47 protein-coding genes and 1 tRNA gene (2 of these 48 cut by a window edge) are annotated in these 57,671 nt (G+C 63.3%); 36 read left to right on the top strand and 12 right to left on the bottom strand.

Going from position 1 to position 57,671, the window contains the following annotated elements:
* From HMI60_RS14010 to HMI60_RS13985, 6 genes are all read left to right on the top strand, one after another.
* Positions 1-1,479, top strand: partial view of an NAD(P)H-hydrate dehydratase gene (locus HMI60_RS14010; protein ID WP_179128294.1) — the 3' portion only. The gene continues 99 nt to the left of window position 1, outside the view; 1,479 of the gene's 1,578 nt are visible here — the last part of the coding sequence; its start codon lies off the left edge, out of view; it ends in the stop codon at positions 1,477-1,479.
* A gap of 68 nt (positions 1,480-1,547) precedes the next feature.
* Entirely contained in the window at positions 1,548-3,860 is a 2,313-nt protein-coding gene (gene glgX / locus HMI60_RS14005; protein ID WP_079580718.1) for a glycogen debranching protein GlgX, read from the top strand.
* Positions 3,857-6,169: a malto-oligosyltrehalose synthase gene (treY, locus tag HMI60_RS14000; protein WP_193589832.1), complete on the top strand. Its 2,313-nt coding sequence runs from the start codon at positions 3,857-3,859 to the stop codon at positions 6,167-6,169. Before glgX ends, treY begins: the two co-directional genes overlap by 4 nt.
* A 52-nt stretch (positions 6,170-6,221) precedes the next feature.
* Complete coding sequence (treZ, locus tag HMI60_RS13995) at positions 6,222-7,994, top strand: malto-oligosyltrehalose trehalohydrolase (RefSeq protein WP_193589831.1); 1,773 nt, start codon at positions 6,222-6,224, stop codon at positions 7,992-7,994.
* Positions 7,995-8,076: 82 nt separating this feature from the next.
* Positions 8,077-9,114 carry an L-glyceraldehyde 3-phosphate reductase gene (mgrA, locus tag HMI60_RS13990; RefSeq protein ID WP_018776642.1) on the top strand — a complete coding sequence of 346 codons (1,038 nt, stop codon included), beginning with the start codon at positions 8,077-8,079 and terminating at the stop codon, positions 9,112-9,114.
* Positions 9,115-9,283: 169 nt separating this feature from the next.
* The gene (locus HMI60_RS13985) at positions 9,284-10,369 is read left to right on the top strand and encodes an inositol-3-phosphate synthase (protein WP_018776641.1); all 1,086 of its coding nucleotides are present in this window, start codon (positions 9,284-9,286) and stop codon (positions 10,367-10,369) included.
* 423 nt (positions 10,370-10,792) lie between these two features.
* Here the strand turns inward: HMI60_RS13985 and HMI60_RS13980 are convergent, their stop codons facing one another.
* On the bottom strand, positions 10,793-12,481 hold the full coding sequence (locus HMI60_RS13980; RefSeq protein WP_039242340.1) for a formate--tetrahydrofolate ligase: 1,689 nt from the start codon (positions 12,479-12,481) through the stop codon (positions 10,793-10,795).
* A gap of 103 nt (positions 12,482-12,584) precedes the next feature.
* On the bottom strand, positions 12,585-13,829 hold the full coding sequence (mshA, locus tag HMI60_RS13975; RefSeq protein ID WP_018776639.1) for a D-inositol-3-phosphate glycosyltransferase: 1,245 nt from the start codon (positions 13,827-13,829) through the stop codon (positions 12,585-12,587).
* 110 nt (positions 13,830-13,939) lie between these two features.
* Here mshA and HMI60_RS13970 point away from each other — a divergent pair, with 110 nt between their 5' ends.
* Positions 13,940-14,458, top strand: coding sequence for a GNAT family N-acetyltransferase (locus HMI60_RS13970; RefSeq protein ID WP_193589830.1), 519 nt, complete (start codon positions 13,940-13,942; stop codon positions 14,456-14,458).
* Positions 14,459-14,471: 13 nt separating this feature from the next.
* Here the strand turns inward: HMI60_RS13970 and HMI60_RS13965 are convergent, their stop codons facing one another.
* On the bottom strand, positions 14,472-15,851 hold the full coding sequence (locus HMI60_RS13965; RefSeq protein WP_193589829.1) for a 6-phospho-beta-glucosidase: 1,380 nt from the start codon (positions 15,849-15,851) through the stop codon (positions 14,472-14,474).
* A gap of 47 nt (positions 15,852-15,898) precedes the next feature.
* On the opposite strand from HMI60_RS13965, the gene HMI60_RS13960 reads away from it, so the two are divergent.
* The 6 genes from HMI60_RS13960 to tsaD are packed head-to-tail and all read left to right on the top strand — an operon-like array spanning position 15,899 to position 21,254.
* Complete coding sequence (locus tag HMI60_RS13960) at positions 15,899-16,993, top strand: carbohydrate kinase family protein (protein WP_227453536.1); 1,095 nt, start codon at positions 15,899-15,901, stop codon at positions 16,991-16,993.
* Positions 16,994-17,050: 57 nt separating this feature from the next.
* A complete protein-coding gene (alr, locus tag HMI60_RS13955) occupies positions 17,051-18,304 on the top strand; it encodes an alanine racemase (RefSeq protein WP_055971716.1) in 1,254 nt (417 codons plus the stop codon).
* Entirely contained in the window at positions 18,301-18,912 is a 612-nt protein-coding gene (tsaE, locus tag HMI60_RS13950; protein ID WP_193589827.1) for a tRNA (adenosine(37)-N6)-threonylcarbamoyltransferase complex ATPase subunit type 1 TsaE, read from the top strand. The genes alr and tsaE overlap by 4 nt, the downstream gene beginning before the upstream one ends.
* Positions 18,912-19,583 carry a tRNA (adenosine(37)-N6)-threonylcarbamoyltransferase complex dimerization subunit type 1 TsaB gene (gene tsaB, locus HMI60_RS13945; RefSeq protein WP_018776633.1) on the top strand — a complete coding sequence of 224 codons (672 nt, stop codon included), beginning with the start codon at positions 18,912-18,914 and terminating at the stop codon, positions 19,581-19,583. Before tsaE ends, tsaB begins: the two co-directional genes overlap by 1 nt.
* A 13-nt stretch (positions 19,584-19,596) precedes the next feature.
* Positions 19,597-20,100, top strand: coding sequence for a ribosomal protein S18-alanine N-acetyltransferase (gene rimI, locus HMI60_RS13940; RefSeq protein WP_064721609.1), 504 nt, complete (start codon positions 19,597-19,599; stop codon positions 20,098-20,100).
* Positions 20,097-21,254 carry a tRNA (adenosine(37)-N6)-threonylcarbamoyltransferase complex transferase subunit TsaD gene (gene tsaD, locus HMI60_RS13935; RefSeq protein WP_193589826.1) on the top strand — a complete coding sequence of 386 codons (1,158 nt, stop codon included), beginning with the start codon at positions 20,097-20,099 and terminating at the stop codon, positions 21,252-21,254. Before rimI ends, tsaD begins: the two co-directional genes overlap by 4 nt.
* A gap of 11 nt (positions 21,255-21,265) precedes the next feature.
* Here tsaD and HMI60_RS13930 read toward each other — a convergent pair whose 3' ends face one another.
* Positions 21,266-22,417, bottom strand: a complete 1,152-nt coding sequence (locus HMI60_RS13930) for a glutamate--cysteine ligase (protein WP_026266994.1) — start codon at positions 22,415-22,417, stop codon at positions 21,266-21,268.
* Positions 22,418-22,617: 200 nt separating this feature from the next.
* Between HMI60_RS13930 and HMI60_RS13925 the strand changes: the two genes are divergently transcribed.
* The 3 genes from HMI60_RS13925 to HMI60_RS13915 are packed head-to-tail and all read left to right on the top strand — an operon-like array spanning position 22,618 to position 24,776.
* Complete coding sequence (locus HMI60_RS13925) at positions 22,618-23,772, top strand: GTP-binding protein (RefSeq protein WP_193589825.1); 1,155 nt, start codon at positions 22,618-22,620, stop codon at positions 23,770-23,772.
* A gap of 30 nt (positions 23,773-23,802) precedes the next feature.
* Entirely contained in the window at positions 23,803-23,925 is a 123-nt protein-coding gene (ykgO, locus tag HMI60_RS13920) for a type B 50S ribosomal protein L36 (protein ID WP_011775528.1), read from the top strand.
* A gap of 38 nt (positions 23,926-23,963) precedes the next feature.
* Complete coding sequence (locus tag HMI60_RS13915; protein ID WP_018776628.1) at positions 23,964-24,776, top strand: shikimate 5-dehydrogenase; 813 nt, start codon at positions 23,964-23,966, stop codon at positions 24,774-24,776.
* Between the two features lie 13 nt (positions 24,777-24,789).
* Here HMI60_RS13915 and HMI60_RS13910 read toward each other — a convergent pair whose 3' ends face one another.
* Positions 24,790-26,025 (bottom strand): class I SAM-dependent methyltransferase, encoded by a 1,236-nt coding sequence (locus HMI60_RS13910; RefSeq protein ID WP_193589824.1) that lies wholly within the window; start codon positions 26,023-26,025, stop codon positions 24,790-24,792.
* 67 nt (positions 26,026-26,092) lie between these two features.
* Here HMI60_RS13910 and HMI60_RS13905 point away from each other — a divergent pair, with 67 nt between their 5' ends.
* The 7 genes from HMI60_RS13905 (at position 26,093) to HMI60_RS13875 (ending at position 36,789) form a co-directional block, all read left to right on the top strand.
* On the top strand, positions 26,093-26,455 hold the full coding sequence (locus tag HMI60_RS13905; protein WP_055971728.1) for a hypothetical protein: 363 nt from the start codon (positions 26,093-26,095) through the stop codon (positions 26,453-26,455).
* A 191-nt stretch (positions 26,456-26,646) separates the two neighbouring features.
* Positions 26,647-26,943: a co-chaperone GroES gene (gene groES / locus HMI60_RS13900; protein WP_018776625.1), complete on the top strand. Its 297-nt coding sequence runs from the start codon at positions 26,647-26,649 to the stop codon at positions 26,941-26,943.
* Positions 26,944-27,027: 84 nt separating this feature from the next.
* Complete coding sequence (groL, locus tag HMI60_RS13895; protein WP_018776624.1) at positions 27,028-28,641, top strand: chaperonin GroEL; 1,614 nt, start codon at positions 27,028-27,030, stop codon at positions 28,639-28,641.
* Between the two features lie 253 nt (positions 28,642-28,894).
* Complete coding sequence (locus HMI60_RS13890) at positions 28,895-30,994, top strand: acyltransferase family protein (RefSeq protein ID WP_193589823.1); 2,100 nt, start codon at positions 28,895-28,897, stop codon at positions 30,992-30,994.
* Positions 30,991-33,054: an acyltransferase family protein gene (locus HMI60_RS13885; RefSeq protein ID WP_193589822.1), complete on the top strand. Its 2,064-nt coding sequence runs from the start codon at positions 30,991-30,993 to the stop codon at positions 33,052-33,054. The genes HMI60_RS13890 and HMI60_RS13885 overlap by 4 nt, the downstream gene beginning before the upstream one ends.
* Before the next feature lie 210 nt (positions 33,055-33,264).
* Entirely contained in the window at positions 33,265-34,776 is a 1,512-nt protein-coding gene (gene guaB / locus HMI60_RS13880) for an IMP dehydrogenase (RefSeq protein WP_018776621.1), read from the top strand.
* A gap of 114 nt (positions 34,777-34,890) precedes the next feature.
* Positions 34,891-36,789, top strand: coding sequence for an ABC transporter ATP-binding protein (locus HMI60_RS13875; protein WP_018776620.1), 1,899 nt, complete (start codon positions 34,891-34,893; stop codon positions 36,787-36,789).
* Here HMI60_RS13875 and HMI60_RS13870 read toward each other — a convergent pair.
* Genes HMI60_RS13870 through HMI60_RS13860 form a run of 3 tightly spaced genes read right to left on the bottom strand, consistent with a single transcriptional unit; the run spans position 36,786 to position 39,047 of the window.
* Positions 36,786-37,436 carry a hypothetical protein gene (locus tag HMI60_RS13870; RefSeq protein ID WP_052247246.1) on the bottom strand — a complete coding sequence of 217 codons (651 nt, stop codon included), beginning with the start codon at positions 37,434-37,436 and terminating at the stop codon, positions 36,786-36,788. The genes HMI60_RS13875 and HMI60_RS13870 overlap by 4 nt on opposite strands.
* Positions 37,433-38,071, bottom strand: a complete 639-nt coding sequence (locus tag HMI60_RS13865; RefSeq protein WP_018776618.1) for a hypothetical protein — start codon at positions 38,069-38,071, stop codon at positions 37,433-37,435. Before HMI60_RS13865 ends, HMI60_RS13870 begins: the two co-directional genes overlap by 4 nt.
* A gap of 49 nt (positions 38,072-38,120) precedes the next feature.
* Positions 38,121-39,047 (bottom strand): WXG100 family type VII secretion target, encoded by a 927-nt coding sequence (locus HMI60_RS13860; RefSeq protein ID WP_064721615.1) that lies wholly within the window; start codon positions 39,045-39,047, stop codon positions 38,121-38,123.
* Between the two features lie 223 nt (positions 39,048-39,270).
* Here HMI60_RS13860 and HMI60_RS13855 point away from each other — a divergent pair, with 223 nt between their 5' ends.
* The 7 genes from HMI60_RS13855 (at position 39,271) to HMI60_RS13825 (ending at position 50,316) form a co-directional block, all read left to right on the top strand.
* Positions 39,271-40,404: a GuaB3 family IMP dehydrogenase-related protein gene (locus tag HMI60_RS13855; protein ID WP_018776616.1), complete on the top strand. Its 1,134-nt coding sequence runs from the start codon at positions 39,271-39,273 to the stop codon at positions 40,402-40,404.
* Positions 40,405-40,566: 162 nt separating this feature from the next.
* Positions 40,567-42,321 (top strand): glycerol-3-phosphate dehydrogenase/oxidase, encoded by a 1,755-nt coding sequence (locus HMI60_RS13850; protein WP_018776615.1) that lies wholly within the window; start codon positions 40,567-40,569, stop codon positions 42,319-42,321.
* A gap of 47 nt (positions 42,322-42,368) precedes the next feature.
* On the top strand, positions 42,369-42,857 hold the full coding sequence (locus tag HMI60_RS13845) for a PTS sugar transporter subunit IIA (protein WP_018776614.1): 489 nt from the start codon (positions 42,369-42,371) through the stop codon (positions 42,855-42,857).
* Between the two features lie 74 nt (positions 42,858-42,931).
* On the top strand, positions 42,932-43,798 hold the full coding sequence (locus HMI60_RS13840) for an SURF1 family protein (protein WP_026266990.1): 867 nt from the start codon (positions 42,932-42,934) through the stop codon (positions 43,796-43,798).
* Positions 43,795-44,295: a DUF3817 domain-containing protein gene (locus HMI60_RS13835; protein WP_018776612.1), complete on the top strand. Its 501-nt coding sequence runs from the start codon at positions 43,795-43,797 to the stop codon at positions 44,293-44,295. The genes HMI60_RS13840 and HMI60_RS13835 overlap by 4 nt, the downstream gene beginning before the upstream one ends.
* Before the next feature lie 109 nt (positions 44,296-44,404).
* On the top strand, positions 44,405-45,994 hold the full coding sequence (guaA, locus tag HMI60_RS13830) for a glutamine-hydrolyzing GMP synthase (RefSeq protein ID WP_026266989.1): 1,590 nt from the start codon (positions 44,405-44,407) through the stop codon (positions 45,992-45,994).
* Positions 45,995-46,155: 161 nt separating this feature from the next.
* Positions 46,156-50,316, top strand: coding sequence for a DUF4011 domain-containing protein (locus tag HMI60_RS13825; RefSeq protein ID WP_193589821.1), 4,161 nt, complete (start codon positions 46,156-46,158; stop codon positions 50,314-50,316).
* A 14-nt stretch (positions 50,317-50,330) separates the two neighbouring features.
* Here the strand turns inward: HMI60_RS13825 and HMI60_RS13820 are convergent, their stop codons facing one another.
* The 3 genes from HMI60_RS13820 to HMI60_RS13810 all read right to left on the bottom strand — a co-directional run bounded on the left by HMI60_RS13820 (position 50,331) and on the right by HMI60_RS13810 (position 52,244).
* A complete protein-coding gene (locus HMI60_RS13820; RefSeq protein ID WP_193589820.1) occupies positions 50,331-51,119 on the bottom strand; it encodes an RcpC/CpaB family pilus assembly protein in 789 nt (262 codons plus the stop codon).
* A 70-nt stretch (positions 51,120-51,189) separates the two neighbouring features.
* Positions 51,190-51,462: an FmdB family zinc ribbon protein gene (locus HMI60_RS13815; protein WP_018776608.1), complete on the bottom strand. Its 273-nt coding sequence runs from the start codon at positions 51,460-51,462 to the stop codon at positions 51,190-51,192.
* 167 nt (positions 51,463-51,629) lie between these two features.
* On the bottom strand, positions 51,630-52,244 hold the full coding sequence (locus tag HMI60_RS13810; protein ID WP_039242310.1) for a 5-formyltetrahydrofolate cyclo-ligase: 615 nt from the start codon (positions 52,242-52,244) through the stop codon (positions 51,630-51,632).
* A gap of 99 nt (positions 52,245-52,343) precedes the next feature.
* Here HMI60_RS13810 and galU point away from each other — a divergent pair, with 99 nt between their 5' ends.
* From galU to HMI60_RS13780, 6 genes are all read left to right on the top strand, one after another.
* Positions 52,344-53,279, top strand: coding sequence for a UTP--glucose-1-phosphate uridylyltransferase GalU (gene galU, locus HMI60_RS13805; protein WP_018776606.1), 936 nt, complete (start codon positions 52,344-52,346; stop codon positions 53,277-53,279).
* Positions 53,280-53,284: 5 nt separating this feature from the next.
* Complete coding sequence (locus tag HMI60_RS13800; RefSeq protein WP_018776605.1) at positions 53,285-53,911, top strand: GNAT family N-acetyltransferase; 627 nt, start codon at positions 53,285-53,287, stop codon at positions 53,909-53,911.
* 130 nt (positions 53,912-54,041) lie between these two features.
* Positions 54,042-54,929 (top strand): hypothetical protein, encoded by an 888-nt coding sequence (locus HMI60_RS13795; RefSeq protein ID WP_193591187.1) that lies wholly within the window; start codon positions 54,042-54,044, stop codon positions 54,927-54,929.
* Positions 54,930-54,935: 6 nt separating this feature from the next.
* Positions 54,936-55,736, top strand: a complete 801-nt coding sequence (locus HMI60_RS13790; protein WP_193589819.1) for an SDR family oxidoreductase — start codon at positions 54,936-54,938, stop codon at positions 55,734-55,736.
* Positions 55,737-55,772: 36 nt separating this feature from the next.
* A tRNA-Ala gene (locus HMI60_RS13785) sits at positions 55,773-55,845 on the top strand.
* 156 nt (positions 55,846-56,001) lie between these two features.
* Positions 56,002-56,961, top strand: a complete 960-nt coding sequence (locus HMI60_RS13780) for a hypothetical protein (RefSeq protein ID WP_193589818.1) — start codon at positions 56,002-56,004, stop codon at positions 56,959-56,961.
* A 179-nt stretch (positions 56,962-57,140) separates the two neighbouring features.
* Here HMI60_RS13780 and HMI60_RS13775 read toward each other — a convergent pair whose 3' ends face one another.
* Positions 57,141-57,671 carry the 3' portion of a TIR domain-containing protein gene (locus HMI60_RS13775; RefSeq protein ID WP_193589817.1) on the bottom strand. 273 nt of this gene lie beyond the right edge of the window, so only the last 531 of its 804 coding nucleotides appear in the window; the start codon falls outside the window, past its right edge — the gene reads right to left on this strand; its stop codon occupies positions 57,141-57,143.

Below are 57,671 nucleotides of genomic sequence, written 5' to 3'. Positions count from 1 at the left end.
CTCGCCCAGGCCGTGATCCGTGAGCTGAAGAAAAAACGCCGGTTGGCCGGTGCATGCGTCACGGTTCTCGCCGGCAAAGGCAACAACGGCGGCGATGGCCTCTATGCTGCCGCGTATCTCGCCCGACGCGGAATGCGTGCGACGGCGGTACTCGCCGGCGATTCCGTCCACGCGGAAGCTTTGGCTGCTCTTCTCGCCGCAGGTGGGCGGGTTTTGCAGCTCGGTCCTTCAAATGCCGAAGAGCTCGCGGTTCTGTGTGCCGGTGAGGACGTGATCATCGATGCTCTGCTGGGTACCGGCGCCCGCGGGGGATTGCGCGAAGCTCCGGCCGAGCTGATTGCCGCGCTGCAGGAACTCGGACCACGGCTGGTTGTCGCCTGTGACGTCCCAAGCGGGCTGGATGCAGGCACCGGGGAGGTCCACTGGCCCGTGCTGGATGCCGATGTCACGGTCACGTTCGGTGGTGTCAAGGCAGGGCTCCTGACCGATCCGGGTGAGGGCTGCGCGGGGCGGGTGGAACTGGTGCAGATCGGCATCGAGGCCGCGCTTCAGGACCAGGCGCCGGAGTTGCGCCGCCTGACCGACCCGGACCTTGGCGCCTTGCTGCCCCGCCCCGGCCGGAGGTCACATAAATACTCCCGCGGTGTCCTGGGAATTGTTGCAGGCTCGTCCCGTTTTGCCGGCGCCGCCGTCCTGGGTGTGCACGCCGCAGCCCTCGCCGGGGTGGGCATGGTGCGCTACGTCGGCCCCGGGTCCGCGGCGCGAATGGTTCTCTCCCGGACCCCGGAGGCCTTGTGGGAGGACAAGGATCCGGGCCGGGTCCAGGCATGGGTAGTGGGTCCGGGCGTCGACGGAGAAGAGCAATTGGGCCGTGCAGGGGCTGCCGTGGAGGCGGCCCTGGGCCATGACCTTCCGGTAGTGGTCGATGCCGGGGCGCTGAGCCTCCTCCCGGACCGTTGCCCGCCCCAATGGATCCTTACCCCGCACGCCGGCGAACTCGCGTCCTTGCTGGATTCGCTGCCGTCCACGGGCGAAGTTGCGGTGACCCGGGCCGACGTCGAATCCCGGCCCCTGCACTTCGTACGCCAGGCGGCCCAACAAACCGGAGCCACAGTGCTCCTGAAGGGTGCCACGACACTTGTGGCGTCGCCGTCGGGAATTGTTTTCAGCCAGTCGGAGGGCATCCCCTGGATGGCGACCGCCGGCAGCGGCGATGTCCTGGCCGGAGTGCTGGGAGCGTTGCTGGCTCAGGCCGCTGAAGAGATAGGCGGCGACGACGGCGCGTATGCCGGCCTGGGCCTGGACGCTGCGGACCGCTGGGCTGCTGTGGCGGCCGTAGCGGCGGGCATCCACGGCAGGGCAGGGGTTCGGGCGTCGGCGGATTGCGACGGTGGCCCCCTTACAGCCTCGGCAATTGCTGCGGCTGTGCCGCGCGTTATCGGTTCGCTCAGCGCGGAATACGACCGAACAATACCGTAAGGTTACTGTCGTTGTCAGGGTACTGAGTAGGCTTGCAACAGTTGTTCGCATCATCAAGAGGAGAACGCATGGAAGTCTGGCCTGGATCGGCTTATCCGCTGGGTGCCACCTTTGACGGCACCGGCACCAACTTCGCGCTATTCAGCGAGAAGGCCGAAAAAGTGGAGTTGTGTCTCTTTGACGACGACGGCGGCGAAGTCCGCGTAGACGTTACCGAGGTAGATGGTTACGTATGGCACTGCTACCTGCCGCAGGTGCAGCCGGGACAGAAGTACGGGTACCGGGTTCACGGGCCCTACGATCCCGACGCCGGTCAGCGTTTCAACCCCAACAAACTGCTGCTGGATCCGTACGCAAAGGCCATCCACCGGCAGATCGACTGGGATCCGTCCCTTTTCTCCTACAACTTGGGAGACCCCGATTCGCGGAACGATGAGGACTCAGCGCCGCACATGATGCTGGGCGTCGTCATCAACCCGTTCTTCGATTGGGACGGCGACAAGCTCCTGAGGATTCCTTACCACAAGTCGGTCATCTATGAGGCCCACGTCAAAGGCTTGACCCAGCTGCACCCGGAAGTCCCCGAAGAGCAGCGCGGCACCTACGCCGGCGTGGCACACCCTGCGGTCATCTCGCACCTGCAGAAGCTCGGGATCACCGCCATCGAACTGATGCCGGTGCACCAGTTCGTCAACGACGGCATCCTGCAGGACAAGGGCCTGAACAACTACTGGGGCTACAACACCATTGGTTTCTTCGCGCCCCACAACAGCTACAGCTCCAAGGGCGACACCGGCCAGCAGGTCCAGGACTTCAAAGCCATGGTCCGTGCGCTGCACACCGCAGGAATCGAAGTCATCCTGGACGTTGTGTACAACCACACCGCCGAAGGCAACCACCTGGGACCCACGTTGTCGTTCAAGGGCATCGACAACTCCGCGTATTACCGCTTGGTGGAAGATGACCAGAAGTACTACATGGACTACACGGGCACGGGCAACTCGCTGAACGTCCGCAGCCCGCACTCCCTGCAGCTGCTGATGGACTCCCTCCGCTACTGGGTCACGGAAATGCACGTCGACGGCTTCCGCTTCGACCTCGCCTCCACCCTGGCACGCGAGTTCTACGACGTTGACAAACTCTCCACCTTCTTCGAACTCATCCAGCAGGATCCCGTGGTTTCGCAGGTAAAGCTCATTGCCGAACCGTGGGACGTTGGTCCCGGTGGTTACCAGGTTGGCAACTTCCCGCCGCAGTGGACGGAATGGAACGGCCAGTACCGCGATACCGTCCGTGACTTCTGGCGCGGGGAACCCTCGACTCTGGGCGAATTCGCTTCCCGGCTGACCGGGTCGGCTGACCTGTACGAACACTCAGGCCGGCGGCCGGTGGCATCGATCAACTTCGTCACCGCCCACGACGGCTTCACGCTGGCGGACCTCGTCTCCTACAACGAGAAACACAACGAGGCCAACGGCGAAGACAACAACGACGGCGAGTCCCACAACCGTTCATGGAACTGCGGCGAGGAGGGGCCGACAGACAACCCCATCGTCCTCGGCTTGCGGGCGCGTCAGCAGCGGAACTTCATTGCCTCCCTGTTCCTGTCGCAAGGCGTTCCCATGCTGCTGCACGGTGATGAACTTGGCAGGACGCAGAACGGCAACAACAACGGCTACTGCCAGGATTCCGAACTTACGTGGATCAACTGGGACAACGTGGACCAGCCCCTGATCGAATTCACCGCGGCCGTGAGCGCACTGCGTGCCAAGCACCCCAGTTTGCGGCGCAGCCGGTTCTTCGACGGACGCCCTGTCCTGCGTGGGGAGGGCGAGCGGCTCCCGGACATCGTATGGCTGGATGCTGACGCCAGCACCATGAGTCCCTCGGATTGGGATGAAGCCCTGGGCCGCTCCGTTGGCGTGTTCCTGAACGGTGACGGCATCCATGGCCGCGACAACCAGGGCCGCCGCATCACAGACGTCAACTTCCTGCTGTACTTCAACGCCGACCAGGAAGACGTCGACTTCCGGATTCCCTCGGATGAATACGCGCCGGCCTGGGATGTCATGATCGATACTGCCGGAGAGGGAGCCGAAGCGGGCGTCATCAAGCCCGACCAGATCCTTTCCGTTGGCGGTAAGTCGCTGGTGGTCCTCCGTGCGCACAGCACTCCCGAGATCGAGCCGGACCACTCCGTCGCTGCCTCGCTTGCAGCATTGACGCAGACGAGCACCCCTGAAACGGCCTCGATTACGGCTCCCGCCGTAACGTCGCTGCCGTATGACTACAAGGGCCCCGACGAAGGGGACGACGCCGGCGAAGCTGCGGAAGCGGGCGAAGTTGCGGAAGCGGGCGAAGCGAAGGAGACCGAATCATGAGGACGCCAGTCTCCACCTACCGTCTCCAGATCCGTCCCGGCTTCACCTTGCAGGATGCCGCCGGACTCACGGGTTACCTGCACTCCCTGGGCGTCGATTGGGTGTACGTCTCGCCCATCCTGACCGCGGAGCAGGGCTCGGACCACGGCTATGACGTGACCGATCCCTCCACGGTGGACCCCTCCCGGGGTGGCCCCGAGGGTTTGGCTGCCCTGTCCAGGGCCGCCAAGGACAACGGCATGGGAATTCTTGCCGACATCGTGCCCAACCACATGGGTGTTGCCACTCCCAAGCAGAACGCCTGGTGGTGGAACCTCCTGAAAGACGGGCGGGATTCCAAATACGCCGAGGCCTTCGACGTGGACTGGGAATTCGGCGGCGGCAAGATCCGGATCCCGGTCCTGGGAAGCGACGACGACCTCGACCAGCTCAAGCTGGTGGACGGCGAACTGCACTACTACGACCACCGCTTCCCCTTGGCCGAAGGAACGTTCGCCTCAGGAGACAGTCTCAAGGATGTCCACTCGCGCCAGCACTACGAATTGATCGGATGGCGGCGGGCAGATGCGGATCTGAACTACCGCCGATTCTTCGCCGTGAATACCCTGGCCGGCATCCGGGTCGAAATTCCCTGGGTGTTCGACGAGTCGCACGCCGAGGTTGTCCGCTGGTTCCACGAAGGCCTGGTGGACGGACTCAGGATCGACCATCCGGATGGGCTTGCCGATCCGGAAGGCTACCTTGCCAGGCTTCGCGAGGCGACCGGGGGCGCTTACCTGCTTGTGGAGAAAATCCTCGAACCCGGCGAGCAACTTCCGGAGACTTTCAGCTGCGAAGGAACAACCGGTTATGACGCCCTCGCGGACGTAGACCGCCTGTTCGTGGATCCAACCGCCGAGGAATACCTCAATTCCTTGGACGCGCGGTTGCGGAACTCGGAGAAAGCGGCCGATTACGCCGAGATGATCCATGGGACCAAGCGGCGGATCGCTGACGGCATCCTGCGTTCAGAGATCCTGCGGCTTGCCCGCTTGGTACCGGTCTCCCTGGAACTGCCGTTCGCCAAGGTGGCCGACTCCCTTGCCGAGGTCATCTGCTGGTTCCCCATTTACCGGACCTATTTGCCCTACGGCGGGAAAACCCTCGTGGAAGCAATCGAGCGGGCCGGCCGACACCGCCCCGAACTCGAACCCGTCCTTGGGAAACTGCAGCCGCTCCTGCTGGATCCCGAAAGTGCTTTGGCGCGGCGGTTCCAGCAGACATCGGGAATGGTCATGGCCAAGGGCGTGGAGGACACCGCCTTCTTCCGCTACACCCGATTGGGCTCTCTCACCGAAGTCGGCGCAGACCCCACGGAGTTCTCGTTGCCCAGCGGGGTCTTCCACGAACGGATGGCCCGGCGCCAGCAGCTCCTGCCGCTCTCCATGACCACACTGAGCACGCACGACACAAAGCGGAGCGAGGACGCCAGGGCGCGGATCTCGGTTATTTCCGAGGCCGTGCCGGAGTGGGAACTTTTCCTTGGAACAGTTCAGCAGCTCGCGCCGATTCCGGACGGACCGTTGGCGGCGCTGGTCTGGCAGTCGATCGTGGGTGCCTGGCCGGCAGACCGCGGGCGGCTTCAGTCATACGCGTTGAAGGCGGCGCGCGAGGCCGGCAACTCCACCAACTGGACCGACCCGAACCCGGAGTTCGAAAGGCAGCTTGCAGCCGCCGTCGACGCCGCGTTCGACGTTCCCGAGGTCGCGGCCGCCTTGAAGAACTTCGTGGCTGAGCTGGAACCATACGGGACCTCCAACTCGCTGTCCGCCAAGTTGATCCAGCTCACCATGCCCGGCGTCCCTGACGTTTACCAAGGCACGGAGTTCCGGGACGGATCACTGACCGATCCGGACAACCGACGGCCGGTGGACTTCAATGCACGCAAAGAAGCTTTGGCAGCATTGGACCAGGGAGCGACACCGTCGTTCACGGAGGAATCGGCCAAGTTGCTGGTGCTCTCCCGGGCGTTGAGGTTGCGTAGGGACCGGCCCGAGCTGTTCGAAGGTTACTTGCCCGTCGCGGCGCAGGGAGCGGCAGCAGCACATGTGGTGGCCTTCGACCGCGGGTCTGGTCGTCGTGGCGCGCTGACTGTCGCCACGCGCCTTCCCCGTCGTCTTGCACGGGAAGGCGGCTGGCGGGACACCGTCATCGAACTCACGGTGAACTGCAGGGACGAGCTCACAGGGGCGAGCTACGCCCCGGGTGCTGTCCAGTTGAGCACCCTGCTGGAGCGGTACCCTGTGGCGCTGCTGGTACCCACTGACTGACGCCACCACGAATCACGGCAACGCACGCTTAAGGAACGTACAGGGGAACATCATGCTGAAGCACGCTGCTGGAAAGAATCTCTTTGATGTCTGGGCGCCGAACGCAAAAACTGTTCGGCTGGTGGCCGGAGGCCACGAATACGGCATGGAGCAATACGACGACGCCGCTGCCCACGGCTGGTGGCACGCGCCGGCTGAGGCGGTGGCAGGGGGAGTCGACGGCGTGCCGTACGGCTATCTTGTGGATGGAGAAGGACCGTTCCCTGATCCGCGTTCGCGGCGGCAGCCGGACGGCGTCCATGGCCTGTCTTCAACGTTCGACCCGTCCATCCACGAATGGAAGGATGCCAGCTGGAAGGGACGGAACCTCAAGGGTTCCGTCATCTACGAACTGCACCTGGGCACGTTCACGCCGGAGGGCACACTGGATGCCGCCGCTGGAAAACTGGACTACTTGGTGGACCTCGGCGTCGATTTCATTGAACTCCTGCCGGTCAACGGGTTCAACGGTGTCCACAACTGGGGTTACGACGGCGTCCTTTGGTACGCCGTGCATGAACCCTATGGTGGTCCCGCCGCCTATCAGCGCTTTGTTGACGCGGCGCACGCTGCGGGGCTTGGCGTCATCCAGGACGTCGTCTACAACCACCTCGGTCCGAGCGGAAACTACCTGCCAAAGTACGGTCCTTACCTGAAATCGGGGGAGGGCAACACCTGGGGTGACTCCGTCAACCTTGACGGCCCGGGCTCCGATGACGTGCGCCGCTACGTTCTGGAGAATGCGGCGATGTGGCTCCGCGACTACCACGTTGACGGACTTCGGCTCGATGCCGTCCATGCACTCCGGGACGAACGGGCCGTGCACATCCTGGAGGACTTTGGTGCGCTGGCTGACCAGATCGAGTCTGAAACGGGGATACCGAAAACCCTCATCGCAGAATCGGACCTGAACAACCCGCGCCTCATCTATCCCCGCAAGGACAACGGCTACGGGCTGGAGGGGCAGTGGAGCGACGACTTCCACCACGCCGTCCACGTCAACCTCAGCGGAGAAACCACCGGCTACTACTCGGACTTTGAATCGCTGTCCGTGCTTGCCAAGGTCCTGGAACACGGCTTCTTCCACGATGGCAGCTACTCGAGCTTCCGGGGTCGCCATCATGGCCGGTCAATCCGGCATGACCTCGCGCACCCATCGGCCCTGGTGGTCTGCCTGCAAAACCATGACCAAATCGGAAACCGGGCCATAGGTGACCGACTCACCGCGACGTTGTCCTATGGCAAGTTGGCCATAGGTGCCGTGCTGACCATGACCTCTCCTTTCACCCCCATGCTGTTCATGGGAGAGGAGTTCGGTGCTTCAACGCCGTGGCAGTTCTTCACCTCGCACCCGGAGCCTGATCTGGGCAAGGCCACAGCCGAGGGACGGATCAAGGAGTTCGAGCGGATGGGGTGGGATCCGGCTGTTGTCCCCGATCCACAGGATCCCCAGACGTTCGAACGCTCCAAGCTCAAGTGGGAGGAGGCCGGCGAGGGAGACCACGCCCGCTTGCTCCGGTTGTACCGGGATTTGGCACAGCTGCGCCGAAACACGCCTGAACTAGTCGACGGCGGCTTCGGGGACACCTCCGTCGAGTTCGACGACGAGGAACAGTGGCTGCAGATGTCACGGGGGAAAATCCGTGTTGTGTGCAACTTCGGTGACGACGCACTCGTGACGGCCCTGGAGGGGTCCTTGTTGCTGTCTACCGATTCCGAAGCTGCCCTGGACGAGGACACGCTGACGCTCCCGGGCGCCAGCGCCGCCGTCGTACGCGTCAACTGACACAAGCAGTGAACCGGGGTGACGGCGCCCACATGGCGGACACCGCCGTCGCCCCGGTTTCCACAGTGGCAGGATGGTACGTATGACTTATTCGGCCGCGGAAAACCGCTACGAAACCATGCCCTACCGCCGTGTCGGACGCAGCGGACTCAAGCTGCCCGCCATCTCGTTGGGCCTTTGGCACAACTTCGGCGACGACAAGCGATTCGACGAGCAACGCGCCATCCTGCGCAGGGCTTTCGACCTCGGCGTCAATCACTTCGACCTCGCCAACAACTACGGTCCGCCGGACGGATCGGCCGAAACGAACTTCGGACGCCACTTGAAGGACGACTTCAAGCCCTACCGCGACGAACTCGTCATCTCCACGAAGGCCGGCTACTACATGTGGCCTGGTCCGTACGGCGAATGGGGATCCCGCAAGTACCTGATTTCCAGCCTCGACCAGTCCCTCGAACGCATGGGCCTGGAGTACGTGGACATCTTCTACAGCCACCGCCCGGACCCCGAAACACCCTTGGAAGAAACCATGGGCGCCCTGGACTACGCGGTCCGTTCAGGCAAGGCGCTCTACGCGGGCATCTCGTCCTACACCCCTGAGCAGACCCTCGAAGCGGCCCGGATCCTCAAGGAACTCGGCACCCCGCTGCTGATCCACCAGCCGAGCTACTCCATGCTGAACCGGTGGACCGAGAATGGCTCACCCAACCTCTACGAGGCATTGGACCAGGTGGGCGCAGGCTCCATCGCTTTCTCGCCCTTGGCCCAGGGGATGCTGACCGACCGGTACCTCAACGGTGTGCCGGCCGACTCCCGCGCAGCAAAGGAACGTTTCCTGTCCGAGTCGCAGCTGACCGAGGACAAGCTTGACCGGGTGCGCGGGCTCAACGCAATCGCCCAGGGCCGGGGACAGACGCTCGCCCAAATGGCTGTGGCCTGGATCCTCCGGGATCAGCCGAAGGGCTCGCCGGTGACGTCGGCACTGGTGGGAGCTTCCAGTGTGAAGCAGCTGGAAGACACGCTCAGCGCCATCCAAAACCTGGAGTTCACCACGGAAGAACTGACGGCGATCGACGAGTTTGCTGTTGAATCGGACATCAACCTGTGGGCGCAAAAGTAGCCGTTCACGATTGACATAAGACGGGAGGGGCCGGTCGGGAACAAAGGCGGCCCCTCCTGTGTTGGCTACAATGCAAGTGTGCGCCGAATGGCGCCGTGCCAATCAGTCGTGCCCTGGACTCAGCCAGCGGTGCGCCTGGCACCTGAGGTTTAGTTCTCAAAGGAGTTCCGTGTCTTCACATCCGATTCGTGTTGCCATTGTCGGCGTAGGTAACTGCGCCGCATCGCTGGTCCAAGGTGTTCAGTACTACCGCGACGCTGACCCCAAGGCCACGATCCCGGGTCTGATGCACGTCGAGTTCGGCCAGTATCACGTCAACGACGTCCACTTCGTTGCTGCTTTCGATGTCGACAGCAAGAAGGTTGGACTGGACCTGGCGGACGCCATCGGCGCCAGCGAAAACAACACCATCAAGATTGCCGACGTCCCCGCTACGGGCGTCACCGTCCAGCGCGGCCACACACTGGACGGACTGGGCAAGTACTACCGCGAAACCATCGTTGAGGCTCCGGAAGAGGCCGTGGACATCGTCGCTGCATTGCGCGAAGCCAAAGCGGACGTCATGGTCTGCTACCTGCCTGTTGGTTCGGACCAGGCCGCCAAGTTCTACGCCCAGTGCGCCATCGACGCCGGCGTCGCGTTCGTCAACGCACTGCCCGTGTTCATCGCCGGCACCAAGGAATGGGCCGACAAGTTCACTGCTGCCGGTATCCCGATCGTGGGCGACGACATCAAGAGCCAGATCGGTGCCACCATCACCCACCGTGTCATGGCCAAGCTGTTCGAAGACCGCGGCGTCACCCTGGACCGTACGTACCAGCTGAACGTCGGCGGCAACATGGACTTCAAGAACATGCTGGAGCGCGACCGCCTGGAATCCAAGAAGATCTCCAAGACCCAGGCCGTTACTTCAAACGTCGAGGCCGAGCTGCACGCCGACGACGTCCACATCGGGCCTTCCGACTACGTCGCCTGGCTTGATGACCGCAAGTGGGCCTTCGTCCGCCTCGAAGGCCGCAACTTCGGCGACGCCCCTGTATCCCTGGAGTACAAGCTCGAGGTATGGGATTCCCCGAACTCTGCCGGCGTGATCATCGATGCCATCCGCGCCGCCAAGATCGGCCTGGACCGCGGCATCGGCGGCCCGCTGCTCTCCGCTTCCAGCTACTTCATGAAGTCGCCGCCGGAGCAGTTCAACGACGACATCGCCCGCGAAAAGGTCGAAGCCTTCATCCGCGGCGACATCGAACGCTAAACACCGCAGGACCCCTTTGTCGCCTGACGCCCCCGCACTGTGTGCGGGGGCGTCAGTCGTCTCCGGGACCCTCGCTCACATCCCCATGGTTTGACGGCGACGCTCGCTCACATCCCCATGGTTTGACGGCGACGCTTACTCACATCCCCAAGGTTTCCCACGGTCGCTTGCTCACATCCCCATGGTTTGGTGGCGACGCTCGCTCACATCCCTAGGGTTTCGTGGCGACGCTTACTCACATCCCCAGGGGTTTGACGCCGACGCTTACTCACATCCCTAGGGTTTGACGCCGACGCTTACTCACCCCTTCAAACGCGTGGGGGAGGGTTTGGTTGAAGGGCGTGGGGTGTGCGGGAGGGTTTGGTTGAAGGGCATGGGGTGTGCGGGAGGGTTTGGTTGAAGGGCGTGGGGTGTGAGGGAGGGTTAGAAAAGGCCCGTGGGGTTGCCGTCGGCGTCGACGTCCATGCGCATCGCTGCCGGTTCCTTCGGGAGCCCGGGCATGGTCATGACGGCCCCGGTCAGTGCCACGATGAAACCGGCACCGGTTTTCGGGATGAGGTCGCGAACGTGCACCCGGAAACCCTTGGGTGCCCCGAGCCTGGAGGCGTCGTCAGTGAAGGAGTACTGGGTTTTCGCCATGCAGACGGGAAGGCCGGACCAGCCGTTCTTCTCAATCTCCGCAAGGCGTTTGAGGGCCGGCACGGAGAACTCCACGCCATCGGCCCCGTATATCTCCTGCACGATCGTCCGGATCTTGTCCTCCACAGGCAGCTCCAGCGGGTAGAGGTGATGGAAACCGGACGGCGCATTGAAGGCAGCTGCCACCTTGGCGGCCAGTTCGTCCCCGCCATCCCCGCCTCCACCGCGGCCCCAGACGTCTGCGACGGCGGCCTCCACCCCTTCCGCTGCACACCATGCGAGGAGCCAGTCGAGTTCTTCCGCAGTGTCGGTGGCGAACTTGTTGATGGAGACAACCGGAGTGATACCAAATTTGGCCACGTTCCGGACATGCCTCTTGAGGTTCTCCACTCCGGCAGCCATGGCATCCATGTTGGGCTCGCCGAGGTTCTCCTTGGGAACCCCGCCTTGCATCTTGAGGGCCCGGATGGTGGCAACAACCACGACGGCGGATGGCGCCACTGCTGCGATCCGCGCCTTGATGTCCATGTACTTTTCGGCGCCAAGGTCCGCCCCGAAGCCGGCCTCGGTGACCACCACGTCAGCCAGCTGCATGGCCGTCCTGGTGGCGATCAGCGAATTGCATCCATGGGCGATGTTCGCAAACGGCCCCCCATGTACCAGCGCCGGAGTTCCTGCGATGGTCTGGACAAGGTTTGGCTTGATGGCGTCCTTCAGGAGCATCGTAAGTGCGCCTTCAACACCGAGATCCGCGACGGTGACCGGTGCCCGCTCATAGGTGTACCCGAAAGTGATCCTGCCCAGGCGGCATCGGAGATCGTCCAGGTCCGTGGCCAAGCAGAAGACGGCCATGATCTCGGACGCCACGGTAATGTCGAATCCATCCTGCCGTGGCACGCCCTGCGCGGGGCCACCAAGGCCGATCACCACTTCCCGCAAGGCACGGTCGTTCATGTCAAGGACGCGTTTGAACGTCATGCGGCGGGGGTCGATTCCCAGCTGGTTTCCTTGGAAGATGTGGTTGTCCACCAAGGCCATGAGGGCGTTGTTTGCTGAGGTGATCGCGTGGAAATCCCCGGTGAAGTGCAAGTTGATGTCGTCCATCGGCAGGACCTGGGAGTAGCCACCTCCCGTAGCCCCGCCCTTCATCCCCAGGATCGGCCCCAAGGAAGGTTCCCTAAGCGCGATCATGACTTTGTGTCCGGCGCGGGCCAGGGAATCGGCGAGTCCTACTGTGGTGGTTGATTTGCCTTCTCCGGCGGGAGTGGGGGACATGGCTGAAACAAGCACCACTTTTCCCGGCACCTTGTCAGCAGGGAACGCCAGCTTTCCAGGGTTGATCTTGGCTTTGTAACGCCCGTACAGCTCAAGGGCATCCACGTTGATGCCCGCTCTCTGGGCGATCTCCTCAATGGGGAGCATGGCGGCATTGCGGGCAATCTCAAGATCACTCATGGCCTTGTTTTCAGACATCGTTGTCCTTCGGCTGGATGTTCCCGTGTCACGGCTGACGCTTATGGCGCGCTAACGCTGTGCGCGACAATCTACCAGCCGCGAGGCCCGACGCTGAGGAACCTCAGGTCCTCGGAAGCAACAGGCCCCCGACGGCTTCACGGTAGCTGTCCAAGGTGATCGCAGCTGTGCGCTGCCAGCCGAACGATTCGGCATGGGTGGCCGCGAGCCGGCCCATGTCCTCGCGGGTCTGGACGTCGTCGTAGAGGTCCTCGAGGGCATCGGCCCAGTCCGTGGGGTCGTGTCCGTCCACCAGGATTCCGGTGCGGCCGTCCGAGATTGCCCGGGACAGACCACCGACGTTGGTGGCGACTACGGGTGTACCGCACGCCTGTGCTTCCAAAGCCACCAGGCCAAAGGACTCGCTGAACGATGGCATCACGACGACGTCGGCCGAGCGGAACCACCCGGCGAGTTCGGGCGCCACCACCGGCGGACGGTGGGTGACGACGTCGTCGAGTCCGGCTTCGTGGATGATCTGTTGGAGGTTGAAGTCCTTGGCGCCGCTCAGCGAGCCCAGGATGGTCATTTCCAGGTCGATGTCCGGCCTGCGCTTGCGGAGGATTCCGGCGGCCTTGACGAAAATCTGGGGACCTTTGAGCCGCTGGATCCGGCCGGCAAACAGAATGTGGAAGCTCTCCGGCCGCACCTCCAGCCGGGCACGTGACTTCTTTCGGAACGACGGCGTAAAGACGTTGAGGTCTACGCCGGGCGGAGCGATGTCGATCCGGTCGCGGTCCGCCCCGTAGTGCGACACGAGTTCATCGGCTTCAGCTGGGGTATTGGCTATCAGGCGGGCCGCGCCATCGACGATCCGCTGCTCGCCGTTCTCGCGGCGCCGCGGCTCCGGGTGTTCGCCGGGTTGCAGCACGAGGTTCTTTACCTTCGCCATGGTGTGCATGGTGTGCACCAGAGGAACTCCCCACAATGAGGCCAACTCAAGCCCCGCAACGCCTGAGACCCAATAGTGCGAGTGGATGGCGTCGTAGCGGCCATGCAGTTGCCGGTTCCGGATATTGTCGATCTCCACCACCATGTGGTGCAGAAGTTCGGGCAGTTCTTCCTTGGGTATCTTCCGGCGTGGTCCGGCCTTGACGTTGTGGACGCACACGCCGGGACCGGGATGCTCGACGGCGGGCTGGCTGGCTTTGGTGGCGCGCGTGAAGATCTCCACTTCAACACCCGACTCGGCAAGTGCCATGGCCAAGGCCCGGACGTAGACGTTCATCCCACCGGCGTCACCGGCCCCGGGCTGCTCCATGGGGGAGGTGTGCAGTGACAAGAACGCCACTCGACGGACCATCGGCATCGCACTCCTCCTGACTTTCACCGCACGTGGCTTTTGCCCTGCAGAAAACACTACTCCTGCCAAACCGTGCCTCAATAAAGCGGCCCCGCTATGTGGACAAGGCTGCTAGCGTGTGGGCTGTGAGCCAAGAACAAAGCTTTGACATCCGCGTCGCAACACCGGGCGACTGGGCCGGCATCTGGTCCGTCCTGGAACCCGTGATCCGGGAGGGCGAGACCTTCACCTGGGACCGCGGCACACCGGAGGACGAAGCGAAGGCGAAGTGGACCAAGGAAGAGCCCGGCCAGACGTTTGTGGCCGTCGACAGGGAATCCGGCAAGATTCTCGGGACCGGCGAATTCCACCCCAACCAGGGCGGTGGTGGCAGCCATGTCGCCAACGCCGGTTACATGGTGGCGGCCAACCACTCGGGCCAGGGCATTGCGCGGGCGCTCTGCGCATACTCGCTCCAGGAAGCCAAAGCTGCGGGGTTCTACGCGATGCAGTACAACGCGGTGGTGGAGAGCAACGTCAGGGCCGTGTGGCTCTGGCAGTCCATGGGATTCCGGATCCTTGCCACGGTGCCGGAGGCCTTCAACCATCCGGAGATCGGCTACGTGGGCCTGCACGTGATGTACCGCAAACTCTAGCCTTGTCCCGCCCTTACCCCCAGAGCCCGGCCATCCCGGGGAATGCCTCCTCATAGCCTGCCAGCAGCTGCGTGCCCAGCAGCTCCGATCCCACCAACGGGTGCGACGCAAACGCCTGGACGGCTGCTTCCCGGTCGTGGTCACGGACGGCGCGGATCGTCAGCCGCTCCACCTCCTTGACGCGCTGCATCAAGGTGAGGAACGGGCCCGGCGGCCTTTCCTGCGCGACTGCCACGGCGCCGTCGGGCGTCACCTGGGAGGGGACTTCGACGACGGCGTCCGGCGGCAGCCCGGGCACGGCCACCTCCGCCGGGTGAAGACTCCCGGTGGGCAGCACGGGAGCGTTGGGCACGTTGAGGATGAGCTGGGCGGTCCCGCCGCCCGAGAAGGCCCGCATTACGGACAGAGCCACCCTCTCGTAGCCGCCTCCAGCGAGATCGGACTCGTCGCGCTGTTCCCCGTGGGTGCGGGCTTCGGCGAGGTACCCCTCTTCGCGGGATCGCCGGGCCGCATCCCATAGCGCATAGGCGTCCTCCGCCCGCAGCAGATCGGGGTAGAGCGAATGCTGCTGTTGGTGGATGGACGCCCCACGCGTTTGCCGTTGTCCACGGATAGCCTGGGTGGCCTGCGACGTCTGGTAGTAGTAATAGAGGTACTCGTTGGGCAGGCAACCGAGCTTTTCCAGGGTGTGCTGCCCGAACAGGCGCCCTTCTTCAATCGACTCAAGGGCGGCAGGATCCGCCAGCAGCCCGGGCAGGAGGTCCGCGCCACCTGGTGCCAGCCGGTAGAGCCAGCCGAGGTGGTTCAGCCCGTAGTAGCCCACGCCGTCGAGGTTTCCTTCCTCCAGCGGGACACCGGCTGCCCGGGCCGCCCGCTGGGCCAGGCCCCCAGCGGAATCACAGATCCCAATCACCCGGTTCCCAAGCAGCGGCACCAATGCCTCGGTGACCATTCCGGCGGGGTTGGTGAAGTTGATGAGCCATGCACCGGGGCAGTGACGCCGCATGGCCTGGGCGAGTTCGAGCATCCGGGGGATGGATCGCAGGGCGTAGGAAATCCCGCCTGCTCCGGTGGTCTCCTGGCCCAGCAGCCCCAGATCAAGTGCAACACGCTCATCGGCGATCCGGCCGGCCGTTCCGCCAGGCCGGATGGCCGCGAAAACCACGTCGGTTCCCGTGAGCGCCTGGCCAAGGTCGCTGCAGGCGACGACGGCGGGACCGGAACCGGGGCCTGTGGGCATATCGCGGAGTACGGCCTGGATTGCTTGGAGCCGTTGCCCATCGACGTCGAAAAGCACCAATTCGCTGACCAGGCCGGCAAAGGGGCCAGTACACAACGCCCGGTACACAAGGGGAACCCGGAATCCGCCACCGCCGGCGATCATAAGCCGCATGATCCGAGTCTATGCAGCTCCGCAAGCTGCAGCGTAGTCTGCCGTTCATGGACGCTATGCCGCAGCGACGATTCGACCCCCTTGCCTCCGTAAGGTCAGACGCTGACGCCGGGTGCGACCTTCTCCTGACCGGCACGGTTTTCCAGGACATCATTTTCACCGGCCTTCCCCATGCGCCGGAACCGGGCACGGAAGTGTGGAGCGAGGGCATGGGAAGCTGCCCGGGAGGGGTGGCCAACCAGGCCATTGCGGCAGCGCGGCTCGGGTTGCGGACCAACCTTGCAGCGACCTTCGGAGACGACGGTTACGGCGACTACAACTGGCAGATCCTGGAGAAGCAGGAGCACGTGGACCTGTCGTTGTCGCAGCGGGTTCCCGGGTGGCACTCACCAGTGACTGTTTCCATGTGCGTGAACCAGGACCGCTCCATGGTCACCCACGGCCATCCCGCCCCGATCTCTGCTTCCCAGCTGATTGGCCAGCCTCCGCGGGCGCTCGCAGCCGTTGCGGACCTGGAGGAGGAGATGGAGCCGTGGATGCTGGCCGCAATGAAATCCGGTACCAAGCTTTTTGGGGTGGTGGGGTGGGACCCTACCGGGAAATGGTCGGAGCGCCGGCTGGACCAGCTGGAGAACTTTTATGCTTTCCTGCCCAACGCTCCCGAGGCCATGGCGTTCACCGGCAAATCCGACCCCTGGGCGGCGCTGTACTCGCTGGCTGACCGCGTGCCGGTAGCCGTGGTGACCTTGGGTCCCCAAGGGGCAGTGGCGGTGGACTCGGAGAGCGGCGAGGAAGAGTGGGTGCCTTCTTTGCCGGTCCCGGCTTCTGATCCAACGGGAGCAGGGGACTGCTTCGGTGCGGCCTTCATCGTGGGGTGCCTCGCAGGATGGCGGCTGGGTGACCGCCTGCGTTTTGCCAACCTGTGCGCTTCGCTTGCCGTCCAGGAGGTTGGCGGGTCCCTGGCCGCACCCGGCTGGGGAGACATCGCGGACTGGTGGCAGCGGGCGAACGCGCGGAAGGAGCGGCAAAGCAGCCAGTGGCTGAGGCGCTTCGCGTTCCTGGAACCGATCGTGAAGGACATCCCCGCTGAAGCCCAACGACGCGCCCGGGCCACCATCGCGCACTTGTCGGATGCCCAGTAGGGGTGAACGCCCGTGCGCAGTTAACCCGAATTCACCGGCACCACTAGAATCTCTAGGGTGACTTATGAAGCAGCAGCAGATATCGGGATCGGCGAAAAGGCCTCAATAGCCAAGTCGGCGGTCCTGGAACGGTCCGCGGTGATCGATCTCGAAGCTGTACGCCACAACGTGCGGCAATTCGTCGCCATCGCCTCTCCTGCCGCGGTCATGGCCGTAGTGAAGGCCGACGCGTATGGTCACGGAGCCGTCCAGGTTGCGCGGGCAGCCCTCGACGCCGGTGCGGCGTGGCTCGGGGTGGCGCACATTTCCGAGGCCCTTGCCTTGCGGGCCGCCGGTATCGACGCTCCGTTGCTTGCCTGGCTGCACACCCGCGAGAGCAACTTCCAGGCAGCCGTCGCCGCGGGCATCGACGTCGGTATCTCCGGCTGGGAGCTGGATGCCGTAGTTGCGGCAGCCCGCGAACAGGAACGGCCTGCACGGGTACACCTCAAGGTGGACACCGGCCTGGGTCGCAACGGCTGCACCATTGCCGACTGGGATCAACTGCTGGGCCAGGCCATGGACTACCAGGACCAGGGCCTGCTGCGCGTGGTGGGGATCTTCTCTCATCTCGCCGTGGCCGATGAACCGCACCGCCCCGAAACCGATGAGCAGCTCGCTGTCTTCCGTGAAGCCATCGCGATGGCTGAAGACGCCGGTGTGGACACGGAGGTCCGGCATATCGCCAACACTCCCGCTGCGTTGTCGCGCCCGGATTCGCACTTCGACCTGGTGCGCGTGGGCCTCGGCGTCTACGGATTGTCGCCCTTCGAAGGCGCGACGTCGGCCGAACTTGGCTTGCACCCCGCCATGACCGTCCGCACGCTCCTGTCCAATTGCAAGCAGGTCCCGGAAGGGCAGGGCGTCTCCTACGGCCTGAACTACCGCACCAGCGAAGAAAGCACCTTGGGCCTGGTCCCGTTGGGCTACGCAGACGGGGTTCCGCGGATCGCCACGGGCGGACCGGTCCGCGTCAATGGCGTCAACTACCCGGTAGTGGGCAGGATCGCCATGGACCAGATGGTCATCGACCTGGGCCCCCTGACTCCTGAGGCAGCCGCGGAGCTTCGGGGCGCCGAAGCCGTCATGTTCGGCAATGGCTCCGATCACGGCCCCACGGCCGACGATTGGGCCGCAGCTGCCGGAACCAACAACTACGAAATCGTCACGCGCATCAGCCAGCGGGTGCCTCGCAGCTACGTCAATGAAGTACCCTCCCAGCCGGCATCGCAGACCGACGTTGCCACCGACGCCAAAGCAGCAGCGCTGTGAGCGAACCCCTGTGGGAACGCACGTTGAAGGTCACGACGGCGGAGCAGACACACGCGCTCGCAGCAGCGCTCGGTGAGGTGCTTGAGGCCGGCGATCTCCTTGTCCTGACCGGGGAACTGGGCGCTGGAAAGACCACGTTCACCCAGGGGCTGGGGGAGGGCCTGGGTGTAAGGGCCGGCATCATCTCGCCGACCTTTGTGCTGGTCAGGATCCATCCGAACCTTCCGGACGGTCCCAGGCCGGGTGGGCCTGACTTGGTCCATGTCGACGCGTACAGGCTGGACTCGGCCGCAGAGATCGACGACATCGACCTCGAAAACACCATGGACACCGCCGTCACGGTGGTGGAGTGGGGGCGGGACCGGGTGGAGCATCTCTCGGATAGCCGCCTGGAAGTGGAGCTGCACAGGGCCGTGGGCGGCGGCGCCTCGGCAGGAACGGTGACGGATGACGTCCTGGACTTTGACAGCGATGACGACGACGAGCCCCGCACCATTGTGTTCCGGGGATTCGGTCCACGGTGGGCGGATGAGCCACGGCTCCTGGCCACCGCAGGACAGCCGGACAGCGCAGCGCAACCGGACACCGCACACGAGGGAGATAACTGATGTTGATCCTGGCCATTGATACTTCCGCCGTTGCCAGCGCAGCCCTGATCTCCGACGACGCCATGGAAGGCGTGGTGGATTCCTTCGCCACGGAAGATACCCGTAGCCACGCCGAAGTTCTTGCCCCGGGTATTGAGAAGCTGTTGACCGGAGCAGGCGTTACCGGCGCGGACATCGATGCGATCGTCACCGGTGTTGGCCCGGGCCCGTTTACCGGGCTCCGCTCCGGTATCGCGACCGCCCGCACCTTGGCGTTCGTGTGGAACAAACCGTTGTACGGACTGATGAGCCTGGATGCCATTGCCCTTGAGGTGGCTGAATCCACAGCAGCAGTTCCCGGGTTCCTGGTGGCAACGGACGCCCGGCGCAAAGAGGTCTACTGGGCCCGGTACTCCCTGAAAGAGGGCCAGCTGCCGGATCTCGTGGATGGACCGCACGTGGGCTTCGCCTCCGAACTGCCCGACTTGCCGGTGTTCGGTGCCGGCGCCGGTCTGTACGCGGATGTGCTCAGGGCCGATGAAGACTTTGCGTCCACGCAGCCCGACGCCGCTTCCCTTGGCCAGTTCGCCCTTGCCCGGCTCGCATCAGGCCGGCCCCTTCTGGATTCGACCCCTCTATACCTGCGGGAATCCGACGCCCAAGTACCGGGACCCCGGAAGCGCGCACTGTGATGGGACGGGAACTGTGAAATTGTCACCCAAACTGGAGCTCGCCGGGGTTTCCCTGCGCGACATGACCGAAGCCGACATCCCGGCCGTAGAGGCTTTGGAGCGCCGTTTGTTCCCCGTGGACGCATGGCCGCTGCAGATGTTCTTCGACGAACTGGCCCAGCCCGAAACCCGCCGTTACGTGGTGGCCGAGGCCGCAGGGGAGATCATCGCTTATGCGGGATTGATGTGCATCGAGCCCATCGCGGACGTCCAGACGATCGCCGTCGTGCCTGAATTCGAAGGCCGGGGCATCGGCTCCGCGGTCCTCGCGGAGCTCATCGATGAGGCGCGGCGACGCCGCGCGGCAGACGTGTTGCTGGAAGTGCGGGCGGACAATCCCCGCGCGCAGCAACTCTATGTGCGTTTCGGGTTTGAGCAGATCCACGTCCGTCCCCGCTATTACCGCGACGGAACAGACGCCTTGATCATGAGGCTGACCTTGAACGAACAACACCCTTCCGAAGGAGCCCCAGCGTGAGCGGCCTTAATCGACAGCAGCCGCTGGTGCTCGGCATCGAGTCGTCCTGCGACGAGACCGGTGTGGGCATCGTCCGCGGGACAACGTTGCTGACCAACACTGTGTCTTCCTCCATGGACGAGCACGTGCGTTTTGGCGGCGTCATCCCGGAAATCGCTTCGCGGGCGCACCTGGACGCCTTCGTGCCCACGTTGCAGGAGTCGCTGCTTGAAGCCGGGGTCACCCTGGACGATATCGACGCCATTGCCGTGACGTCCGGCCCGGGCCTCGCCGGGGCGCTTATGGTGGGCGTTTGTGCTGCGAAGGCCCTGGCGGTTGCCACGGGGAAGCCGCTCTACGCGATCAACCATTTGGTGGCGCACGTTGGCGTTGGCTTGCTGGATCAAAGGCGAACCCCGGAAGGAAAGCCCGACGCCGGTGCTGCCGCCGGCCTGGGTGCGGGGCAGTTGCCGGAGAACCTCGGGGCGCTCCTGGTGTCCGGGGGCCACACTGAAATCCTGCGCATCCGGAGTATCACGGACGATGTCGAGCTGCTGGGTTCAACCATCGATGACGCCGCCGGGGAGGCCTACGACAAAGTGGCGCGCATCCTTGGTCTGGGCTATCCGGGCGGACCCGCAATCGACAAACTGGCACGCCGGGGCAACCCCAAATCCATCCGCTTCCCGCGTGGCCTGACGCAACCCAAGTACATGGGGACCGCCGAGGAGAAGGGGCCGCACCGTTATGACTGGTCTTTCAGCGGTCTGAAAACTGCCGTGGCCCGCTGTGTGGAACAGTTCGAGGCCCGCGGCGAGGAAGTGCCGGTGGCTGATATCGCTGCCGCGTTCCAGGAAGCCGTAGTGGATGTCATCACCTCAAAGGCCGTTCTGGCCTGCAAAGAGAACGGCATCACGGACCTCCTGCTGGGCGGCGGCGTCGCTGCCAATTCCCGGCTCCGGGAACTGACCGGACAGCGCTGTACCTCGGCCGGGATCAGGCTTCACGTTCCGCCGTTGGATCTGTGCACGGACAACGGGGCCATGGTGGCGGCGCTGGGCGCCCAGCTGATCATGGCCGGCATCGACCCCAGCGGAGTGGAGTTCGCACCGGATTCCTCCATGCCTGTCACCACAGTGTCAGTACCTGCCCAGGCCGCCGGCCCGGGCAGGTAAACCGGGAACCGCTAGGCGTCGGGACCTTTTCGCATCTGCTGGACGAGGTCCATGACCACTGCCTGCAGGTCGCCGTTGTGTTCGGCGGCGACGCGGCGCTGCCGCTGGTAGCTGGCACCGCGTTCGACGATCTTCAGGACATCGGCCAGTTCTTCGGAGCAGCCAAGCTTGGCTGCCACAGGCTCAAGCCGCGCGACGGTTTCGGCCAGGTGCTCGGTAACGAGCTGCTCGTTGCCAGCGGCATCGAGGATGATGATGGCTTCCATGCCGTAGCGGGCAGCGCGCCACTTGTTTTCCTGCACGTGCCACGGAGGCATGGTGGGGATGCTGCCCCCGGCATCAAGAATGGAGGAGAATTCGTCCACCAGGCACTGGGTCAGGGCCGCGATGGCACCGACTTCCTCAAGGGTTGCCAGGCCGTCACAGATGCGCATTTCGATGGTGCCAAGGTTGGCAACCGGGCGGATGTCCCAGCGGATTTCGGAGGTTGAGTCGATCACTCCGGTGGTGAACATGTCCTGGACGTAGGACTCGTACGCCTCCCAGGTTTCGAACTGGAACGGCAGGCCGGCTGTCGGAAGCTGCTGGAACATGAGCGCGCGTTGTGATGCGTACCCTGTTTCCTCACCGGCCCAGTAGGGGCTGGAAGCTGACAATGCCTGGAAGTGCGGAAAGTAGTTGACCAGGCCATCCAGGACGGGGAGGACTTTTTCTTTCCTGTCGATGCCCACGTGGACGTGAACGCCGTAGATGACCATTTGGCGTCCCCACCATTGGGTCCGCTCGATCAGTTTGGCGTACCGCTCTTTGTCGGTGACCGGCTGCAGCAGGGGAGGGCTGAAGGGGTGGCTGCCGGCGCAAAACACTTCGACACCCATGGGATCGGTGACTTCGCGCACTGCGGCGAGGGACCGGCTGAGGTCCTCTTTGGCTTCGTTGACGGTCTCGCAGATGCCAGTGACGAGTTCCACCGTGTTGAGGAGCAGTTCGCGCTTGATATGGGGGTGTTCGTCGTCCTCATTGAGGTCCGGGTGGTTTGCCGCAACGCCTTTCAGGACGTCGTTCGCGACGGATACCAGTTCCCCTGTGCGTGCATTGACGAGCGCCAACTCCCATTCCACACCCAGTGTCGATTGCCTGGATGGCGCAAAATCAATCTGCACGTAGTCCCCTCGGTTTGTACTGTCCGGCTATGTGTACTGTCCGGCAATGTGTTGTTTCGGCCGGACACGGTTCCCCGCTGCGGGGCCGCCAGCGGTCGGATCAAGTCTAATGCAGCCGGAACTCGCATGATTGCGGCGGGTGCGCGGGAGAAATTACCCGCCATTTGCTAATGCGAACCATTCGCATTAGAGTGTGTGCCATGCACCTCACGATCGTCAGTTCCCTGGACAGCCAATGCCGTGAGGCAGCCACCGAAAGGCTGGGGCGGACCCATGCCAATTCCGTGGTGGTCCTCCACGATCTCCTGGATGGCTCACTGGTCCTGCGGCGCGTTTACCGCAACGGCCGGTTGTTCGAACGCGGGACGACGGTCCTGGAGCACGGTTGCCTGAGCTGCACCGTCCGGCTTGACGTGGTCCCGACGGCGGAACGGCTCGCCGCATGCGGCTTCGACCACGTCGTCCTGGGCCTGCCGCCAGGCGTCGCAGCCGGAATGGCCGTGGCGGAGCTCCGGAGTGGGCTCAGCCGCCCGGCGGTCATCGACAACGCCGTGCTCGCCTTGGACCCCGCAGAGTTGGACGACCACATCTGGGACCGCCACACCCTGTTTGAGTCCGGCTTCACGTCCATGCCCCAGGACGAGCGGACCAGTGGCGAATTCCTGGTCGGCGAATTCGGGCACGTGGACACCGTGATGGCCTATCCGGGATTGGGTGCCGTGCTGACGGGGGATCCCCGCGAGGGTTCGCCGCAGTGGGTGTCGGGGGTGGAGTTGCTTGGCGAATTGGCACCCCATGCAACCGTTGCCGCAGCGGCCGATGATTTCCGGCCGGGCTGCTTCGACCCCGCCGAAGCAGCTGCCCGCAACCGTCCCGGCGTCGTGCGTGTGCCCCTGGCTGAAACGGAAGGTTCCTTCCGGACCGTGCTCCATCGGGCTGCCCGGCCACTTCATCCGGGCCGTTTCAGGGAGGCGCTTCCGCGCTTGGCTGTCGGCATGCACTGGATGCGGGGCCGCCTGTGGATCGCCTCCGCTCCCACCAAGCGGATAGCTGTCCAAGGCATCGGTCCACGGATCTGGCTCGAAAGCACGGGCAACTGGATGGCCGATTCCACGGAAGCAGCCCCCATGGGAGAAGGCCTGCGCGGAGAAGTGGGTGCCGACGTCGACGCTTTCCTCGACTGGCACCCCAGCCACGGGGACCGCGGAACCGTCCTGGCCATCACTGGGCGGGCCGACGATGTTGACGCCGCGGAAATCCGTGAACTCCTGGAAGGCTGCCAGCTGACGGAGGCCGAAATGGCCATGGATGCCGACGCGTGGGATGACCCCCTGGAACTCAGCGACGCCCTCTAAGCCAAACACCAACAAAAAAGGAGAAACACCATGAAGGTCCGAAACTCGCTGCGTGCACTCAAGAAGATCCCCGGGGCGCAAATCGTCCGCAGGCGTGGCCGCACGTTCGTCATCAACAAGAACAACCCGCGCATGAAGGCCCGCCAGGGCTGACCGCACGGAAGCCCGGAGGGGCGTTGTTTAATGGGTGGATGCCCATCCTGAACAAAGACATGTCATTGTGCATTTCGCTCGCGGCCCGGCCCAGCAACATCGGGACGAGGTTCCATAACTATCTGTACGATCTGCTCGGCCTGAACTTTGTCTACAAGGCATTCGCCCCCGCGGACATCACCCTTGCGGTGGCGGGCATCCGCGGCCTCCCGATCCGGGGTGCCGCGGTGTCCATGCCCTACAAAGAGGCAGTCATTCCGCTGGTTGACGTCATGGATCCGTCGGCCAAGGCCATCGATTCGGTGAACACCATCGTGAACAACGACGGCGTCCTCACTGCCTACAACACCGATTACATCGCGATCGCCAGGCTTCTGAAGGACCATGAAGTCCCCAGCGGCCATACTGTCTTGCTCCGCGGCGCCGGGGGAATGGCCAAAGCTGTTGCGGCCGCCCTGAGGGACGCCGGGTTCACTGCCGTCACCATCGTGGCCCGCAACGAAACCACCGGCCGAGCGCTCGCCGACCTCTACGGCTTCGATTGGCAGGACGACGTCAACGGAGCCACCGCGGACCTCATCATCAACGTCACCCCGCTGGGCATGGCCGGCGCGGACGAAACCGCCCAGTCCTTTGACGACGCCACCATCGCAGCCGCGCAGGTGGTGTTCGATGTGGTGGCCCTTCCCTCCGAAACGCCGCTCATCACCGCCGCGCGCGCTGCGGGCAAGCCGGTCATCACAGGAGCCGAGGTCATCGCCATTCAGGCCGAGGAACAGTTCGTCCTGTACACCGGCGTTCGCCCGACGCCCGGCCAAGTACGGGAGGCCTCGGAATTCTCGCGTCGCTGACGCCGCAGGCCTGCTAAGCCTGGGCGGTCACCGGTTCCACCACGACAGCCACTCTTTCCTCGCCGATCCTGGTGAGGACAAGGGTGGCTGTTTTCGCATCCTTGTCCTTTGCGGGTTTGGCGGGGAGCAGCTGCTTCCGCAGTTCCTCGGGTGTCACTGCCGTGCCGCGCTTCTTGATATCCAACACGGTGATGCCGTTCGACTTCACCCAGGCCTTGAGGGCCTTGACGTTGTACGGCATGACGTCCAGCACCTTGTAGGCCCGGGCAAACGGAGTGTCGTGGAGTTCCGGGGCGCAGATATACGCGATGTGCTCGTCCACCAGGTGCCCGCCCAGCCGCTCGGCGACGTCGGCCACCAGGCCTGCGCGGATCACCGCACCGTCGGGTTCGTAGAGAAAGCCTTCAACAGGCCCGACGGCGGCTTCCGGGCCACCGCCGAAGTCCTCGCCGCTGGTGATTTCGGCGGCGCCCTGGCTGCCAAGGAGCAATGCGGCGCGGCGGACGCCCGGGCGGGCTACTGAGTTGAACCACAGGGTGGCCTCGGTGACATCGCCGCCCACGGAAACCCATTGGGCCTCGCAGCCCGAAGGCACCGAGTCGTGGGGGATGCCCGGGCCCATCTTTACCCCTACCGCACGCCCTGTGGCCGCCACGCTCTCCACGAAGGACAACGGGGGCGAGAACGCCTCCGGGTCCCAGATTCTTTTGGTTCCCGACGTGGACGTGGTGCGTCGGGCAGGGTCCATCCACACGCCGTCGATGCCCTCGAGGTCCATTGATTCCGCGTCCGAGTGCACCACCGTTGCATGCGGGAAAGGCATGAGGTTGATCATGGCGCAGGCAGCGGTGGTTTCGTCCATCTCCACAGCGGTGACAGCAATGTCCATGGAAGCCATCGCCATGGAATCGGCGCCGAGGCCGCAGCCGAGATCGGCCACATGGGTGATGCCGGCCTGGGCAAAACGTTCGGCGTGTCGGGCGGCGACGTTCAGCCGGGTTGCCTGCTCCAGGCCCGCCTGGGTGAACAGCATCTGCCGGGCGAACTCACCGAACTTCGCCTCGGCCCGGGTCCGTAAGCGTGATTGGGTCAGGACGGCGGCCACGAGTTCCGGGGAGTGGCCGGCCTTGCGGAGGCTGGCATTGACGCTGAAGGCATCAGCCTCACGGTAGGGTCCCAGCGAGGCAAGAAGCTCCCAACCTTCAGTGGTCAATAAAGGTGCGATCTGTTCCTGCGGTGCATGAGGCATGGGAACAAGCCTAACGTCGCGCGTCATGGCTGCGTGACTGGGGAATCAGCCGGATAGGGTTGTTTTCATGGAAGACAACGCAGCACCACAGCCCTCCCGCCTCACCACGTATGCCCGTCCCGCCCTGATCGCGGGCGCTGTCATCGCGGTGGTCTGCATAGGCTTGCTGATCGTTATTTTCGCGCTGGATTCCTTCAACGCAGCGGCCTACTCCGTCAGTGGCAAGAGCGTGAACGATGCGACGGATGAGGCACGCGACATCCGCGACCTCTACGCCGGTGCGCGCCTCGGCGGGATCATCGCGCTGGTGGTTTCCGGCCTCGTGGCGGTGGCTTCGGCGGTGGTGCTCTACCTGAACCGCGGCAGCGCTTCCTTGGATGAGGACGACGACGGCGAAGACTACGACCTTGATGACCTCAGGGACCAGTGACAACGTTCACCGATGACGAAATGCTGGCACTCACCTTGACCGAGTGCTAACGCCTTACATAGAGTCTAGTTAGCACTCTCCCCTTGAGGGTGCTAATCACGCCAGGCGTCCACCGGCACCGCGACGACGGTTGTACGCCACGGCACCCTAGTTCTTAGTCCATGAATCAGCTCATGAAAAGGAGAGTCCGAGTGTCGGTCTCGATTAAGCCTCTTGAGGATCGTATTGTTGTTCGCCCGCTCGAAGCAGAGCAGACCACGGCTTCCGGCCTGGTTATTCCGGACTCCGCGCAGGAGAAGCCGCAGGAAGGCGAAGTTGTTGCAATCGGCCCCGGCCGCTTCGATGACAACGGCAACCGCGTACCGGTTGACGTAGCTGTTGGCGACGTCGTCATCTACTCCAAGTACGGTGGAACCGAAGTCAAGACCGGCGGCAGCGAGTACCTCGTTCTGTCCGCCCGCGACGTCCTTGCGATCGTCGTAAAGTAACTTCCTGGAGCCCCGCACCGCCGTCGCGTTGGAATCATTCCGAGCGTCAGCGGTGCGGGTTTTCTGTCTCGAAAGGACACAACCATGGCAAAGCAGCTTGCTTTTAACGATGCTGCCCGCCGGTCTCTTGAGGCCGGTATCGACAAGCTCGCCAACACTGTCAAGGTGACGCTGGGCCCGCGCGGCCGCAACGTCGTCCTGGACAAGAAGTGGGGCGCCCCCACGATCACCAACGATGGTGTCACCATCGCCCGTGAAGTTGAGCTTGACGACCCCTACGAGAACCTTGGCGCCCAGCTTGCCAAGGAAGTAGCCACCAAGACCAATGACGTTGCCGGTGACGGCACCACTACGGCAACCGTGCTGGCCCAGGCCCTGGTCAAGGAAGGCCTGCGCAACGTTGCTGCCGGCGCAGCTCCCGGCGAGATCAAGCGCGGCATCGAAGTTGCAGTGGAAGCCGTCGCTGCACGCCTCCTGGAGAATGCCCGCGAAGTCGAAGGCACCCAGGTAGCCAACGTCGCAGCCATCTCCGCGCAGAGCGATGAAGTCGGCGAGCTCCTCGCCGAGGCCTTCGGCAAGGTAGGCAAGGATGGTGTCATCACCATCGAAGAGTCCTCCACCACGCAGACCGAGCTGGTCCTCACCGAGGGCATGCAGTTCGACAAGGGCTACCTCTCCCCGTACTTCGTCACCGACGCAGAACGCCAGGAAGCTGTCCTCGAAGACGCCCTCATCCTGATCAACCAGGGCAAGATCTCCTCGCTGCAGGACTTCCTGCCGCTGCTCGAGAAGGCCCTGCAGGCCAACAAGCCCCTCTTCATCATCGCTGAGGACATCGAAGGCGAAGCCCTTTCCACCCTGATCGTCAACCGTATCCGCGGCACGCTCAACGTCGTTGCCGTCAAGGCTCCGGGCTTCGGCGATCGCCGCAAGGCCATGCTCCAGGACATCGCTACGTTGACCGGTGCGCAGGTAGTTTCCCCGGACCTGGGCCTGACGCTGGACTCCGTTGGCCTCGAGGTACTCGGTACCGCCCGCCGCATCACGGTCACCAAGGACAACACCACCATCGTTGACGGTGCCGGTTCGGCCCAGGACGTTGCCGACCGCGTTGCACAGCTCCGCGCTGAGCTGACCCGGACGGATTCAGACTGGGACAAGGAAAAGCTGCAGGAACGCCTGGCCAAGCTCGCTGGCGGCATCGGCGTCATCAAGGTTGGCGCAGCCACTGAGGTTGAGCTGAAGGAAAAGAAGCACCGCATTGAGGACGCCGTTTCCTCGACGCGTGCAGCCCTCGAAGAAGGCATCGTTTCCGGTGGCGGTTCCGCCCTGATCCACGCCCTGAAGGCCCTGGACGAGTCCCAGGCAGTCAAGGACCTCGAAGGTGATGCTGCGGCCGCTGTAGGCATCGTTCGCCGCGCACTGGTCCAGCCGCTGCGCTGGATCGCGCAGAACGCCGGCTTCGACGGTTTCGTGGTCACCGCCAAGGTTTCCGAACTCGAAGCCAACCACGGCTTCAACGCCAAGTCCGGCGAGTACGAGGACCTGATCGCCGCCGGCGTGATCGACCCCGTCAAGGTCACCCGCTCTGCACTCCGCAACGCCGCTTCCATCGCTGCCCTGGTTCTCACCACCGAGACCCTGGTTGCCGAGAAGCCCGCTGAGGAAGAAGACGCACACGCAGGCCACCAGCACTAAGCGCCTGTCCCGCGGAAACCCCGGTCGCACCGAGTTGTGACCGGGGTTTCTGCTGTTAAGATCCTGTGCGATGCATCACAACTTCCGGACCGGCGTATCGCATTGGCCGCAGGGACCCGAATGAGGCATCGGCACAGGTCACACACAGGAAGAGCTGCAAGAATGGATGGCTGAACCGGGCCCGGGGGAGGTGCGGAAGGCGGTCAGCAGCATCCTCGAACTGGGGGCGGGTGGGCTGAACCGCGTATTATGGATGCTTTGTGCCAGCCGCTTTAAGGAACTGCCTAACGTGACTACCCCAGCGATTACAGCCCCTGCCCACCGCGGTAGGCGGGCTTCCGGTCCCGTTGGAAAGTCCAAGTTCCGCCCTGAAATCCAAGGTCTCAGGTCACTGGCCGTCCTCATGGTGGTGAGCTATCACATCTGGATCGGCCGGGTTTCCGGAGGGGTGGATGTCTTCCTCCTCATCTCCGCGTTCCTCATGACCCTGCAGTTCACGGGCCGTTATAAACAGGGCCGCCCCATGGACCTCCTGCGGCACTGGCTGCACCTGTTCAGGCGGCTGCTGCCCGCCGTCGTGGTTGTCCTTCTGGGAACGCTGACAGCCACCTTCGTCCTCCTGCCACCTACCCGGTGGGCTGAAATTGTCCAACAGGCCTGGGCGTCCTTGTTCTACTACGAGAACTGGCTGCTCCAACAGCTTGCGGTGGACTACTACGCCACGGACCACAGCATGGCCAGCCCGGTGCAACACTTCTGGTCGCTGTCCATCCAGGGGCAGGTGTTCATCATCTGGCCGGTGATCTTCGCAGCGGTCGCGCTTCTGTGCCGCCGCTTTGCCCTCAGGTACCGGGCGACCCTCGTGTATGTCTTCGCCATAATTTTCCTGGTCTCGTTCGTCTACTCCATCATCTTCACGGCCACCAACCAGGCTGTGGCGTACTTCGATACCTTCGCCCGTCTGTGGGAATTTGCCTTGGGCACCTTGCTGGCCCTGGTGCTGCCGGGCTTGAACTTCTCCAAACCCGTCCGCGTACTGATGGGCTGGATCGGCGTCATTGCCATGCTCACCTGCGGCATCGTGCTGCAGGTCCAGACGGCTTTCCCGGGTTACGTGGCATTGTGGCCCACCCTGGCAGCCGTCGCCGTCATCGCGGCAGGCCAGACCGGCAGCCGCTTCGGTGTCGACCGGATCCTGAGCTCCAAGTTCCTGGTCCGCCTGGGCGACAATTCCTACGCCTTGTACCTCTGGCACTGGCCCATCCTGGTCATCGCGCTGGGCTGGAGCGGCAAAGAGCACGCTGGATGGCTTTCCGGCACGGCCATCATCGCCCTCTCGCTGACGCTGGCGTTCCTCACCACCAAGTACATCGAGAAGCCCTTCCGCCAGTGGAAGTGGCCCGAGATGAAGCGCCGCCGTTCGTTCATCGCGATCGTCGCCTGCCTTGCCGTGGTCACTGCGCCCCTGATGGGCTTTCAATACAGGCAGGACCTTGAACAGCAGGCCGCTGAAGCCCGGATGGTCTTCGACAATCCCGGCGCCAAGGCACTGCTGCCCACGTATGTGAACGAGGTTGCCCCCAACGCCCTCACCCAGCCCACCGCGGAACGGATCGGGCGCGACTGGGCCAAGCTTCCGGACGGTTGCTCCGGTGATACCAAACCGGAGTCGCAGCTGCTGCGCGACAACTGCCAGCAGAACAACGTGGGCTCTGATGCCACCAAGACTGTCCTCGTCCTGGGCAACTCGCATTCCCAGCAATGGCTGGCCGCGCTGGGCCAGATGGCTGAAGAACACCACTGGCGCTTGTATGCCTTGCTGTACGGGGCCTGCCCGTTTGCGACCGACGATTCCGATGTCGAGCCCGAGTGCAATGAGTTCAACAGGGAAGTGCGCAAACACATTGAGGAGCACGCCCCCGACGCCATCTTCACGGTGGGCACCAAGGCCGAACCCTCGGAGCCGGACGAGAAGCTGACGCATGGATTCGAGGAACTCGTCTCTGAAGTCACGGCCCGCGGCACTGAGGTCGTCGCAGTACGGGACAATCCCAGGTTCACCTACAGCCTGACGGACTGCACCCTTTCGAAGGGAGTGGACAGCCCGGACTGCCGGCCGCTGAAAGCGGACGTACTGGCAGATCCGAGCCCCTTTGAGGAAGTCATGGGCAAGTACCAGGACCTGTTCCTGATCGACATGACAGACCTGATCTGCATCGGCCTCTATTGTCCGCCCATCATCGGCAATACCTTCGTCTACCTGGACGACAACCACTTGACCAAGACCTATGTGAAGAGCATGACGGACATGCTTGATGAGAGGTGGTTTGCCGCGACGGGGTGGCAACGATGATGAGCACTCGCAGCGTGGATAAAATCACGACGCCGGAACGCGGCTTCCGTCCGGAAGTCCAGGGCCTGCGCGCCCTGGCTGTGCTCATGGTCGCTGCCTACCACATCTGGCTTGGCCGGGTCTCGGGCGGGGTGGACGTGTTCCTCCTCATCTCGGCTTTCCTTCTGACGTTGTCGTTCACGCGGAAGCTCGAAGCCGGTTCGCCGCTGAAACTGCTGCGGCACTGGCTCCACGTGTTCAAGCGACTCCTGCCCGCCGTCGTCGTGGTTTTGCTGGGTGTTCTGCTGGCGACCTGGGCATTCATTCCGCAGAGCCGTTGGCCGGATGTCCTGGCCGAAGCCTGGGCGTCCCTGTTCTACCGGCAGAACTGGCAGCTCGCGGACAATGCCGTGGATTACTACGCGCAGGACCACTCCGGTGCCAGCCCGCTCCAGCACTTCTGGTCCCTGTCTGTCCAGGGCCAGGTGTTTGTCCTGTGGCCCCTGGTCTTCGCTGCCGTGGCGCTGCTGCAGCCAAGTCTGGCCCGGCTTCTCCCGAAGGGGCGGACGCTGAGTCACCGGAGCCTGCTCTTCTTCGCGTTCGGCGCGGTCTTTCTGGCCTCCTTGGTGTTTTCCATCGACCAGACCGCCAACAACCAGGAGTACGCGTACTTCGATACCCGTGCTCGGCTCTGGGAGTTCGCGCTGGGTTCCCTGCTCGCCCTGGCACTCCCGTACCTGAAGCCCGGGCGCAGGCTCCGGGTGTTCCTCGGTTGGGCTGGAATCTCCGCCATGCTCGCCTGTGGCCTGGTCCTGACAGTTGACCGGTCCTTCCCGGGATTCATCGCGTTGTGGCCCACGCTTGCCGCCGCCGCTGTCATCGTCGCCGGGCAGAGCGGCAGCCGTTTCGGCGTCGATCGCCTCCTGAGCTCACGGCCGTTGGTCCTGGTGGGTAACAACTCCTACGCCCTTTACCTGTGGCACTGGCCGGTCCTGGTGTTCTTCCTGCTGGTCAGCGGCACCACGGCTCCGAGCCTCTTGCAGGGCCTGGGCATCATGGCGGCGTCCATGCTCCTTGCGATCGGCACCACCAGGTTCGTGGAGGAGCCCATGCGCCGCTGGCAGTGGCCGGACGTGCGCTCCTGGCGCGCCGCCGTCGTGATAGCCGCCTGCGGTGCGTTGCTCGCCATGCCGGTGACCGTTTGGCAGGGTGCCATCGCCGCTGAAGATGCGGCGATTGCCGGCCAGCCCAAGGAACTGACGCCGGGGGCTGCAGCCTTGTCGCCGGAATTCGTCGGGCAGCCGGCCCAGGAGGCCATGATCATTCCGGCCCCTGCGGCCATGAAGGACGAGTGGGCTGACATCGACGGCTTGTGCACCGGAGACAACGTGCCCAGCGACCCCTTGCTGCAGGGCTGCCTCCAGAACGACGAACCCGACGTCGTCACCAAGGAAATAGTGGTCCTCGGTGATTCGCACGCCCAGCAGTACATGGCGGCGCTCGGCCCCATCGCCAAGCAGCACGGCTGGGAAGTGGTGACGTTGCTCAAAGGCAGTTGCCGCTTCGGCGCCGAATCCGTCGAACGTACCGACGAGTGCAATGAATTCAACAAGGCCAGCGCCAACTACGTGATGGAACACAAGCCTGACGCCGTGTTCACGGTGGCGTCGCTGACGCACGCCGATGCCCCGTTCGAGACGGAGGTGCCCGGCTACCTCGAAGGCATCAAACCGTTCACGGACGCGGGGATCGATGTTGTGGGAATCCGCGACAATCCCAGGTTCAGCATCAACATGCCCGAATGCGTGCAGAAAAAGGGCCCAGACTCGCCCGATTGCAAGGCGCCGCTGGAAGAGTCCCTTGCGGAATCTTCACCGTTGGATGATTACGTCGGAAAAGTCGACCGGCTGTACTTGATGGACATGAGCGACTTCATCTGCGAGCAGGGCACGTGCCCGGCAGTCGTGGGAAATGTCTATGTCTACAAGGACGACAACCACCTCACCAAGACCTACGTGCAAAGCATGATCCCGATGTTCGAGGAGCGGCTCCTGGCGGCCACCGGCTGGTCACGCAGCTGATTTTCGTTGCCCGGAGACTTGAAAACCGGCGACGGCGGCCTGCCGCCAGTGCTGTTGCTCACACTCCGGCGTTACGGAATATGGCGATTGCCGCGGAGGTTCTACTATTTATTCAACACTTATGCACAGGCCAGTCCCGTAATGACGGGCTGGTCATCAGTTGCAACCCCTACCAGTTAAGCCCCCGGAACCAAGGTAAGAGGCGCACTCATGACCCAGCCCGAACACAATCCCTTCGGCCTTATCGGCCTGACCTACGACGACGTCCTGCTGCTTCCCGGACACACGGATGTCATCCCGTCCGAAGCGGACACGTCTTCCCGGATCTCCAAGCGCATCACCGTGCAGACGCCGCTGCTGTCCGCCGCCATGGACACCGTGACCGAATCCCGCATGGCCATCGCCATGGCGCGGCAGGGTGGCTTGGGCGTGGTTCACCGCAACCTCGCCATCGACGACCAGGCGGAGCACGTTGACCGCGTCAAGCGCAGCGAGTCCGGCATGATCACCAATCCGTTGACCATCGGTCCGGAAGCCACCTTGCAGGAACTGGACGAGCTCTGCTCCCGGTACCGCGTGTCCGGCCTGCCGGTTGTTGACACCGACGGCCGCCTCCTGGGCATCGTGACCAACAGGGACACCCGCTTCATCCCGGAATCGGACTTCCCGTTCCGTAGTGTCAGCGACACCATGACCAAGATGCCGCTCATCACCGGGCACGTGGGCATCAGCCGCGACGAAGCCTCGCACAAGTTGGCCACCAACAAGATCGAGAAGCTCCCGCTGGTGGACGAACAGGGCCGGTTGAAGGGCCTCATCACCACCAAGGACTTCACGAAGGCCGAGCAGTACCCGCTCGCCACCAAGGACGATGAAGGCCGCCTGCGGGTCGGCGCTGCCATCGGCTTCTTCGGTGACGGCTGGGAGCGCGCCATGAAGCTCATCGACGCCGGCGTTGACGCACTTTTCGTTGACACGGCCAACGGCCACTCCCAGGGCGTCCTGGACATGATCCGCCGCCTGAAGTCCGATCCCGTTGCAGCACACGTTGACGTGATCGGTGGCCAGGCCGCCACCCGTGAAGGTGCGCAGGCTCTGATCGACGCCGGTGCCGATGGCATCAAGGTTGGCGTCGGACCCGGATCCATCTGCACCACCCGCGTTGTTGCAGGCGTGGGCGTTCCGCAGATCACCGCAATCCATGAATCCGCCAAGGCTGCCATCCCGGCAGGCGTCCCGCTGATCGCCGACGGCGGCCTGCAGTACTCGGGCGACATCGGCAAGGCGCTGGTCGCCGGCGCCGACACCGTCATGCTCGGATCCCTCCTGGCAGGTTGTGAGGAGTCCCCGGGCGACCTCATTTTCGTCAACGGCAAGCAGTTCAAGAGCTACCGCGGAATGGGCTCGCTGGGTGCCATGCAGTCCCGTGGCAAGAACACGTCCTACTCCAAGGACCGCTACTTCCAGGCTGATGTTTCCGGCGATGACAAGCTCATTCCGGAAGGCATCGAGGGCCGCGTTGCCTTCCGTGGCCCGCTGGCATCGGTCGCCTACCAGCTGGTTGGCGGTCTCCGCCAGACCATGTTCTACACGGGTGCGCCCACCATTCCCGAACTCAAGGCCCGGGGCAAGTTCGTCCGCATCACCCCGGCAGGCTTGAAGGAATCCCACCCGCACGACATTCAAATGACCGTGGAAGCCCCCAACTACGGCTCCCGCTAAGCACCTCCTGTTCCCCGCGGATTACCGCGGGGAACAGTTGTTTAACCACCCGACTGTGTAACCGCCCGGTATCCGCCCGACGGTGATGTCGGCCCTCGGGAATAGGCTGGGCACATGTCAGAGAAGTCCGCGCAACCGCGGCACCCGGAGTCGATCCCGCTGAATCCGGGCCAACCGGGAAAAGCGCCGCCCCGTAAGCTGGCCCTGCGGCCGTACGCACGCGCCGTCGGGCAGGTCCTGAAGGTGAGCTTCAAGGCCTCACCGGTGGCGGTCATCATGAAAGTCCTTGGCTCGGTGATCTCAGCGACCCTGCCGCTTGTCACCACGTACTTTGCAGCGTTGACCACCACGGCCCTGGCTGCCGGATACGCCGGGGACCCCGATGCGGGCCCCCGCGCAGTGCTTTACGTCGTCATCACAGCTGCCCTGGGCCTGTTCTGGGGTGCGTTCAGCAGTGTGGACCGCTACATCCAGCAGCTGATGAGCTTCAAGGTGGGCGCCATCGTGGGCGACCTGATGTACCAACGGTTCCTGGCACTGGAATTCTGGCGCTACGACGACAAAGAGACCGTGGATCTCTACGACCGCGCAAAGCGTTTCTCCGACTCCTATGCGCGGGTCCTGGACCGGATTGCGGCCATCTTCACCCAGCTCGTCTCGGTGATTCTAGCCGTCGGCGCGCTGTTGTTGGTGAGTTGGTGGATTGCCGTGATCGTGCTGGTGGCGATCGTGCCCAGCGTCTACCTTCAGTTCAAGCTGTCGCGTGAACAGATCGCCCACTGGAACACCCAGGTGGATTCGCGCAGGCAGCGCCGGATGATCGAGCAGAACCTGCTGCGGCCACAGCACATCGCTGAAATGCGGCTGTACGGCATTGTCGGCTATCTCATGGAACTTCGCTCCAGGTTGAGGGATGCCGACGAACGCAGGCGCCTGGACTTCCAGAAACGGTACATCCCCAAGCAGCTGGCTGCCGACGCCCTGCAATACGGCGCTGAAGTGGTATCGCTGGTGTGGGTGGTGGGGCAGATCATTGCCAGGGCCCAGCCGGTGGGTCAGTTCCTCTACGTCCAGCAGATCGTGAGCCGTGCATTGTCAACGGCGAACAACCTGGTGTCCTCGCTCAGTTCCATTGACGAGGACCTGGCCAACCTGAAGGACTACGAGCTTTTCATGGCGTTGCCGGTGCCCAGCGGAAACGAACAACCCTTGGAAGTGTCGCCCACCACCGTGGAACTGCGTGATATCCGCTTCAGCTATACGGGAAGTGACATCGAGGTCATCAAGGGTATTTCCATGACCATCAAGGCGGGGCAGCACATCGCCATCGTGGGGGAGAACGGCGCCGGGAAATCCACGCTGATCCGGATTCTGGCCGGGCTCTACCGGCCCGACTCCGGCCAGGTCTTGTTGGACGGGAAGGATCTGGCCGGAATTGACGTGACCAGCTGGCACCGGCACCTGGCAGTCCTGAGCCAGGAATTCCTGAAGTACGAGTTCGCCACGGCCGCAGAGAACATCTACCTCGGCGACGTCGACTTGCCCCGGGACGATCTGCGCATCCGGAAGGCGGCATCCGACGCGGAGGCCATGGAGTTCATCGACAAGCTGCCTAACGGGCTGGAAAACCATGTCAGCAACTGGATGGAAGATCCACGCGGGCGGAAGGGAAGCGGGCTCTCCGGCGGCCAGTGGCAGCGGCTGGCAATGGCCCGCAACTTCTACCGTGACGCCTCATTCATGGTGATGGACGAGCCCACCTCAGCCATCGATGCCCTGGCCGAGCACCGGATTTTCACGAGGCTCTTCGCCGATCGTAACAGCACCATCATCGCCATCAGCCACCGCCTTGCCACCATTGAGAAGGCGGACATCGTCTACATGCTGGAGGACGGTCGAATCGCCGAACAAGGTACGCACAGGGAACTGGTGGCCCTCCGCGGACGGTACTTCAGGATGTTCGAGTCCCAGCTTTCGGTGGATGAGGCCAGCCGGGAGAGTCCCGAGGCTTAGAGCGGGCCGTAGCCGGCATTGCCCACGGGATCGCGCCAGGTGGCAAGATCCTGTTCCAAAAGCGCCCGGAAGCGTGGATCACTAGCAGCTTTCCGACGCAGGGATTCCCGTGAACGGCCCATGATGGTGGCGGGGACGAGGATCGCGGCCACCAAAAGGAAGATCATGAACGCAAGAACCGTTGCCAGTGTCAGCAGCGTCCCGGGGTCCTGCCACGTTGAGGGTTTGGCCGTGAAAGCGAACAGTCCCGCGAAGACGACCAGGACAAACGCTACGAAGGAGAGCGCCCCCCGCAGGCTCCCGGGCCCACGATTGACCAGCGCACGGCTTGTCCGCGGCAACCGGTCCCGCACCCGGACGTAGAAGACGCCGCAGAGCACTGCGACTGCCGCGCCGGGAAGGCTGAGGGCGGCAATAGTCGCGAAGGTGCCAAGCCGGACCGCGAGGACGACGCCCAAAAGGACGAGGACTGCTCCGATTCCGGTCCCGGCAGCCCAGGCACCCATGTAGGCGCCGCGCGCGCCGGCGATTTCGCGCAGGCGGGAGCGCGCATTCGCCGGAGTGATGGCGGAGAGCTCAGGGGAAAGCCAATAGTCCAAGGGGCGGTCGGAATGGAAAAGTGGAGCGGGGCCGGACTGGTAGCTCACGCGTTCTGCTGCTCCAGTCCTGCGCGGATCCGGGAATCGAGCTGCTCACTCGCGAGGGCCGACGAGTCGAGGTTTTCGCCCTCGCCTTCAGCGATGGACAGGGAACCGTCGGCCTCCGCTTTGACGTGGACCGCGCGGGAGGTTCCGTCCTTAAAGTGCCGGCGCGTTGTGGCGGCCGCGGGGTATCCGTCCGGTGCTTGCTTCAGGTAGTAATCGGCCATCTGGATGGCCGTGGTGACCATGCCTTCGGAGCCCGTAATGGGGTGCAGCTCGTGAACGCCGTACTTGCTCAGGTTGAGCAGCAGGGCGCCCTGCTCTGCGCCAAACATGAAGGAGACATGTTCCGAGGACGGGGTCACGAGGGCCGTTTCCAGCCACGACGTGGAATCTGCAAGCACTGCTGTCACCGTGGCAGCCGGGCCGACGGGCTGGAGTGCGTCGTTTTCGATCTTCATCAATCCACGCTCCAACAGCGTGGATACCCCTGCCTGTTCCAGGGGAGCCCCGGCTGCGTGGTCGAGGCGGAAGAGGGTCTGGCACCTCAGCGCGCCGTCGGTGCCAGCCAGTGCAATAAGTGCGATGAGCTCATGTTCGGTAATGAGCAATGCCTGGGTTTCTTCGGTCTGCGTGGTCATTTCTGCCTTCTCTTGAGCGGTTCTGTGTCCAGTCTAGGAAGTCGGGGGGTCATGTGAGCCATCCCCAGACCTTCTTCGCGCCGTCGGCTATCGCTCCGGCGGCGTCCTGCGCTCCCTCCCACACATGTTTCGCGCCGTCAGCGATCATGGAAGACGCGGAATCGTAGCCCATGTTGGTGGCCAACAGGCCGAGGCCACCCCAGGCGATGCCGGCAATGGCGCAGGCAGGGCCGATAACCGGGACGAAACTGCCCACGGCCAGGGCAGCGGAGATGCCGCCGTCCACGGCCATTCCGGGGTGTCCCGTCTGGATGCCTTGATAGACCTGCAACCCGCCGGTCACGACACCCAATGCCCCCGAGACACGGCCGAGCATCGAACTGCCGTTGAGCAGTTGGGTACCCCTGACATACCCGGCGCCGGCAGCCTGTCCGTACTGGGCACTCAGCCACGGCCACCTCGTCAGTTCAGTCACCAATCCGCCCCTGGCCATCTGGGCCAGGATGGAGTCCGCCACCACGCCGTTGGCAGTCACGAGGGCGTTTCCGGCCCACCATCCCTGGCTGCCGCTGACGCCGAGCACGCCTTCCAAGCCAGTGGTGGGGGCGACTTGGCTTCCATTGCTACCGGGGACCTGTGGGACGTTTGGTCCGCCAGACCCGCCGGGACCGCCAGATCCGCCCGGTCCGAAGCCGGCAACGCCGCCATCAGCACTGGCCTTCTGCTGTTCATCGGCCTGGGTGCGGAGCATCTTGGACGCGTCATCCAGGGAACGGGAGGCTTTGTGCAGCATGGGGCGTAGGGTGCTGCTCCACTCGCGTCGGAAGCGCTCGCCGTCGTTTCCTTTCCACGCCACGCTGGTGATCAGGCTGTTGACCTGGAGTTCCTGGTTCTGGAGCCGGCTCCCGGCTTGTCCCATCTGCTTGGACAACGAGCGGAGCTGTTCGATGTCGGCTCCGTAGAATCCGGGCGCCATGGTTCCCCCTTGCATGGTGTGGTGTGTTTCCGCAGGCTATCGGATTTGTCCGGGATCCTGCCATGGGCACCTCTGCCCATGTGGAAACTGCCAGGCGGGCACCCTTGGTAGCCGGTGGCCCCGCAGCCGGCCGGGAAGGGCGCGGCTTCTTTCAGCGCTTTGTGAAGTGCCCACGCCATTTGCCGAATCGGGGTTCGGCAAGGGGTCCAGTAAAGTAAGAGCCGTGACTTATGAGATTGAGATTGGCCGTGGCAAGCGTGGGCGTCGTGCCTACTCCCTGGACGACATTGCGATCGTCCCCAACCGCCGGACCCGCGATCCCAAGGACGTCTCCGTCTCCTGGCAGATCGACGCCTACAAGTTCGACATTCCGGTGATCGCAGCGCCGATGGACTCGGCCATGTCGCCGGAAACGGCCATCGCCCTGGGCCGTTTGGGCGGCCTCGGCGTCCTGGACCTCGAGGGCCTGTGGACCCGCTACGAAGATCCCCAGTCCGTGCTGGATGAGATCTCAGCGCTCGCCGGCGAAACCGCGAGCCCTGCCGTTACCCGGCGCATGCAGGATCTCTACAAGGCACCCATCCAGCCTGAGCTCATTACCAGCCGCCTTGCCGAGATCCGCGCCTCCGGCGTCACGGTGGCAGGCTCCCTGACGCCGCAGCGCACCCAGGAGCACTACAAGACCGTCCTCGCCGCCGGTGTGGACATCTTTGTCATCCGTGGCACCACGGTCTCCGCCGAGCACGTCTCCAAGAACCACGAGCCACTGAACCTGAAGCAGTTCATCTACGAACTCGACGTTCCCGTGATCGTCGGCGGTGCCGCCGGATACACCCCGGCGCTGCACCTCATGCGCACCGGCGCTGCCGGCGTCCTGGTCGGTTTCGGCGGCGGTGCCACCACAACTACGCGCCGCGCCTTGGGCATCCACTCGCCGATGGCTTCGGCTATCAGCGACGTCGCCGCCGCCCGCCGTGATTACCTCGATGAGTCCGGCGGCCGTTACGTGCATGTCATTGCCGACGGCGGCATGGGCGCCTCGGGCGACATCGTCAAGGCAGTTGCCATGGGCGCCGACGCCGTCATGCTGGGCAGCGCACTGGCACGGGCCGAGGAAGCCCCCGGCAAGGGCTGGCACTGGGGCCAGGAAGCCCACCACCTTGAACTCCCGCGCGGCGACAGGGTTAACGTTGGAACTGTTGGCCCCCTGGAAGAAGTTCTCTTCGGTCCCGGACACCACACCAACGGCACCTCCAACCTCATTGGTGCCCTGCGTCGCTCCATGGCGACCACCGGCTATTCGGACCTGAAAGAGTTCCAGCGGGTCGACGTCGTCGTTTCGCCGTACCTCGGCTAGGCCTAAAACAGAAGGAGGCCCCCGGGAACAGACCACACGCTGCTCCCGGGGTCCTTTTTTGCCGGATTCTGTCCGGATGCACCTCATCGGCAGCCCTGCCCAAGGCGACGAGCAACAAGTAGGGTAGGGGATTACCAGCTGTTGCGTTTGAGGAGGGGTCCGATGAGCAATGTCGCAGGCGGTCCGCAGGTGAATTCTCCGGGGGCACTGAGCCCGGAATCCCGTGCCGCATCCATTGATGTCCTGAAAGCCACTGCCGAGCCGGGCAAGGAGTTGGACATCCTGATTGTCGGTGGCGGCGTGGTGGGCGCTGGTGCTGCCTTGGACGCGGTCACGCGCGGGCTCACAGTTGGCATCGTCGAAGCCAGGGATTGGGCGTCCGGCACGTCATCCCGCTCCTCAAAGCTCATTCATGGTGGCCTCCGCTATTTGGAGATGCTGGACTTCGGGCTGGTCCAGGAAGCCCTGCAGGAGCGCGGATTGCTGATCCAGCAGATCGCACCCCACCTGGTCCGGCCCGTTCCGTTCCTCTACCCGCTGACCCACCGTTTCTGGGAACGCCCCTACGTGGGCGCAGGCATCATGCTGTACGACACCTTGGGTCTGACGTCCGGCCACAGCCGTGGTGTCCCCATGCACAAGCACCTCTTCCGACGCGGCACCCTGCGTGCGGCTCCCAGCCTCAAAGACGATGCCTTCGTGGGATCGATCCGTTACTACGACGCCCAGGTCGATGATGCCCGGCTTGTGGTCAACCTGGTCAGGACAGCGGCGCATTACGGGGCACACGCGGCCAACAGGGTCCGCGTGGTCGACTTCCTCAGGGAGGGCGAACGCGTGGTGGGTGCCAAGGTGGAAAACCAAGAGGACGGCAGCGTCTTCGAGATCCGGGCCAAGCAGGTGGTGAATGCCACCGGCGTGTGGACAGACGAAACGCAGGCCATGGTCACAGACCGTGGCCAGCTCAAGGTCCGTGCCTCCAAGGGAATCCACTTGGTGGTGCCACGGGACCGCTTCCAGTCCACCGTGGGTCTGATCCTTCGTACTGAAAAGTCGGTGCTCTTCGTGATTCCCTGGGGCCGGCACTGGATTATCGGTACTACCGACACGGACTGGACGTTGGATAAGGCCCATCCGGCTGCCTCCAGCAAGGACATTGACTACGTGCTGGAGCACGTCAACAAGGTACTCAAGCGTCCCCTGACCCGTGAAGATGTTGAAGGTGTCTATGCGGGACTCCGTCCGCTTCTGGCCGGAGACAACGACTCCACCGCCAAGCTGTCCCGCGAGCACGTAGTGGCCCACCCCGTCCCCGGTCTGGTGGTGGTGGCCGGTGGGAAGTACACGACCTACCGTGTCATGGCCAAGGATGCCGTGGACGAGGCAACGAGGGCCATGGACGAGCGTGTCCCTTCCAGCTGCACCGACACCATTCCTTTGCTGGGAGCGGAGGGATTCAAAGCGGCCTGGAACCGGCGGGGGAGGTCCGCCGAGCAAGCAGGTGTGCACGTGGCACGCGTGGAGCACCTGCTCAACCGCTTTGGGTCCATGGCATCGGAAGTCCTCGCCACGATCTCCGACAGGCCCGAACTGGGCGAGCCGCTTCCGGGCGCCGACGACTACCTGGCAGCCGAAGTCGTCTACGCAACAACCCATGAAGGCGCTCGGCACGTCGACGATGTTTTGACCCGCCGTACCCGGATCTCCATTGAAGCGTGGGACCGGGGTGTGTCTGCGGCGCCCGTAGTGGCTAAGCTGATGGGAGAAATCCTGGGCTGGAGCGATGCTCAGCGTGAAAGCGAGATCAAGCACTACCTTGCACGTGTGGAGGCTGAACGACTCAGCCAGCAGCAACCCGATGACGAATCGGCGGATGCCGCGCGCATGGGAGTGGATGACATCGTTCCCCTCCGCTGACAGGCGCAGGGAGTTGAGGCCGGGAGGCCACATGGAGGGAACACGACTTGGCTGAACCACTGGACCGATATGATGCGGAACTGACCACCCCGGACACGGTCATTCTTGAACTTGTTGCCGAGGACAAGATCGACGCCGCAGCACAGTTGGCTCAAAAGCTCCATCAGGCCGGACGGATCTCGGACCTTGATGGTTTCCTGGAGCAGGTACATTCGCGAGAACACCAGCTGGCCACCGGGCTTCCCGGCGGAATCGGTCTTCCGCATGCCCGCAGCGAATTCGTGGACCGGATCTCCATCGCCGTAGGCGTCACCAAGTTTGGCCATGCGCTGGACTTCGGGGCTGCAGACGGCCCTGCCACACTGATCCTCCTCATCGCCACACCGGCCAGCTCCTTCTCGGACCATCTTGAAGTTCTGGCCACGCTTGCGCGTTCCCTCTCCAAGGAATCATTCAGGGAGTCCCTGCGCCGTGCGCACGATCCCGAAGTGATTTCCGAGCTCATCAACTCCAGCCTGGTCTTCTTCGACCACTAAGGATTGGTGCCCCACTCCAGGCGGCCCCAGCCCTCGTTTCGTTGTTCTACAGCCGGACGAAGTACGGTTAAGGAGTGTTGAAAACCGCTCTGAAACCCCGCTGGATCGCAGGACTGGTCTTTGCGCTTCTGTTGTCCGGGGTGTTCGTGCTGCTTAGCCAGTGGCAGCTCAGCCGGTCCACCCAGCACGAGAGCCCTGCTGCTTCCACCACTGAAGAAGTCAAACCCCTGGTCGACGTCCTGAAGCCGGGCCAGTTCTTCCCCGGCTCTGTTTCCGACCAGATGGTCACCGCCACCGGCTCCTACGATCCAGGCAAGCAGGTCCTGGTCGAGGGCAGGCTTTACAACAACCAAAAAGGTTTCTGGATCGTCACGGCCTTCGAGGTCAACGGCGCTCCTACGCTGAAGGGTGTCGCAGCCTCGCCGCAGACCTGGATTCCCGTAGCACGCGGCTGGGTGGCTGATGCCGCCCAAGCGGGCCCGCCGCCGTCGGGCACTCTTACGCTGACCGGTCGCCTGATACCGTCCGAAGCGCCCGTACCAAATGTCGACGCCGGCCCGGGCCGCGCGTCGGCGGTCTCCACCGCGGAACTCATCAACAGCTGGGATGTTTCAAGCTACCCCGGTTTCATAGCGGCCACATCCGAAGTGGCTGGCGGTGTGAGCGTCCCACTGGGCGACAACGTCAAGGCCCTCAATATTCCACCGCAGCCACCGGCAGAGCAGATCAACTGGCTGAACCTCTTCTACGCCGTGGAATGGGTGGTGTTCGCCGGATTCTCCGTCTTTATCTGGTGGCGGCTGGTGCGTGATGACTACCGCCGGGACCTCGAAGACGACGAGGACGACGACTACTACGATGAGTTTCCTGAAGACCCCCATGCCTTGCCCGCAACTACCGAACCTTCAAGTCCCGACCCAGAACATAAGGTGCAGCAATGATTGAGCCCAAACCTGCCATCCAGCCTGAGCAGTCAGGACCGAAGCCCAAAAAGCGGCGGTTCGGCGGGACGGAAGCGCAGATCCGTTCGGCCTTGAAGTTCTACAAAGTCATGGCCTACCTGACTGGTGCCATGCTGCTCCTGCTGTGCGCTGAATTGATCGCCCGGTACGTTTTCGGTGTTTCACTCTTCGCCGGCGGGACCAACGCCGTGACGGGCCAGCCCTTTGGCTTTGGCTTTGCCGAATCCGAGCCCAAGGGCGTCATTGGTGGATTCAACATCTCCACCACGGTGCTGATCGTGCACGGCTGGATGTACGTGGTTTACCTCGTCTCCAACTTCCGCTTGTGGTCGTTGATGCGGTGGCCGTTCTCCAAGATGGTCCTGCTGGCGTTGGGCGGCGTGATTCCGCTGTTGTCCTTCATTGTGGAGAAGAAGTTCCACGCACAGGTGGAAGCAGAACTGGCAGCCAATCCCCAGGCTTCCAAGCGCTACTAGGCGCCACTGGTCGTTCCCGATGTGAGATGCCTAACGGGAGTGCCCGTTTTGGCCTCCGGCCGCCCTTGTCAACGTGCGCGGGGGCGGTCCGGCAAAGTAGTCTTGGTTGGTGACTACTCCCACCGCACCCCAGACTTCCCAGAAGCCGGTGCTGGTTGTTGACTACGGTGCCCAGTACGCGCAGCTGATTGCCCGCCGCGTCCGTGAAGCAAATGTGTATTCGGAAATTGTTCCGCACACCTTCACCACCGAGCAGCTTCTGGCCAAAGACCCGGCAGCCATCATCCTTTCCGGCGGGCCCTCCAGCGTCTACGCTGAGGGCGCACCGTTCGTAGGCGCCGACCTCTTCGAGGCCGGGGTTCCCGTTTTCGGTATCTGCTACGGATTCCAGGCCATGGCAAACGCCCTGGGTGGCAAAGTGGCCCAGACCGGGCTGCGTGAGTACGGCGCAACCGAGGCGCTCCTGGTGGGCGATGCACGTTCCATTCTCGACGGCGTCCCGGCGTCCCAGAACACCTGGATGAGCCACGGCGACTCCGTCCACGAGGCACCCGAGGGCTTCGAAGTACTGGCAACGACGGCCGGCGCCCCCGTGGCTGCCTTCGCCAACGATGAGAAGCGCCTCTACGGTGTGCAGTGGCACCCGGAAGTCAAGCACTCCGTTCTGGGCCAGCATGTCCTGGAGAACTTCCTGTTCAAGGGCGCCGGTCTGAGCCCCAACTGGACCACCGGCAACATCCTTGAAGAGCAGGTGGAGCGCATCCGCCAGCAGATTGGCGACTCCAAGGTCATTTGCGGCCTTTCCGGTGGCGTCGACTCCGCAGTTGCCGCTGCCCTTGTCCAGCGTGCTGTCGGCGACCAGCTCACCTGTGTCTTCGTAGACCACGGTTTGCTCCGTGAAGGCGAAGCGGAACAGGTCGAACGTGACTTCGTGGCCGCCACGGGTGTCAACCTGTACGTTGCCAACGAGCAGGAACGCTTCCTGTCGGCTCTTGCCGGCGTCAGCGATCCCGAAACCAAGCGCAAGATCATCGGCCGCGAATTCATCCGCGCCTTCGAGGAAGCAGAGCGGGCCATTATTGCCCAGGCTGCTGCCGAAGGCGAGAAGATCAAGTTCCTGGTCCAGGGGACGCTGTACCCGGACGTCGTCGAGTCCGGTGGTGGCGAGGGTGCTGCAAACATCAAGAGCCACCACAACGTCGGTGGGCTCCCCGACGACCTGCAGTTTGAGCTGGTTGAGCCGCTTCGCGCCCTGTTCAAGGACGAGGTTCGTGCCGTAGGCGCGCAGCTGGGTCTGCCGCAGGAAATCGTAGGCCGCCAGCCGTTCCCCGGCCCCGGCCTGGGTATCCGCATCGTGGGCGAAGTGACCAAGGAACGGCTCGATCTGTTGCGCAAGGCCGATGCCATCGCTCGCGCCGAACTGACGGCCGCTGGCCTCGACAACGACGTCTGGCAGATGCCGGTTGTCCTCCTGGCCGATGTTCGCAGCGTTGGCGTGCAGGGCGACGGCCGTACGTACGGCCACCCGATCGTGCTGCGTCCGGTGTCTTCCGAAGACGCCATGACGGCGGACTGGTCGCGATTGCCCTACGACCTCCTGGCGCGCATCTCCAACCGCATCACCAACGAGGTCGATGGGGTCAACCGCGTGGTGCTGGACGTCACCAGCAAGCCACCGGGAACCATCGAGTGGGAATAGCATTCTAAGTGGCCGGCTTCCATCGGGAAGCCGGCCACTGTGCTTTTCCGGCAGTTCCCCGCCGGTGAGCGATTGACATGTTGCAGTGAAAACCGGGCAATTTCGCGTCGGAACAGCGTTGCGGAGCGGGCTCGCCGTGGATTCCCGCTACCCTCGAAAGTATGCCGGTATGGTCCAAGGCGTCTAAAGCTAGTACAGAAAAGAAGGCAGAAGTTGTGTCAGTAGGTCAAGGCCAGGAAGAGGGCTCCGAAGAGCTCCGCAAATGGCTGTCTGGTCTCAAACCCGTCACCGGGGCAGACACTATGCTGCGTTTCGTCAAGACGCCCGAAGGCGCCATTGACCTCAGCAACGCGCACCCTTCGGGGCTGGCGCAGTTGCTGGCAGGGCGTCGGACGCGCCTGTCGACGCTCATCAGGGACCGCCAGCAGTACTTGGTCGCGGCACGTGCGGCGCGCAATATCCGATCCAAGATTTTCGAGCTCAGCAACGACCGCGGTATCGAAGCCGGGTATCTTTCTGCCGGCACCGTGGTGTGGACCTCTGCGGTGGGCGGCAAGCCACAGCGCGTCTCCGCACCCGTGATGCTCACGTCCATCGTCCTGACGGTCCGGCCGGGGGAGGACGACTTCGAACTTCAGCTCACTGAGCAAGCCCGGATGAACCCCGCCCTGGTGCGTCACCTCAAGACCGTCCATGGCATCGTCTTTGACGTCAATGCCGTGGCGCGAATGGCTTACAACACCGCACGTTTGGATCCGCAACCCGTCCTGGATCGCCTGTCCACGCTGGTTCAGCCGATCCATGGCGCTGAGGTTGAGTTCAATCTCCTGGTGACAACCCTGGCCGATCTGTCGGGCAACCTGGATGATCCTTGGATCAACCTGAACAACCCCACCGTGGCGGCCTTGGCGACGGCGGCCAACGGTGGCGACATCGAGCCGGAACCCATCAAGGCAGGCAGGTTCCCCAGCTTGGACCTCCGTGACCCGGCCGAAGAATTGCTCCTGCTCGACGCCGACACGGACCAGCAGTACGTGGTTGACGCCGTTCGGGCTGGAGACTCCCTGGTGGTCAGCACACCCCCGGGCAGCGGTCAAACGCAGACTGCCATCAACGCCATTGGCGCACTGGTGTGCGAAGGAAAGTCGGTCCTGGTGGTGGGGGACAGGCAGTCCAGCCTTGCCGGGCTTTCCGCGCACCTCGAATCACTGGGGCTGGATTCGCTTCTCTTCCGGCCAGGCAATGGAACCACCCCCCAGCAGCTCAAGGGCCAGCTGGTCCGGGCCATCATGCGCAACGAGAAGGCTCTTGAGCCCCAGCTCGGCAACCTTCACCAGACACTGACCGGGCATCGGCACGCCCTCATGGACCATGTCGCCTCCCTGCATAACGTGCGCGAACGATGGGGATGCTCGCCGTATCAGGCCATGCAGTCACTTGCTGAACTGACTTCGATCCATCCGGCACCCTCCACGACAGTTCGCTTGAAGCGCAGTGTCCTGGACAACATCAAGGACCGGGAAGAGCTGGCGGCCCGGCTCCGTCGCGCTGCCGAACTTGGCAGTTTCAGCCGGGCTTCGACCAACAGCCCTTGGTACGGTGCCCGATTGGTCACCCGCAAGGAAACCGAGGAAGCGCAGCAGCTTGCCCGCTTGGCGGCTGAGAAGCTTCCTGTCCTTCGTGACCGCATGAAACAGGTGTCCGATCACGCTGAGATCCGCCTGGGAGAAACCTTTACTGAGTGGGGCGCGCAGCTCGAACTCCTGATTGCCGTGCGCGAGAGCCTGGACAAGTTCACGCCGGACATCTTTGACCGTCCGGTTCACGATTTGATCTCCGCGACGGCCAGTTCTGCGTGGCGCCGCGAGCGGAACATCGAGATGCCTTCCATGCAGCGGTCCCGGCTGCGGCGGGTCGCCAAGGAGTATGTGCGGCCCGGAGTTCATATCGCCGATCTCCACAGCTCGCTGGTCCTTGTCCAGGAGCAGCGTGCGTTGTGGGCCGGTTACGCCACTACGCAGCGGCACCCGGCCGTTCCTTCCGGCCTGGCCGACCTCGGCGCACTGTACCGGGAGCTGGACGCTGAACTGCGGCGCCTCGGTGAGGCGCTCAAACACACGTCGGCCGGAGGCTCGCTCCACGGTACGCCTTACGCGGAGCTGACGGAACGCTTGGAACAGCTCGTAGCCGACACCGCCACGCTGGAAACCTTGCCCGAACGCACGCTCCTCATTGAAGAAATGCGCGAGCACGGCCTCGGGGAGCTTTTGGCGGATCTGGCGGAGCGGGAGGTACCTGCGTCCTCGGTGGCCGCGGAGCTGGACCTGGCTTGGTGGCAGTCCGCGCTGGAAGCAATGATCAGCGGCGACGACTATCTTGCGATGTCCGACGGCGACTCCCTGAGGCGCCTCGAAGCTGAATTCCGGCTTGCTGACCAAGCCCACATCGCCAGCGGTGCTGCGCGGCTCCGCTGGCAGCTTGCCCAAAGGTGGCGCCAGGGATTGGTGGAGCACCCTCGCCAGGCTGAACTGCTGCGGGCCTTGCTGAAAGACGGCCGGGTTACCCTGCCTGCGCTGAGCGCCCAAGCCCCGGACCTCGTGCCGTTGCTTGTCCCGGTGTGGTCGGTCAGCCCGTACCTGCTGACCGGCGTCCTGCCGGCTGAGCAGAAGTTTGATGCTGTCGTGGTCATCGACGCTGAGTCCACCTCGTTGCAAGCGGTCCTTCCCGCGATCGCCCGCGCACGGCAGGTAGTTGCTTTCGGCGACGCGAAGATCGCCAATGCGCGGACCTTCAGCGTGGCCGTCGAACCCCCGGTTGCCGGAGTCGCGAGCCACGAAACTGTGGAGAGTGCCTTCAAGGCCTTGGCCAGGGTCCTGCCATCGTGGCAGTTGAATTGGGTGTATCGGGCAGTGGATGAAGACTTGATCCTGCAGCTGAGCAAGAACTACTACGACGGCGGCCTGAAGCGACTGCCCGACGGCAACTCGGTTACGGGATTGGATCGCTCGATCCTTGTGGAGTATATCCCTGACGGCACCGGCCTTCCGGGCGCCGATCACGAGGGGGTCGAGTCCGTCACTGCTGAGGTCAACCGGGTGGTGGATCTTGTCTTTGAACATGCCACGCTGCGTCCCCGCACCAGCTTGGCTGTGGTGACGGCAAGCCTGCGCCACGCTGCCAGGATCGGCGAGGCCATCAGGCTTCAACTGCCGAACCATCCATTGCTGTCTTCCTTCTTCGCCGCCGGCCCCGAATCCTTCCGCGTGGTGGATCTGGAACGCGCGCAGGGCTTGGTGCGGGACCATGTGATCTTCTCCCTCGGGTATGGACGCACCCCGCATGGCCGGGCGCTCCACTCCTTTGGACCGCTGTCCACTGAGGGCGGGCGTAACCGCTTTGCCTTGGCCATGACCAGGGCCCGGCGCTCCATGCACGTCCTGAGCTGCTTCCGGCCCGAGGACCTCGACCTCGATCGCCTGGCACACGGCGCAGTGGACTTCTACGAGTTGCTGGACAGGGAGCTCTCGGGGAACAGCAATCTCGGAACCCCGGCTTCCCGTGCCGTTGCCAGCGAGCAAGCACTTGGCGAGGACCCGTTGGTGGCGGATCTTGGCGAACGACTGCGTGCCCGCGGCGCCCGTGTCTGGCACCTTTACGACGGTGTGCTGGACATAGCCGCAGCCGCTGATCCTGTGCACACCATTGGCAGGGAAGGTGCTGAAATTCCCACGCCCGTAGCCATCGAGTCCGATGGCACGGAACGATACCGGCGCATGAGTGTCCGTGAACGCAGCCGGCTGCGGCCTCAACTGCTGGAGCGCATGGGGTGGCGTTATATGTCGCTGTGGACGATCGAAGTCTTCACAGACCCGTCCTCCTGCGCCGATCGCATCGGTTCCTACCTTGGACTGGAAAACCACATTCCGAAGGCTGCCGAGTCGTCTCAACATGGCTTCCTGGACATGGATGTTGAACAATTGAATCTGGACAAGGCTCAGCCTGTGTTCACCCGTTCCCCGGCCACCGGCCCGGATCACCAACCCGAGGAGGATGCCAAGGGGACGCGGGACCAGACAGGGGACAGGAAAGAAGCACCAATGACGGAACAAGGAAATAGTTCCACCGACGGCTCTGCCGGGGAGAACAGTGGATCGGACAACACGGCAGCTGAAAAAGCCGCCGAGCCGACGGCTGCCAAGCACAGCTCGGGCGGCATCCTCCCCACCAAGGCCGCGGAGGACGATCCCCGCAGATGGGGCGATGAAGCAGGCTATGACCACGAGCAGTGGTTGAAGGAACAGAAGCCCCCGCACTGGGGATGAGCGATTGAGCAGCTTCATGGGCTGACCAGAACAAAGAAAAGCTTGCCTTGCGTGGATGCGCCGGCAAGCTTTTCTGCTTGTTGGGGGTTGGCAGCGACCACCACCAGCCCTTCTGTATCGCTGGTGCCAAGCCATTCGCCGGCCTTGCCGCCCTGGGCCGAAGTCCAGAGAACAGGAACAGGGCCAGCCAAAACCTGGCTCTGGCGGGATTCGTCATAACTGCCGGACGCTGTGAGGACAACGGTCACCAGCTGCCCCGGCGACAGAAGCTGGATGGAAGAAGGATCTGCCATGCGCAGGGGGACGGCAGCGGAACCTGCAGGAGTGCCCGCGAGCAAGCCAGGGCCCAGGAGGCTTGAATCCGTGGGTGTTTGTCCCTTGCCCAAAGGCGAGGCCAGCTGGCGCCCAACCAGGGTCGCGACATCATCCACCCACGCGGAGATGGCCAGCTCGGCTGCGACATCGACCCTGGTGAAATCTGACTCCTTCAGGCTCGCGCCGGCCGGTAGATCACGGGCTGCGACCAGGACGCTGACCCGGGCGGCCGACGCAGGCGTCAGCTGCTGTACCGCCAGACCGGCAGCAAGGCATAGAAGCAGCGCGACGCAAAGCCGCCGGTTGCGGGAAAGCCACGCCCTGAGTGTGGGCTTTCGCTTTGGAGGTCCGTTGCGCCGCGCACGGCCGAACCCCCCTGGAAAGCGCCTGGGGGAGGGCGAGGGGTGGTACGGCAACCGTTCATGTCCAGCTGTTCCAGCTGAACGCTCGGCATGGGCAAGGAAGGCGCTACGGGCGGAGTGTGACATGCCGCCACGGTAGTCAGCAGCCCCGGCCGCCTAACAGGGGCCGGGTTGCCTATGTGGAAAAGTTCCGGAGCTAGCTCGCCGCGGCGGCCGGTGCGGGAGCGGGCGTGGCCGCAGCTGCGGGTGCAGCCGGTGACGTGGGCGCAGCGGATACTGTGCTGCCCTTGGCGTCACGGGAGTCAGTGCGGTAGAAACCAGAGCCCTTGAAGACGACGCCCACGCTGTTGAACTTCTTGCGCAGCGTGCCTTTGCATTCAGGGCACTCTGTCAGGGAGCTGTCTGAGAAGGACTGGACGATGTCGAAGGCATGGTCACAGTCTTTGCAGGCGTATGCGTATGTGGGCACTGAGTTCCTCCTTTAGGACAAAGTTCAGGTCCTGCTCCGCCGTGCCGAATAACTTCCGCATTAGCAGTCCCAGGGCCTGAGTGCCAATTCTATCATCCGTCCCCCTGAGGTGTGCCAGCACTTGTGCCGGAGCTCACCAACCGGAACCCGCCGGAAATGACCGGGAGTCAGACGGGCTCCGCTGCGTTGTCGAGAACCACAACGCCCGAAGGTGTCAGCACTTCCCGCACCGGGCGATCGAAGGCCTCGGCGGGTATGGAGCCTGAAGGCAACAGATCGTCGTCGTACACCACCGCGATGGTGGGCGGCCGCCGGCCGGACGCGTCCAGGCCCTGCAGGAGCCGGTCGTAATAACCGCCGCCTTGGCCAATCCTGTTCCCGTCCCGGTCCACTGCGGTGGCCGGCATGAAGATTCCGGCCGTCGAAGCGACCACTGAACTGTCCAGGCGCTCACCGGTGGGTTCGTCGATGGGAGCGTAGGCGGACCTTGTGAAGACCGTGGACGGCGTCCAATACACCCAACTCAGTTGCCGTTCCGGTTCGCAGACGGGGAGCAGGACTTCATGGCCCGCTTCGTGGAGGGCTTCAAGCAGTGGCATGGTGGGCGGCTCGAAGGCGACTCCCACGTACACCGCGAACGACGACGGTGTTCCGGACGTGACGGAGCTGGCCCACGAGGAACCGTGCCGGGCTATCGCTTCGCCCGCATCAGCGATTTGCCCTGGTGTCAGGGCCCTTCTGTACAGCCGCCGGTTGCGGCGGATGTCTTCTTTCGACGCCATCTGTATCCAATCCTGGGGGTTCGTCGGGTCCGGTTAAAGTGTTTCCTTGTGTGTTGCCGGCAATAAAATGTACGGCCCGCGCGGCGGGGGGTTTAGCTGATGCTCTCTTCCTTCCGTTACATTAGTCCGGTGACTCTCGATAACAACGCTGTCCGTAAGGCCGTCATCCCCGCAGCGGGTCTTGGTACCCGGTTCCTTCCCGCCACCAAGGCGATGCCGAAGGAAATGCTGCCTGTGGTCGATAAGCCCGCCATCCAGTACGTCGTCGAAGAAGCGGTGAAGGTTGGCCTGCACGACGTCCTCATGATCACAGGACGCAGCAAGCGCGCCCTGGAAGACCACTTTGACCGTGTTCCGGCGCTTGAAGCGACCCTGGCTGAGAAGGGCGACACCGCCAAGCTGGAAGCGATTCAGTCGGCTACCAACCTGGGCGACATCCACTATGTCCGCCAAGGCGACCCGAACGGCCTCGGCCACGCAGTCCTTCGTGCAAAGCAGCACGTCGGCTACGAGCCTTTTGCCGTCCTGCTGGGCGATGACCTCATCGACGCCCGCGACGACCTCCTGAGCGAAATGATTGCGGTCCAGCAGAAGACCGGCGGTTCCGTGGTAGCCCTGATCGAGGTCGAGCCTTCCAAGATCAGCGCTTACGGTTGCGCCGACGTCGAGGATATCGGCGAGGACGGTTACGTCCGTATCAAGCAGTTGGTGGAAAAGCCGTCGCCGGAAGAGGCGCCGTCAAACCTCGCCGTGATTGGCCGCTACGTGCTGCACCCGGCCGTCTTCGAAGTCCTGGAGCAGACCGGCCCCGGCCGCGGTGGCGAAATCCAGCTGACCGATGCGCTTGAGGTCCTGGCTGCGGGCGAGGGCGAAGGCTATGGCGTGTACGGCGTGGTGTTCCGCGGCCGCCGCTATGACACCGGCGACAAGCTCAGCTACCTGAAGGCGTGCATCGAGCTCGCGTGCGAACGCGAAGACCTTGGTCCTGAGCTGCGCGAGTGGCTGCCGAACTTCACCGCCACGCTTCCCCAGTAACACGGATGTACGGGTCTGCGATCTGGCCGGTAACGCTGGAGTGCGGAGACCTGGCCCTTCGGCCCATCCGCTATCGCGACAAGCGGGAATGGTCCGAGGTCCGTTCCCGGAACAGTGATTGGCTGGCACCGTGGGAGGCGTCCAACCCGGCTCCGGGTGGCCGCCTCCCCAGCTACCGCCAAATGGTTTCGTCCCTGAACGAGCAGGCCCGTCAGTCCACCGCATTGCCGTTCGTCATCGTTGAACGCACGGCAGGCGCGCGGGAGCCCGCCATCGTTGGCCAATTGACGGTCTCGTCGATTGTGTGGGGATCGGCCATGATGGCCACGCTTGGCTATTGGGTGGACAAAGACCGGGCCGGGCGCGGGATCGCTCCCACAGCTGTAGCCATGGCCACCGACCACTGCTTTACTGTGTTGGGTCTGCACCGGATGGAAATCAATATCCGCCCCGAAAACGGGCCCAGCCTGCGCGTGGTGGAAAAGCTCGGATTCCGCGACGAAGGGTACCGGGAAAGGTATCTGCACATCAACGGACAGTGGGCTGACCATCGCTCCTTCGCGTTGACCTCCGAAGAAGTCCCGGAGGGTCTCTTGCGCAGATGGCTCAAAGGACAAACGGGCAGGTCATAGGGCTTTTCAGCTTTATCTCCAGTCATTTGCGGACTCGACCACGACACACCGGCCGCAATGCCGCCACCCCCGGTGATTTGCTTCTACGGTTTTGAATGTGGACTTCCCTCTCAGCAGCTCAGTGATACTCGTGGTCACTGTCGCGCTGTGGATGGTCTGGGTGGCGCCGTACGTTCTTCGGAACAGGCGGCAACAAGTCCAAGCGGCCGCTGTTCCAGCAGAGGCTTTCGACGACGAACCAGACGAACCGCAGGCAGGGGTGGTACTGACTTTGGCACCTCAGCAGGAGAAACCGATGGAGACCATGCACAGCAAAGCACAGGCGTCGCCCCAGGAATCCCGCGCGTCAGAGCCGTCCCTGGGGAAGTCGTCCAGCACTCCGTTCACCATCCGCTACGCGCGGCTCACACTGGCGGTGTCCGGACTTGCCTTGCTCGTGACGGCAATCGTTTCCGGCATACTCCGTCTTTTCGGCACGGGCTCTGTCTGGTTGCCCCTGGTCTCGTTCATCGGTGCGGTGGTCGCCGTCGTCGTTTTGCGTAAGCTCGCCCTTCGGGATCTTCGTGAACGACGCGCACGCCGTGCAGCGCAGGCGTCGCCCATTCCGACACCGGCACGCTACTTGCCGAAGGAGCCGGTTGTAGAGGCGAAGGAAACCACAGTTTTCGACGCCGAAGCCACCAGTCGTGAGGCCGCCCGCCTGTCGGCGGTCGAACTTCGCCAAGCGGCGTTGGCCGTCGCAGTTGCGGCCGGCGACGAGTCGGCGCAGGCCGCCGTTGACTCCAAAGGTGCGAGCTGGAAGCCCGTAGAGGTTCCCAAGCCCACCTATGTCGACGCTGCCAAGGCTCCCCGTCCGGCGCCGGAGCCCCTTGACCTTCCGGAGGCCCCGAAACCTGTCGGCAAGCCCGTCCTGAAGCAAGCCGCCGGGCAAACTGACGCTGCAACCGCGGGCGCTTCCGCCAAGGCCCCGAGCGCCCTGAGCAACCTGGACGATGTCCTGCAACGACGCCGCGCGTAACAGGCCATGACTTCCATCTGCGTTGCTGGTGGCACTGGTCGGGTGGGCCGCGAGGTCGTCCGGCTCGCTGTGGCCGCGGGGCATAGAGTCTCAGTCTTCAGCCGTCACGTTCCGCCAGCGGGGTCGCCGGTCCATGTCGACGGCGCCACCTACGTCGCCGGCGACGTCACCACAGGTGAAGGCCTGGAGGCCGCTATGGCGGGTGCCGACGTCGTTATTGACTGCCTTGAAGGCCAGTTCGGCAAGGCGCAAAAACAATTCGCCGACGGCGGCGCGAGGCTTCTGGCTGCCGCCCACACCAGCTGCGTCCCAAGGGCCGTGATGCTCTCCATCATCAATTGTGATCTCAGCAGCTTTCCCTATTACGTGTCCAAAGCCGATAAGGAACGAAAGTATGCCGGGGCGCCGCTGGAAACCGTGGTGGTCAGGGCGACCCAGTTCCACAGTCTGGTTGCCGGGGTCTTCGCTGCGGGTTCCCGGGTCGGGCTGATCCCAGTGTTCAAAGGCGTGGATTTCCAGACGATTTCTCCGGCGGATGTTGCAGCAGTTCTGTTGGAGGAAGCGTTGGCGGATTCTCTTCCTTCGCAGCACCACCTGCGGACGGTAGGCGGTCCGGAGGTGCTCTCCATGCGCGCCCTGGCCGGGTCCTGGAAGGCTGTGACCGGCGCGCGGGGTTTGATTCTCACTGTTCCGTTGCCCGGCAGCATGGGGGCCTTCCTGCGCTCCGGACACAACCTCGCACCGGATAAAGCGCTTGGCGCGGAGACGTTCGTGTCGTGGTTGGAAAAGCGCCGGGAAAGTTTGTAGCCTAGGGACACTGGTCTGGCGGAAACGTCTGGTCCGGGGGCTATAGCTCAGTTGGTAGAGCGCTTCGTTCGCATCGAAGAGGTCAGGAGTTCGAATCTCCTTAGCTCCACAATATTCCTTAGGGTCGGCGGATGTTAGCCTTCGAGGTGCAGTTTAGCCGCGCTTGGTTCCGGGGCTCGGAATCAACGTGCTTGGTACCCAACGGACCCTATCTACCAGAGCCCACTCTATCGATTGAGTGATACGGTGCGAGAGACATCGGAGCATGGCCGATTTGGTCGGTGCGCGAGCCGGACCCATTTATGGTATTTCTATAGGATTTAGAGGTCTAAGTCTAAACACGGGGAGAAAATTGTCAGTTTATAAGTTTCCATCGAAGAAAATTCACCGAGGCTTTTTTTATCTCAACGATGAGACTGTCATTAATTCCTTATCTGCTGTGGAAGCGGGAAAAATTGATGAGGTTGTTGCAAAAGTAAATTCGGCTAGTGAGGGGGCCTTTGGTGGGGGGCTAGGATTCCACGGTGTAGGTCCCGATGGTTCCCGAGAAGCTAAATCCGCTTTTGCTGAAGAAATTGTCCGAACTCGAACCCGATTTTCTGTTTTTGAACTGTGGTATCAAACCTTGATCGAAGGAAATGCCCTTGGCATATTTGACGGGTGGGGAGCGGCAGCCTTGGAAGAAGTTAAGCCCGGTCATACCGTTGAATTTCGCGCCACCTTGGAAGTCGTTCCCATCCAGGCATTGTTCAGGCTTTATCTTTGGTTTTCAGATAAGGCGAAGGCCCAGGGGAATATATTTAGCCAGAAGGGGGATGACCTAAAGAGCACAAAGGATGCGGAACGAAATATAAAAATGCTCCTCGGCGATAATGATGATGGCGGCTTGGGTGAGACGGTCTTCATCGCGCGGCCAGTAGGTGAAGCGGGTCCGGTCGTGGCTATGCCTGTTTCATCCGAGTGGTTGATCGGAAAAATGGGACGGTTGGGTGGTGAGTACACTGTGGTCGCCCAAGTTGACCAGATCCTAGCTCAGGGTGAGGAGCTGCCAACAATGAGGCTAACTCACGATGCTGCTGCCACACCGATGGAAATTAATACACTGCGGGAATCGGTAAACAACTTCATTGAGCCAGCTAAAGCAATGGGTGTGCAAGTCTCTGCATCTGATGCCAGCATTACAGGCCCGGCCCTTTGGTTGAACCCAATTGCCATATTCCGGTAGTATATTTGGCTTGCATTAACTGTCGATCCAATTAGTTAAGTGAGGCGCTAGAGTTCCGAGACATGGAGATCACATGGTCGTGATGTTGTCTCCATGCCTCGGCGGAGGATCAGCACCTCGCAGCCTTCATTTGTCCCGAGCTTGGCCACACATCCGGCTGCAGTAGCCAGTTGGGTTGGCTATGCCTGACCCAAGGCCGACCAGTTGACATCTATGCCTGCGGCTTCGATTTCTCTTGCAATTTTTGTCTTCCAACCCCCAGCCGCGTCGAGTGCCGTATATACGAATCCCTTCATATCTCCTGGTTCTTCGACGCCATCGTCGTAGAGAACAGCGACATTCTTTCGACCCAAAGCGCCCATGAAGAATCCCATTTCAAATACGACATTTTGCCGTCCACGCGGTTTTAGGTCGTCTTCTGACTTCGCCTTACCGAGATCGTCAGCTGTAAGAAGCGCGACAGCATAGCCTGTGCTAGCAGCGCTTGCTTCAAGCTTCTCCATTAGAACAGTCCCCTTATTAGGCTGTTCGTGGAGAATGACAGGTTCATGGCCCGTCAACGCGAGCAGGAAGCGTGCTAGCTCGTGCTTTTTCTCCCCATCGTGTCCATGAACGATGAAGATGCGCCCAGCAGCATCCACATTTCCCTTGTCAGCTACAACAATGAGATTCTCGAGCTCTTCGGAGAGAGCTGCTTGGCGGGCCTCGTC

Origin of the sequence: Paenarthrobacter sp. YJN-D (genome assembly GCF_015040335.1) — a bacterium.
GTDB classification, from domain to species: Bacteria; Actinomycetota; Actinomycetes; order Actinomycetales; family Micrococcaceae; genus Arthrobacter; species Arthrobacter nicotinovorans.
Note: the sequence above shows the minus strand (reverse complement) of the source record. Positions and strands in the feature narration are given on the sequence as shown.

Excerpts from the sequence above, each read along its gene's own strand:
- glgX (WP_079580718.1), top strand. The coding sequence starts at position 1,548 with ATGGAAGTCTGGCCTGGATCGGCTTATCCGCTGGGTGCCACCTTTGAC.
- treY (WP_193589832.1), top strand. The coding sequence starts at position 3,857 with ATGAGGACGCCAGTCTCCACCTACCGTCTCCAGATCCGTCCCGGCTTC.
- treZ (WP_193589831.1), top strand. The coding sequence starts at position 6,222 with ATGCTGAAGCACGCTGCTGGAAAGAATCTCTTTGATGTCTGGGCGCCG.
- mgrA (WP_018776642.1), top strand. The coding sequence starts at position 8,077 with ATGACTTATTCGGCCGCGGAAAACCGCTACGAAACCATGCCCTACCGC.
- HMI60_RS13980 (WP_039242340.1), bottom strand. The coding sequence starts at position 12,481 with ATGTCTGAAAACAAGGCCATGAGTGATCTTGAGATTGCCCGCAATGCC.
- mshA (WP_018776639.1), bottom strand. The coding sequence starts at position 13,829 with ATGCCGATGGTCCGTCGAGTGGCGTTCTTGTCACTGCACACCTCCCCC.
- HMI60_RS13965 (WP_193589829.1), bottom strand. The coding sequence starts at position 15,851 with ATGCGGCTTATGATCGCCGGCGGTGGCGGATTCCGGGTTCCCCTTGTG.
- HMI60_RS13960 (WP_227453536.1), top strand. The coding sequence starts at position 15,899 with ATGGACGCTATGCCGCAGCGACGATTCGACCCCCTTGCCTCCGTAAGG.
- tsaB (WP_018776633.1), top strand. The coding sequence starts at position 18,912 with ATGTTGATCCTGGCCATTGATACTTCCGCCGTTGCCAGCGCAGCCCTG.
- HMI60_RS13925 (WP_193589825.1), top strand. The coding sequence starts at position 22,618 with ATGCACCTCACGATCGTCAGTTCCCTGGACAGCCAATGCCGTGAGGCA.
- ykgO (WP_011775528.1), top strand. The coding sequence starts at position 23,803 with ATGAAGGTCCGAAACTCGCTGCGTGCACTCAAGAAGATCCCCGGGGCG.
- HMI60_RS13915 (WP_018776628.1), top strand. The coding sequence starts at position 23,964 with ATGCCCATCCTGAACAAAGACATGTCATTGTGCATTTCGCTCGCGGCC.
- HMI60_RS13910 (WP_193589824.1), bottom strand. The coding sequence starts at position 26,025 with ATGCCTCATGCACCGCAGGAACAGATCGCACCTTTATTGACCACTGAA.
- HMI60_RS13905 (WP_055971728.1), top strand. The coding sequence starts at position 26,093 with ATGGAAGACAACGCAGCACCACAGCCCTCCCGCCTCACCACGTATGCC.
- groL (WP_018776624.1), top strand. The coding sequence starts at position 27,028 with ATGGCAAAGCAGCTTGCTTTTAACGATGCTGCCCGCCGGTCTCTTGAG.
- HMI60_RS13890 (WP_193589823.1), top strand. The coding sequence starts at position 28,895 with ATGCTTTGTGCCAGCCGCTTTAAGGAACTGCCTAACGTGACTACCCCA.
- HMI60_RS13885 (WP_193589822.1), top strand. The coding sequence starts at position 30,991 with ATGATGAGCACTCGCAGCGTGGATAAAATCACGACGCCGGAACGCGGC.
- guaB (WP_018776621.1), top strand. The coding sequence starts at position 33,265 with ATGACCCAGCCCGAACACAATCCCTTCGGCCTTATCGGCCTGACCTAC.
- HMI60_RS13875 (WP_018776620.1), top strand. The coding sequence starts at position 34,891 with ATGTCAGAGAAGTCCGCGCAACCGCGGCACCCGGAGTCGATCCCGCTG.
- HMI60_RS13865 (WP_018776618.1), bottom strand. The coding sequence starts at position 38,071 with ATGACCACGCAGACCGAAGAAACCCAGGCATTGCTCATTACCGAACAT.
- HMI60_RS13860 (WP_064721615.1), bottom strand. The coding sequence starts at position 39,047 with ATGGCGCCCGGATTCTACGGAGCCGACATCGAACAGCTCCGCTCGTTG.
- HMI60_RS13850 (WP_018776615.1), top strand. The coding sequence starts at position 40,567 with ATGAGCAATGTCGCAGGCGGTCCGCAGGTGAATTCTCCGGGGGCACTG.
- HMI60_RS13835 (WP_018776612.1), top strand. The coding sequence starts at position 43,795 with ATGATTGAGCCCAAACCTGCCATCCAGCCTGAGCAGTCAGGACCGAAG.
- HMI60_RS13825 (WP_193589821.1), top strand. The coding sequence starts at position 46,156 with ATGCCGGTATGGTCCAAGGCGTCTAAAGCTAGTACAGAAAAGAAGGCA.
- HMI60_RS13820 (WP_193589820.1), bottom strand. The coding sequence starts at position 51,119 with ATGTCACACTCCGCCCGTAGCGCCTTCCTTGCCCATGCCGAGCGTTCA.
- HMI60_RS13810 (WP_039242310.1), bottom strand. The coding sequence starts at position 52,244 with ATGGCGTCGAAAGAAGACATCCGCCGCAACCGGCGGCTGTACAGAAGG.
- galU (WP_018776606.1), top strand. The coding sequence starts at position 52,344 with ATGCTCTCTTCCTTCCGTTACATTAGTCCGGTGACTCTCGATAACAAC.
- HMI60_RS13800 (WP_018776605.1), top strand. The coding sequence starts at position 53,285 with ATGTACGGGTCTGCGATCTGGCCGGTAACGCTGGAGTGCGGAGACCTG.
- HMI60_RS13790 (WP_193589819.1), top strand. The coding sequence starts at position 54,936 with ATGACTTCCATCTGCGTTGCTGGTGGCACTGGTCGGGTGGGCCGCGAG.
- HMI60_RS13780 (WP_193589818.1), top strand. The coding sequence starts at position 56,002 with ATGGCCGATTTGGTCGGTGCGCGAGCCGGACCCATTTATGGTATTTCT.